Origin of the sequence: Crocosphaera chwakensis CCY0110 (assembly GCF_000169335.1) — a bacterium.
GTDB classification, from domain to species: Bacteria; Cyanobacteriota; Cyanobacteriia; order Cyanobacteriales; family Microcystaceae; genus Crocosphaera; species Crocosphaera chwakensis.
Window position 1 is genome coordinate 55,236 of the sequence record NZ_AAXW01000014.1, and the last position, 56,130, is coordinate 111,365.

A 56,130-nucleotide genomic window follows, 5' to 3' on the forward strand; every position below is an offset into this window, starting at 1 on the left:
TTTGGCTTATTACTTGCCCCTTGGTTTAGGAGAAGCAGGGCAAATTTTGCCCATTACTTTAGCGACCTTTGGCTTCTCAGGACAAGGACTTCCTATTATGGTTGCCCATCCTGCTGTTATTGCCTTTTTGCAAGAAATTCTTTTAATTTTAGGCGTAATTTTATCAATCATTTTGACTCAAAAAATTGCTAAATTACCTTTTTACTATTTAATTATCCAACATTTATTTACTTTGATTTTAGCTATTGGATTATGGAAGATTCTTTTGTTGTAAACAAAATAAATTCTTGTTGTTATTATATGTCCACATAATAAAATTCTTATGTTTCTCTCTTATGAGAGATGGGAGTTAAACCAGTTTATTTCTAGGCTGAAAATAACGAAAAAATTAACGTTTTAACGACTTCATCAGAATTTCAAATTATTTATGGCAGAACAAACACAAGAACAACAAAAAACATTTCTCGCAAAGGTTATCGAGCAAAGTGGACTTGAAAACGACAATGATGCTCAAGCTGCCACTAAAGTTGTTTTTCGTATTATGCGGGATTTAATTCCCTCTGATCAAATCGAGCAAATCGAGCAACAACTCCATCAAGAAGCACCAAAAGCGGATATGGAGATAGCTGACTTATGGAATGATCCTAATGTCATGGTAGCGTTTTTTAGTCGTGTGAGTCCTTTTAGACAGCTACCTATCGGCTCAAATACCTTCTTCCTGAGACTTGATCAAGAGGCTGCACTTCCTGAAGGAGTAGAAGCCAAAAAGGTAACCAAGGCTGTCTTTTCAGCACTCAAAGACGAATTACCTCAGCAGAAATCTAGAGAAATTGCTCAATATTTACCCGATGATATTCGCCAACTTTGGGGATAATTAGGCTTTAAGTTATTTATATAGGTGCATTATATTTCTTTAATGCACCTTATTAGTTTGAACTATGGTTATCAATTATGATGGAGAATAGGAGACTCGAACCCCTGACCTCTGCGGTGCGATCGCAGCACTCTACCAACTGAGCTAATTCCCCAGGTTTTCTTACAATCCATTATTATAACATTGAATGCTATTATTTGTTATTATATTTAACCTAGTGATTACCTGTATTAATTGTTATCTAGTAGTAAAACTATGGCAATTATATGGTTCTCTACAACAAATCACTGATCAATTAACGAATATTGAACAACAAGTTGGTGAATTGTTTGCTCTGACCCGCGATCTAATTTTAAGGGGACAACAAGGAACAGTGCAACTACGACAATATTATCAAACCCTCCTCATTCAACTAGCGATCGCTCAAAAAGTGCTACGGACATTAAAATTGTTATGGACAGTATGGTATCAGCTGCCAAAATTTAAGCTATTGAACAAAAAAATCTCATAACCACCTCACTCCGATAACAATTTGTAACATAACCCTTAGCCTAGGGAGTCACGGGGCTTATTATGATGAAGTCAACCATTAAGTCAACATAAAATGACGAGTGGAAGACAATCTTTACTCAGGCTTTGTCGTCAGAGTAAGATATCTTCGATGTACCAGTGATTTTTCCTATCTTGTGTACAACAAACGTTAGTCTTTTGTAACAAAAGGAAACAACTCTTATGAAACGATTGTTCGCTTTAATTCTCGTTGCAACCCTGTGGTTTAGTTTTGCCCCCACCGCTTCGGCGTTTTACGATAACTTAACCCCTTGTAGCGAAAACCCTGCTTACCAGCAAAAATCCAAGAATTTCCGCAATACCACCAATGATCCTCAGTCCGGTCAAAAACGGGCTGAACGTTATGCAGAAGCATTATGTGGTCCGGAAGGCTACCCTCATCTCATTGCAGATGGTAATTTGTCTCATGTAGGCGACTTTACCATTCCTGGTATTCTATTCCTTTATATTGCCGGTTGGATCGGTTGGGTTGGTCGGGCTTATTTAATCGCTATCCGCAATGACAAAAACGCTGAAATGCAAGAGGTTGTTATCAATGTTCCTCTAGCTATCAGTAAAATGTTAACCGGCTTTGCTTGGCCTTTAGCGGCCGTCGGCGAACTCACCTCTGGCAAATTAACCGCCAAAGATGGAGAAATCCCCGTATCCCCTCGTTAATTAAACACGATTTGCACTTTTTTCATTGATCATTAATTGTTTGGAGAACTAATTCATGGAAGGTTTGACAAAGTTTTTATCAACTGCCCCTGTTTTAATTATGGCCTTGTTAACGGTAACTGCAGGGATTTTAATTGAGTTCAATCGTTTCTATCCTGATCTTCTTTTCCATCCTTTAGGATAAAAGATTCATTCACAACTCACGTCATTAATTTTTAATTATTAAAGGTTAACAAAAAGTAAAATTTGTTAACCTTTTTTCTATATACTATATTATCTAGAGCGGATTTGGTCTAAGTAGGTAGGCAAATCCCAAAAAGTCCTATGTCCACAATTTTCACGTTAATTTTTTATTTTATTTTTAAGTTGAAGATAGTTGTTTAACCACATTTTTAGGTTTTTTCGTAACTTTTTTCTTAGAAGCTACAGAATAGCCTTTAAAATTATTTAAAGCAGCACTAGCATTTTTAACAACCTGGCTATTATCGTCCTTCTGAGCTACTTTGAGAAAAGGAATGACCACAGGAGATTTAACCTTGCTTAACCCTTCAACTGCAGCTAAACGAACGGAAAGCACTGGATCACGGCTTAAACGTCCTAAAGCAAGAATAGCTTGACGCATCTGAACCCTAATGTTTTTTACACTCACTAAGTTGCCTAAAGCTTTAGCAACAGTAACCCGAATTGACGGATCAGAATGGGTTAAATAATTAAGAATAGGGGGAATGTTACTTGAAGAATTAGAGTCCCCCCAATTTTTGATATTTTGCGCTAAAGACTGATTATTGCTTTGGTAGCTAATGGTTGAAGTAGGAGGTAATGAGGAAGACGAATAGGGGTTAGAGGGCTGAGACGGTTGAAATTGCGTCTTAGTGTTGATTTCACTAAATAATTCTGATGATCTAGATATCGGAGTTGAAGAAGAAAAAGATTGGTAAGATGACTCAGAAGCCTTAATTTTTAGAGAAGTTTGCTGAGATTTTTTTCGTTGAACTAAGAGTGAATAAAGACTGAAGGCTACTAATAACAAAAATAAGGTCAGTAGAAAATCATTCATCAGAAAAATCTAAGCAGTACAATATACAAATCGAGCAGGATTTTTATTTTAACTTATTTAAGGATCAGTAGAATGGCGATCGCAAATCATCTACTCCAGAGAGTTATTCTAAAGTGTCCTTTCATAACTCGCAAAGTGCTGTATTTATTCAAATCATAAAGTTTTGTGTAAATTTATTGACGAATGATAGTAAATAAAATAAAAAAACGTATCTTATTTTATTTGAGTAATAACTTAATCAGAAATTCTTAAAACTATCTAAACATTTTCTACTCTTTAGGAAAGCGGTGTTAATATCAAATCCAATTATTTTGTAGGAGTTGTATAGTTAGGATTAAATTTTATGAACAATTTATCATCTGAGCAAAATAAAACAATGGATGCCATTTTTAACGATTATCAAGAAGAAATTTCCTTATGTCTAACAGAAATTAAAAAAGTGATTACCCTATTAGAGGCACCAATAATAATTTCTGGTAATCAACAACAATTATCAGAAAAACTAGCTTTAGCTAATAAAATAATTACCCAAATCACTCACAGACTTGAAACACTAGAACAACATAGTCAATTATTGAAAAAACAACCTTATCTAACTGAGTTGAAAAATTATGGTGAAATCCAAAAATTATTAGCTTATCAATTAGAAAAAATTAAGCAAAAAACTGAACAATGGCAGTATAGCGCTTAAGTTTATTTGTAGAGGCAAATACCTCTACAAATAAATTTCAATGACTGCCCATTTTATCTAAAGCATCAGGATCATCATGAATTGCTAATCTTTCTAAAAGGGTTGCACTGGCTTCATTTACACCAATTAAGTCTACTTCTACTCCTCGTTTACGATAACGTAATACCACTTTATCCACGGCATCAACTGCAGAATGATCCCATAAATGAGCATGGCTTAAATCGACAACAACTTTTTCTAATTTTTCACGGAAATCAAAAGCACTTAAAAAGCTATCTACAGATACAAAAAATACCTGACCATTAACACTATAAATCCGTTCTTTGCCTCCTTCTTTTAAATAAGAATCCACATGAATAAGGTTAGCAATTTTTCGACTAAAGAAAATGGCACTCATGGCTACTCCAATTAAGACTCCAATGGCTAAATTATGAGTTAAAACAGTAATCAATACAGTGGTGAGCATCACTGCAGTTTCATTTTTAGGCACTTTGCGAATATTAATAATAGAACTCCAACTAAAGGTACTAATAGAAACCATAATCATCACTGCGACTAAAGCAGCCATCGGAATTTGTTCAACCCATTTTCCAAAGACAATAATAAAAATAAATAGGAAAATGCCAGCACTCAAAGTAGACAGTCTGGCGCGTCCCCCAGAACGAATATTAATCACAGATTGACCAATCATGGCACATCCGGCCATTCCTCCAAAAAATCCCGTAACAATGTTAGCCGTTCCTTGTGCCAAAGCTTCTTGATTTTTGTTACTGGAAGTATCTGTTAAATCATCAATGACATTAGCGGTTAAAAACGATTCTAATAAGCCTACCAAAGACAAAGCTAAAGCATAAGGCAAAATAATCTCTAAGGTTTCAAAATTAAACGGTACTTGAGGAATGCCAAAAATGGGTAAACTGGTGGGTAAAGAGCCTTCATCCCCCACGGTATGGACTTCCCATCCTCCGACCCAAGAAGCAGCCGTAATAATGACAATAGCGACCAACGGAGAAGGAACTAGGGTTGTTAATCTCGGTAAACCGTAAATAATGGCTAATCCTACCGCAACCATCCCATAAACCAAGAAAGAAGCTTCTTCAAATTGAGGGAGTTGTGCTTGGAAAATTAGAATAGCTAAAGCGTTAACAAAGCCGATCATCACAGCTTTCGGAACGAAACGCATCTGGTTTCCCAGTTTGATCCAACCCCAAATCAATTGTAAAATTCCTGTGAGGACAGTCGTAGCAAAAAGGTATTGTAAACCGTTTTCGGGGTGATTTCTGACTAAAGTGGTCATCAGTAAAGCCATTGCTCCTGTGGCAGCCGAAATCATCCCAGGACGACCTCCAATAATAGCCGTAATAATGGCAATGCAAAAGGAGGCGTATAATCCTACTTTGGGATCAACTCCAGCAATAATGGAGAAGGCGATCGCTTCTGGAATAAGGGCTAAAGCTACCACAGCCCCGGCTAATAAATCATTTTTAACGTTAGAAAACCAAACTTTTTTTGTAAATATTTCACTCATACTATCGGAATATCGTGCCAGAAAACAAGCACACTATAACACTACCTCTTATTTTTCGTTAACTTATAGAAGGAAAATACTATTTATTCTGTGGAAAAACTTAAAATTCTATAAAAACGCGAAATTTAGCAATATCTTGTAAAAATTAAGATATTTAAGGGTTTTTAAGAGGATGATCTTCATAGACTGTAATCTGAGTTTAATCAAATTAGCTGATGACAGTGTTAAAGAGTCAAAAGTCAGAAGTCAGAAGTCAGAATAGTCAAGATTAAAGTAAATAATTGACTTGTAAGGTTAATTATTCTTACAGAATCTTTTAATCTTTGATTTACTTATCTTAGATTGTCTTAAGTGTTAAATTCTTTATCCTAACTTCTGATCATAAAGAAAGAATTTCTTATCTAGAACGTGAGTATCTATAAAAAATCCTAGAAGTTTTTCCACAGTTTTTCCACAGCGTTATTCATAAACAGAAGAAAAATTTAAGTAACAAAGGATCAAAATTAAGTCAAAATACAATTGATCTACGTTTATCAGCTTTCCAACTCTCTATGAAATTCGTTTGTAGTCAAAGTGATCTTAATAGTAATTTATCTTTAGTCAGTCGGGCTGTTCCTTCTCGCCCTACCCATCCTATCTTAGCCAATGTGTTAATGGTGGCCGATAGTCAGAAAAACCGAGTTAGCTTAACTGCATTCGACCTCAGTTTAGGCATTGAAACCAGTTTTAGTGCAGATGTCAGCGAAGATGGCCAAATTACCTTACCGGCTAAACTACTTAATGATATCGTATCACGACTTCCAGAAGGGGAAATTACCCTGATGAGCGAAGAAACAGAAAACAATGATAGCCACATTGTCGCCTTAAAATGTGCATCGGGACAGTTTCAGGTTAGGGCTATGGATGCAGAGGAGTTTCCCCCGTTACCCACGGTAGAAGAGGGAGAGTCACTACAATTACCCATCGTTATGTTAACCGAAGGCTTAAAGGGAGCTTTATTTGCAGCCAGTAGCGACGAAACAAAACAAATATTGACAGGGGTTCATTTAACAGGGACTCCCGATAGTTTAGAATTCGCGGCCACTGATGGCCATCGTTTATCGGTGGTAGAAACCACTTTACCCCCACAAACCGATGAGGATAATGAGGATGAGACAAGCAGTGAAATGCCCAATTTAGAAGGGTTTGCGGTAACGATTCCAGCACGAGCTTTACGGGAATTAGAACGGATGATCGGGAACCGTAATGAATCTGATGCGATCGCTTTACAAGTCGATGAGGCTCAAGTGGTGTTCCAATTAGGCCATCAACGGTTAACGGTTCGTAAGTTAGACGGGGCTTATCCTAATTATCAAATGTTAATCCCAAAAGAGTTTACTCGCACCATTAGTTTAGAAAGAAAAAGGTTATTAAGTAGTTTAGAAAGGGTAGCCGTTTTAGCGGATCAAAAAAACAATTTAGTTAAGTGTACGTTTAACCATGAAGAGGGGCAAGTTTCCTTATCCGTTGAAACCCAAGATTTAGGAAGTGCTAAAGAATCGATGCCGGCAGAAGTAACAGGAGAAAGTGGCGAAATTGCTTTTAATGTTAAATATTTAATGGATGGTTTAAAAGCACTACCAACCAAAGAAATTAAAATGCAGTTAAATGAAGGAAATCAACCGGTTATTTTTAATCCTTTGGGAGGTTTACAAATGACTTATTTAGTCATGCCGGTACAAATTGTGAAGTAGTCTAAAATTTGATTTATTTACCCCAACTTGAATAGTTGGGGGGATATTTTAACATTGTAAACACCACTCGATTAACTCTTGAACCCCTTGTCCTCTAGGTGCTTGAGTTTGCCAATCAGCCATCGCTTTTAAATCAGATAACGCATTTGCCACGGCTACCCCTAAACCACAATAAAGTAAAAGATCACGGTCATTTTCAGCATCTCCAATACCTGCGACTAGCTCAGGGGAAAGTTGAAATTGAGTCAATGCAACTTCAAGGCCAGTCTTTTTATTAACCCCTTTTGGCAGTATCATTATTGCTCGCTTATTTAAGATAATTTCAGCTTCTAAGCCCATTTTTTTGATGGTTTGCTTGACAACATCAAAGTAAGGTTGCCAAGTGGCGACTAATACTTGACCTTGACTGATAGGACTCACATTTTGAGTCATTAGAGATGAAACAAATTCATTCGGTAAGGGTGTTGCTAACAGTTGTAGTTGTTCAAGGCCAGGTTGATAGAAAACGGCTCCATTTTCAGCAATAACCCCATCAAATAGACCTAGATCACTAAATACTTCTTTTAACTCAGATAATTCTCGTCCTGTTACCAGTAATAATCGCCCCCCTGCCTCTCGGTAACGCTTTAAAGATTGTCGTGTTTCTGTGTCAACGGTTCAATTAGTCGCCAGGGTTCCATCGTAGTCGGTGGCGATCGCGCGATACTTCATGATCTCAATAGCTCAGAGGTTCTCTGTCATGATAGATCATTATTAATTTAGCGATCGCACTATAATTATAACGCGATCGCCATCAAACAAGCGACTATACTATATTTGGCATATCTCGATAAGATCAAGTAGCCTTTTTTCCTCATCATAGTATTTAGAAAACACTTCATCAATACTTAAGTCTAAATCACCTATAGCTCGAAGGGTACAGTATCTGAAACAGTGTCCTAGTTGATATAATAATTCAAATTTTAGAAGTGAAAAAAAGGTGTTTAAACGTACCCACACCCATAGTGAGCGATCGCCGTAATTTTTTGCTTTTTTCAAGTCAAGCTGCTTCTTATAATTTTTCTCTCAATACATCATTGACTAATTGACTAATAGCAACCCCTTTTTTTTGAGCTTGTTGAAATAAAACTTTCATAATATCTTCATCAATTTCAACTGCAAAATGTCGCTGTTGTAACTCTGCTTCTAATGTGACAGTTTCAAAGTCATCTAAATAGTCAATTGTATCATGAGTATCCCAGAATTCTGCTGCTGCTTCATAACTAGAAAATTCTTCAGGAATGGGGTCGACTGCATTAGATTTTTTGTTCATAGTATCTACCCTGTGATTTATATTGTTGAGATGGCCACATACCTTACAGCTATAGCTTAAGTTTTTAATGATTTATTAGACACTTTCTTGATAGGTAATGTAACAAATTTTCGTCCACTGCAAATTTGCTTTTTTCGTAAATCTTCAAATATTGCCTTTAAATCATAATTGAAGGATTTGGCATATTCTTCTCTATACTTATGAATTTCTTCTACAATAGGGTCTTTATACATGATTAATTTCCTACATTGAGGATTCTAATTTAGAAAGAGGTGTTTCGGGGTATTTATTTAAAGCCTGACAATCAGCTAAATATTGATCAATCACGGTTTGAAAAGCTTGTTTTAATTCATCTACAGAAAGACCATCAAAAACGATTATATCTTCTATGTTAATTACCCGACCAAAAAATAACTGATCTTCTTCATCATATTCAATGACTGCTTCATATCCTTTATATTTCATGGGTTAATTCCTGCTTTAATTAAAAATTCACGAATTGCTTTAATTTGCTATCTTTTTAATTCTTTTTGAGGATGAGGAGAATGAATATTGAGAGAAATATTATTAAAATCAAATCTAACTCTTGAACCATCTCCTTGAGTGAATGTTCCTCCTATGGCTTTAATTAATGTTACTACATCATCCCAAACAATATTACGTCTAATGGGTTCTGCAAAGATAGCATCATAAATTTTACGCTGTTTTTTGTTCATTCATTTATCGTACTATCTTATGAAAAGTTGAGAGTGATCGCAGTCTATAATTTTTTCAGTAATTTATCATATTCGCTATGCTTTCCTATCCAAAACCAAACAATTGTATCCGATGTTTTCATGACTCCTACAGCACGCCAACCGATTCCTACTCTTACAGAATATACACTTTCTCTAGTGTTAAGTCTCTTGAACTCTAAACTAGGATGTGTTGTGTTGTCTTTCCATAGTTTATAGTTTTTTCGTGCTGTTTGTTTAACTGTTTCGGGTAGTTTAGCAAAACATTTTAAGAAGTCATTTGTTAATTCTGACTTCATATTTCATCAAACCCTATTTTCTTGGTTTTTCCTTGTGATGATTCATTTAAGGCTTTTTTCGCTAATTCATCTAAAAAAGAACTTTGGGGTTGTTCTAGACTTTCTTGCCATTGATATTCGTTTTCAATATCTTCGATTAATTGTTTAGCCAGTTCATTTTGGATATCTTCGGGTAAATTCTGAGCTTTTTTAAATGCTTCTGTTAATAAGTCTGTCATCACTTTAGATCACAATTATTTTCGTCGAGTTGTTTTGATTATAACGCGATCGCTCATTGTTAGATATTTGTTTGGTTTCGTTCCTTAAACCAACCTACAAGATCGGCACTCACAATCTTTTAAGTAACTCATCATACTCATCGTGTGTCCCGATCCAAAACCAGTAAATATGATCATCGTTTAATAATCCCAGAACACGATAATTTAAACTTATCCGCACTGAATAAATAGGTTGACGTTGACTGACTCGTTTGAATTGTAAACTGTTATGATAGGGATCTTTCTCCCAAAGTTTGTCTGCTTTTTCGGCCTGCGTTTGTACACTTTCGGAAAGTTGGTTAAGTTGCTTACGAAATGTTTTTGTTACACTCGATTTCATGAGTTAACTCGAAAAACGTTATCTAATGGTGTTGTTTCACCATTGCTTATTTCTTGTCGAACCATATCAGCCATTTGATCCCATTGTTCATCAGTGGTTGATTCAAACTTTTCTGTCCATTGCTGTTCGTCTTTTAGTTCCTCCATCCAACGAGAAGCGATCGCATCTTGTTGATCGGGGGGAAGTTTTTTAAGTTCTGTGATGACTTTTTCGAGAAGTTCAGTCATGATTTATGGTGTAATATATAGTCTGTTATCTGTTATTTTAGCTAAATAAGAATCATAATTTGAGATGGTTCGTTACATTTCATTAACGCACCCTACAAGATCAGCGATCGCATTAGAAAAATAAAGTATAAATATAGCGATCACATACAAAAGTATTAACTTTGATTTTCTAATTCATTTATTCGAGCTTCAAGGTTCATCAATCTTTGTTGTATGTCGAGATGATCTGATTCATTAGAAAGACTATAACCAGTTAATTGTTCTATCCGATTTTTATTTGTATTAAATTTTATAATAAATCGGGTCATTTCCTTTGTTATTGTCTCAAGAGTTTCTCTTTCACGTTCTTGTGTATCTTGTAGTTGAATCTGTCTCTCCTGCAGTTCTCTGATGATCGTCATTACTTGATTGGACTGATTTTCTTGAATTTGTTGAAACTCTGTAAAATTATTAGTTAATGCTTCAATTGCACGAGCATTAGAATTCACCTGTTTTTTAAAATCTTCAATCGTAAGCTTAAGTTCAGCATACATAATATTCACGCTAATTTTAATTAATTCTTCAACAAAGGGGGTAACTAAAGATTCTGTATCTTCGCTTGTGGGAGAATTAAAAACATCATTTTCAACTACTGACGATAAAGATTCTCCGTTATCTTGACTATCAAATATTTTGTCCAAAGTAGATGCTTGTTCATACTGTGCTTCACGTTACTCCCTTCTCAAGAATTCTAAGTGTTTCTTTTGTTCTCGATTTTGTACTTTATTCAGTTGATTGTGATATGAATATAGTTGTTTTGTTTTGTTTCCTATTTGCTTAGTTAGTTCAGCTTTTTTTTTATGAATTTGACTGACTTCACCTTCGTATCGTTGAATCTCTCTACTTTTACTTTGAATTGTTGAATTACTTTTAGAACGGGAAATTGTCTGTTTTGCACGAAAGATTTTATCGCTCCTGTCAGCTTCCTTTTTTGTCTCATCAGTCAGCTTGTTGTTTAGATTTTGTATATCACGCTGAGTTCGCTCAATACTATTTTGTATACTGCTAATTGACATAAATCAATTTCTCCTAATTCAAAATTTTAGTGTACATAGATTCATTATAATCTTTTTTTAGTAAGAATGAACTATTGAAAATCAAAAATATAGTCATAATAAAATAAATAGAAATATTAACCGTGATTTTCTAATTCCCTCATTCGAGCTTCAAGGTTTCTAAATCTTCTTCTCACATCTTTGGTTACTTAATATTGTCTCAATTACACTGACTATTATTAATAATAATACAAAAAAGGGCAGACATTAATCTACCCTAATCTTTAAAAACAACATAAATCAATCAGAAAAAAAGGTTAATTTTTCCCGTTACCATTGTTAGTTAACACTCTATTTGTCACCTTATCTGGAACCTCTTGTAAATGGTCATAAGTCCAAGTAAACGTACCCACACCCATGGTCAGCGATCGCAGTTCAATAATAAAGTTGTGCATCTCTGCTTGGGGTAAATATGCAGTGACTTGATCCCATCCTTTCCACTGGGTTAAGCTTTCATAACCGAGAATTTGTCCCCGTCTTCCACTCACCAACTGCAACACTTTTGCAGTACACTCCGCCGGCACTGATACCTTAACGGATAAAATAGGCTCTAACAGCACAGGATGACATGATGGCATTCCCTCACTCATTGCAATGCGTGCAGCTTGTTTAAACGCTTGTTCAGAACTATCTACCGAATGATAGGAACCGTCGGTTAAGGTCACATCTACATCCACCACAGGGAAACCCAACGGACCATGATCTAAATATTCTTTGACCCCCATTTCTACCCCAGGGATGTACTGTTTGGGAACCACACCCCCGACGATGGTTTGATGGAAGTGAAAGCCTTCGCCTCTGGGTAATGGTTTGATGTCTAGGTGAACGTCTCCAAATGCCCCATGACCGCCAGTTTGATGTTTATAACGTCCATGCACTTTATTGGCGTTACGGATGGTTTCTTTATAGGGGACTTGAGGCAAATGGGTGGTCATGGGTAAGTTATACTTGCGACGCAACCGATCTAAAGCAACCTGCAAATGTATTTCACCTTGTCCCCACAGAATAACCTCTTTCGTATCTCCGTGTTGTTCCCAATGCAAGGAGGGATCTTCTTCGATGAGTTTAGCAAAAGCAGAACTGAGTTTCACTTCATCTTTGCGTTTTTCGGGAGTAACAGCTAACGCATACACCGGTTCTAAAGTATCTGCTTTAGGTAAAAGTTCACTGGGTTTCTCTTTACTGGATAACGTATCCCCTGTCTTGATACCCTCTAAACGGGCGATCGCAACAATTTCCCCTAATGATGCAGTTTGACTGGGGATAGAAATTTGTTTTTCTCCCATGAGGCGATAAACCCCACCGGCGCGAACCCCATTAAGTAACATTCCTTCTTTGACTTCCCCTTGCCATACTCTGACTAGGGAAAGTTGACCACCTTGGGGGGTAAAGTAGGTTTTTAAGACTTGTACAAGGGTTTCGCCTTCAGTTTTGTTTTCAAGTCCCCGACGTTCTCCTGTAATATTGGGTGCAGGGGTTTCTTTGACTAAAGCATCGAGTAAGGGGCGTACGCCGTAGTGTTGTTCAGCAATACCAAAGAAAACGGGTACAATTAAGTCTGCACTAAGATCCTGTTTTAAATCTTTGAGTATTTCTTCTTTTGATGGTTGAATATATTGCCCTAAGCCATAAAGTCGCCTTTATGACTCGGCTTCAAAACCGTGCTTGCACCTTTCAGCGCACACGGCTCCTCAGTTTGAGGGTGGTTGACATTCATACCAGTCACGATAGTCCTTAGCGTTTTTCTTTTGGTGACATTGGATGTGTAGGAGTTGTAGATTGTCGAAACGGTTATTACCGTTTTTACTTTTTGCTACAATGTGGTCTTCCTGTATTACATCTTCTTGCTTAAAGTGTAATCCGCACCAGTTACATTTCCCTTTTTGACGTTTTAATAACGCACTTTTTCTGGGGTGTAATATAGGGCTTTTGCCCATTCTGGTACTCCAATAGACGTGGTTTCCATCATAAGGGGAGGCATTTCCTCTGACCAATGTATGCCTTTTTATGGGCGTTTGATTGTGTCTTTTGAGTCTTTCCTCAATTCCTTTGTGAGTGAAAATCCAATTTTCGGTTTCTGACGTTTTCCAGTATTTGTTTTTGACTTTCTTCCAAGACTTTATTCTTGGATGTCTCCTTTTTGCCCACTTTACTAAACAGGAGAATAACAGATGGTCTTGTGTCTCAAATGAATCTTTACTACATACAGTTGAGTAAAAATTTGTCCATCCTTTTATTACGCTATTGAGTTTCCTAATGAGAACTTCTTGTTTAGAAGCTTTTTCACTTCGTACTACTTTTCGTAATTTTTCATGGTGTTTTTTGAGACTCTCCTTGCTAGGTTTTATGATGGCTTTAAATCCAAGTAATTCGCCTTTAGGAGATTTTCCAGAGCTATTTTTGTCAGCTTTATATTGTCTGAAGTTAAACCCCAGAAAATCAAAGCCGGGTTTATTCCCTTTATGTTCGTCGTAAGTGTGAACAATTTTGGTTTTACTGTCTTTTAGTCTTAAGCCGATAGTCCTTAACCATTCATTTATTAGCTCTTTACAGACCTCAACTACTTTTTGGTCTTCATGTATTACTACAAGGTCGTCTTCATATCTGATTAGGATTGGACTGTAGAATTCCTGTCCTTTTGAGTGGAACCAGGTTTGTCTGTTTCCTACTCCTAATCTGGGAAATGCCTTCTTGAGTAAGTCTTCCATTCCATGCAAAGCAATATTTGCTAGTAATGGGCTTAGTGTTCCGCCTTGAGGTGTACCTTCTTTTGTTGGAAATAATTGATTTTCATCTATTATTCCTGCCTTTAACCAGGCTTTGATTTGTCTCCTCAATTTAGGATATGTGTTGAGCTTTTTAATTAATTCTGAATGACTGATTTTGTCGAAGCATTTTTCTATGTCGGTTTCAAGAATAAATTTCTTCTTCTTGGATATACCTGAAAATATTGCTTCTACTGCATCATGGACTGACCTACCAGGTCTGAAACCATAGGAATGAGGCTCGAATTTTGCTTCCCATTCTGGTTCTAGTGCCATTTTTGCTAAGGTTTGTAATGCTCTGTCTTTTATGGTTGGTATCCCCAAAGGTCTCTTTTCTGATTTTCCAGGTTTAGGTATCCATACTCTTCGTACTGGATTACTTTTCCCTGTGAATTTGAGTTCCTGAATGAGCTTCCATCTGGCAGACGGTCTTAAAGATTTTACTCCGTCTATTCCTGATGTTCTCTTTCCACGATTTTCTTGGGTCACTTTCCTTATGGCTAAGCATTTGGCTGACCATGATGAGGTCAAAATCTTTTGGAGTTTGCGGACGGCAACAATGTCCCCACGTTGACTGGCTCTGTAAATTCGGTTTTGCAGCTTATACACTTTTTTGTTGACGGTTTTCCAGTCGATGTTACTCCACTTTTTTCCGTCATCTGTAGGTGTTAATACTTTCCTCGATTGGGCATTAGTCATGTTACTGTTACTTCCAACTTTACAATCCTTCAAACCGTGAGTCTGTCTGCGTCCCTCTCTGATTACCAGAGACAGATTTGCTTTTGACTCAATCTCTCCCTTATCTTGCTTACGCTGGTAACTACTTAGAATTTCGACCTATTTTCTAAGAGCAAAGACAAGGTTTATTACGTTCCTATTAACCATTTATTCAGCTTTAGAGTCCTCTTATCCACCGGAGCCTTGTTGGTTACGAATACTTCACATCGAAGACTTGAAGTACATTTTGAAAAGTCATCGCCGATTACTTTTCCTTTTGGCTCGTTAACATTTTGTTTACAGCCTGTCAGTCCGTTTGGCTGCTTAGAACTAACGATGGTTCTGATAGAGGTTCACTTTCGTTACTCATGGCTAAACTGCTAACCCAAGGTCGTTTATGGACTTAAACTTATTGGATATTTCATCCTGCTTTACCCGATTTGATGACCATTCGTCTCAGATAAGGATGCGCTTTCAACCCCCGTAACTGGGATGATTGGACTTTCACCAATATGGTTAATAAGTTGTCAAGGTTCTGTTTCAACCTTGCAGGTAATCCTTCCGATTTCTCGGTTTCTACCTAACGTACCGCACCTTCGATTAATTCTTCTAACAAATGATCGTCAAAGTCGGCTAAAACTTCTAACATTTCTTGACGCGCTGCGTGTTCTTCTGCTTTGAGGTGTTCGGGAAGGGGAACGGGGTCAGCCGAACTACCAGAATGATAATGATAAGCTTGTTCAGTGATTAAATCAATATAGCCGATCAGTTCTCTGTCTTGACGGATGGGATATTGTTGGGGGACAACAGGACGGGTAGACACATCTTTGAGGGCGTGGAGTACGTCCATAAAGCTGTCTTTGAAGCGATCCATCTTGTTGATATAGATGATATGGGGTATTTCCCAGTCATCAAGGAATTTTAACAAGGGTGCAAGGGTCAACAGGCGATCAATTTCCGGTTCACAAACCACGATCGCAGCACCGGCACCCACTAAAGCATTATAGGTTTCTTGGGCAAATTCTATGGAACCGGGACAGTCTAAAAAGGTAAATTCAATGTTTTTGTGGGTGGTACTCGTAGCGGAAACCTCCACACTCATTTGTCTGTCTCTGGCTTCGGGAGAACTATCGCTAATGGTGTTACCATCTTTAATGCTACCTTTTCGGGTAATAGCACCGCTAACGGATAATAGGCTTTCGAGTAGAGTGGTTTTACCACTTGAATAAGGGCCTACAATAGCCACATTACGCACATTGCCGAGGACTTTTTCGTTCATAAAACACCTCCTTGGAGCTAATTTTCTAACTCAACACAGGCAGGTTGAGAGTAAACGCTATTTATCTGTTTTTCTCCCCATCTTGTGAGTGTTAAGCGATAACAGAAAATTGAACTCACATTGTTTTGTATCTAATTTCAATGTAGCGAGTTTAACGTTGTTTAGGTATGCTAGAAGACATCTTGCAATGACTTTTAAAATAACTGAGAAATTTGATTAAGAAAAAAGAATAATCATTAATTAATGCTACAAAACAGAGATCATATTAGAATTTTGTGTTAGAAAGTTGACTATTTTTTTTGAGTTAAATGAAATACATAAGAATCAGAAATGACTTATGGGATATCTTGTTTCTTTTCCATTGCCTCTTGCCTGTTGTTTAATTACATCATAAATTTTTTCAGCAATTTCATGAATAACAGGAATAGCGACAGAATTACCAATTTGTCGATACATTTGGGTTCTAGAAACTGGAAATTGAAAGTCTTTAGGCAACCCCATGATCGCTTTACATTCATTTTCTGAAAGTAATCTTAATCCTGTTTCTCCATCTCTAACAAATGTCCCTGTTAATCGTTGGATTTTGTGATAGGTAGAAACAAAGGTTTTGACTTTTACTTTTGAGTTTTGATCAACAATTTGAGGTCTTCCGTCATCTTTTTTGAATAAATAGGTTTTTTGTAGATGTTTACTAATAGAATAACCTTCTACATTTGTTTCAATAAATTGGTCAATAAAAACATTATTTTTTCTACCTACTGGAAAATTAAACTCAACTCTTTCTTTGAGATAGTCTCGACAAAATCCAACTATATATATTCTCTCTCTTACTTGGGGTAAATTAAATAAAGCAGCATCTAAAATACTGTATCTAACATCATAATTTAAACTATCTAGGGTTTTCAAAATAATATTAAAGGTTTGTACTTTATCATGATTAACTAAACCTGGAACATTTTCTAAGAGAAAACAAAAAGGTTTTTTTGCTTCTAAAATTTGAGCAATATTATAAAATAAGTTACCTTGGGTTTCATGACGAAACCCTTCCCGTTTACCAATGGTACTAAAGGGTTGACAAGGAAATCCCCCGATGAGAATATCATGATCAGGTATATCTTGAGGATTAATTTTATTAATGTCTCCAAATGGCTTTTCTCCGAAGTTAAATTGATAGGTTTGTTGTGCATATTTATCCCATTCAGAAGAAAAGACACATTGACTATAAGAACGAGAAAATCCCATTCTCATTCCTCCTATTCCAGCAAATAAGTCGATTATTTTAATTGTATTTTTCTTTATCTTGTTATAATTTTTTCGAGAATAAGTAATATTAATTCGTTCTAGTAACTCAGGCATATAACTGTCAGTTGTACTTTTGATTAAAGTACGTTGATTATTCATTGTTTTCACAGTCATGAAGTACAATTATGATCTAGAGTTAATGATACGACTATTAATCCTATCTAATTTTTTATTATTTTTCTACTCTAAATCAAGTATTATAAACCCTAAAAATAGAATAGAGGTCAACAACCGTTGACCCCTACTGTTGTCTGGATATTTATTTATTTACGATAACTTCTTTTGCGTTGTCTTTGTTTAGCGATCGCTTTACGTTTGCGTTTTTCGATGGGAGTTTCAAAATGCCGATTTTTCTTCATATCATAAAAAATGCCGGCTTTACTGACTTGGCGTTTGAAGCGACGTAAGGCTGATTCTATGCCTTCATTTTCTCCGCGAATAATTTGAGTCATGTTTGAGTTTATCTCCTTAATTAGTGATTACTTAACAGCAACTTTTGATGGCTGAAAAATGGCTCTTGATAAATAGGTTTTACTGGTATCTATCCCATCGAGATCAACATCAGTTAGGTTGGCTGCAGTCAGATTTGTTTCAGTTAAATCAGCCCCTTGCAAACGAACATTCGTTAAATTAGCATAGCTGAGATTGGCTCTAGTCAAATTGACCCCTCTGAGATCAGCCCCACTGAGATTAACCCCACTTAGATTGACATTTCTGAGATTAGCTGCAATTAGGATTATATTTCTAAAGTCTCTTTGCCCTGCATTGTAGCGACTTAAAAGTTCTTTAATATTCATCATGTGTTATTCTCAATTAATAAGTTAAAAGGGTTTAGAAAGAATTGCGATCTCGAAGAGATCCGCTTCGCAGTGCGCTGTTCAACAAGACGGATAGCTTTAATAGCGACGAGTCGAACCCCCACCAGACGATTTGCGATTTTCTCTAGGTCTAGCTTTGTTAACTTTTAAGGCTCGCCCCATCCACTCAGCCCCATCTAATGCTTCAATAGCTGCAGTTTCTTCTGTTTCTGTCCCCATTTCTACGAAACCGAATCCTCTCGATTTTCCGGTTTCACGATCGCTAGGAATTTGTACCCTTTTAACGGTGCCATATTCTGCAAACACTTGTTCTAGGTCTACTTGAGTGACATCGTAGGATAAATTGCCGACATAAATTGACATAAAAATGCTCTAAAGTGAGTAGTGTAGAGAGTTAAATTCACTCAGATGCTTTTGTAAATAAAAATTGACAAAACAACTTAAGGAAAATAATTCTTATGGCATAATCGTAACATGATTTATCAAAATATTGTAGGGGGAACTAGGAAGCTTAATTGTACTCTTTATTGAAAGCATATACTTTTTGATCTTAGCATACAACGAGGCGATTATTCAAATGAGTAATGTTGAGTGAGTTGTAAGGACTATTATTGTAGTTTTCTACTGATGATCAAAAAACCTTCTCATCAACAACAGAGAAGGCTTATCGATTTTACCCAAACGTAAAAATTATTTATTATCTGAAACAGGGGCTAACTTGACGTTTTTGGCAAGTCCTACAAATTCCAATATTTTAATTGTCATCCAAGTAATATCGATTTCCCACCAAGCTAACCCATGACGGGCAGAATATTGATAAGCATGGTGATTATTGTGCCATCCTTCACCAAAGGTTAGTAAAGCAACCCACCAACAGTTACGAGAGTTATCGTTAGATTCATGACTTTGATAACCGAATTTGTGGGTAGCACTATTAACAAACCAAGTGAAGTGAAATACCATAACTAACCGGACAAAAATTCCCCAAATAACAAAAGGCCATCCACCTAAGAAATAAAGAATTAAACCTAAGCCAAGTTGAATGGGAACCATGAAATTTTGACAAAAATTATAAAAGGGATCGTCTTTAATATCTTGAGTATAACGAGGTACATCATTATCCGCAGGAATATGATGTAACATCCATCCTAGATGACTCCACCAAAACCCTCGGTTAGAATCATGGGGATCAGGTTCAGTATCAGAATATTTATGATGAATACGGTGTAAACCAACCCATTGAATAGGGCCACCTTGACAGGCTAATGTGCCGAGGAAAACTAACAGATATTCTAACAATTTTGGTGCTTGAAAACTTCGATGGGACACCAACCGATGAAAGCCTAAAGTAATTCCTAACGCCCCTGTGACCCAATATAGAAAGAAGGCAACCCCTAGGGCTTGCCAACTAAAATTACTCGGCAAAAATGCGAGTAAGGCAATGAGATGAATCGATGCCATATAAATGATAATTGTCCAGTCATAGGGGAGTTTTTGAGATGTGGCAACAGTCATGTAATAACCTGTATATAAACGTAATCAAATCTTTATTATACTCGACGATAGTGTTAACTGTTTTTAGCTGACAAAGATTTTAATATTTTAATATTTAATTCCGAATTAAATTCCCAATTAAATGACTTATGTAAGCCTTTATTTGGTATAAATAAATGGGACAAAAGTAACTTTGTCATTGTTTTAAATGAGTCACTATCGACAAGATTAAAGTTTGGGGTTGACAATTGGACAGTTTAATGCTTATAAATGAGGCAGAAAACGCCCTAGTTCCGATTTTTTCGGAAATTGACCATAAGGTCAAGCAAAATCTCAAGAAAACCTTAGCAGCCTTTAGCAATCATCGTCTGGGAGTTCATCATTTTGCTAGTGTGAGTGGTTATGGTCATGATGATCTCGGACGAGAAACCCTGGATAAGATTTTGGCTGAGATTATGGAAGCAGAAGCGGCCATAGTCCGCATACAGTTTGTATCAGGAACTCATGCGATCGCTTGTGCTTTGTTTGGGGTGCTTCGTCCAGGAGACGAAATGTTAGCAGTGGCTGGTGCGCCTTACGACACCCTCGAAGAGGTCATCGGTTTACGGGGCAGTGGCCAAGGCTCATTAACAGAGTTTAACATTAATTACCGGCAATTAGACCTAACTGAAGAGGGATCTATTGACTGGGAAGGGTTAAAAACCGCGATTAAACCAGAAACAAGATTGGTGTTAATTCAGCGTTCTTGTGGTTATTCTTGGCGTTCAAGTTTATCTATTGCAGATATTAAAGAAATTATTAAAATTGTCAAAGCACAAAATCCTAACACAGTATGTTTTGTGGACAATTGCTATGGTGAATTGGTAGAAACCTTAGAACCAACCGCAGTGGGGGCTGATTTAATGGCGGGTTCTTTGATCAAAAATTTAGGGGGAACAATTGTTACGACAGGAGGCTATATTGCAGGACAAAAACTATTAGTAGAAGCAGCAGCTTGTCGTTTAACTTCTCCTGGTATTGGTACAGAAGGTGGGGCAACTTTAGATCAAAATCGTTTATTATTTCAAGGCTTATTTTTAGCTCCACAAATGGTGGGAGAAGCTATAAAAGGAAGTCATTTAATTGCTTATGTTTTCGATAAATTAGGCTACGAAGTAAAGCCCTTACCGATGGTTCCTCGTCGAGATATTATTCAGGGGATTAAGTTAGGCTCTTCTGAAAAATTAAGGGCATTTTGTCGAGCGATTCAAACCTATTCTCCTGTGGGTTCTTATCTAGATCCAGTACCAGCAGAAATGCCAGGTTATGAAAGTCAATTAGTGATGGCTGGAGGAACCTTTATTGATGGGAGTACCTCGGAATTTTCTGCCGATGGACCACTCAGAGAACCCTATCTTGTTTTCTGTCAAGGAGGAACTCACTGGACTCATATTTCTTTGGCGTTAGAAGCAGCTATCGAAGCTATTTTATAATTATCTAATGATATTTGTTTCAAGATTTAATTATAATAATGTTGTTACTTTAATCTTACTCTTAATTAGAGATAAAATAATGATAAAAATCAAAGGAGCTATTTTTACTTTAACTTGTATTAGTTTATTGAATTTAAGTTTAAATCTATTTGCTCAAACAATAGACGATCCTCAAATTAAAAATATAGATGATCTTTCCAATGATTCAGCCCAAATGATGACTTGGACTTGTAATAATCAAGACGATAATATTGTAGTAGAGGCCAAAGATGATCAAATTTGGTCATCCATTATTGAATCAAAAAATTGGAATTGTCAAGAAAATTTATCGGACATTCCTACCGATGCTTTACAATTTACTTGCGAACCCACTGAAGATGGTAGTATTAGTCTTTTAACCATTACTTGGTTAAGTGGTAAAGACGAAAATAAACAAATGGGACAATGGATACATCAATTTGCCGAGGAATATAATATGATGTGTTCTATGGCTAAGGTTGGATTATTAGATAATGACGAGTAGTTTTATTTATCCTAAGATAGTTAACTAGAAACCTTAAAAACTATGAATAATTTAAAACAATATGCACCAGCAACACAACGGAATAGAGAATACATTTTAGAAGTCTTATTGAGGGTTCTTCCTTCATCAGGAAATATACTAGAAATTGCCAGTGGAACGGGAGAACATTCTTTATTTTTTGCCCCTGCTTTTAGTCCCCGTCAATGGATACCTTCTGATCCCAATCCCACAGCAAGAAATAGTATTGAAGCATGGAAACAAGAGAGTTTAATTGATAGTATTCAATCTCCTTTGAACATTAATGCAGCTAGTTCAAGGTGGGGAATAGAAGAACAACAGCTAAATATTACCACAATAGTTAATATTAATATGATTCATATTTCTCCTTGGTCAGCTTGTTTAGGACTGATGGAAGGAGCAAAACGAATATTACCATCAAAAGGGATTTTATATTTATACGGACCCTATAAACAAGGAGGAAAACATACTGCACTCAGTAACCAATCTTTTGATCAATCTTTACGGAGTCAAAACCCAGAATGGGGCGTTAGAAATTTAGAAGATGTTATCAAAGTTGCTGAAGAAAAAGGATTGATCTTTAAAAAAAAGCTTGAAATGCCAGCTAATAATTTATCCGTTATTTTTGAGAAGAAATAATTGATAAGTATAATAGGATTTTTGGGGTTCATCCCTCAACCCAAACTAATGATCGGTTATAATTAGTTAATAACAAGTTAGAAATAATAAATTATGGGTAAATCAACTAAAGAATTATCTGCTTCATTTTATCCTCACATAGAAGAGATAGAAAGCCAAGACAAAAAAATGTTGATAATTGAAGGCACTAAAATTCCTTTAACCTATTTAATTGAAGATTATTATCGACTTAATCAATCTGTTGATGCTGTTATCAAAAAATGGGAACATTTAGATCCTGCATTGATTTTTAGTGCATTAGCTTATTATTATGATCATATTTCCGAAGTACAAAAACTACTGCAAAAACAAAAAGAAGCAACTAATCAACAAATAGCTAAAAATCTTTATCCTGATTTAGCCACCTATGAATATCTACAACATCAAGGAGAATTATTTGACAAAATGCTTCCTAAACTTTTATTAGAATATGAAAATTATTATGTATATTTTGAAGAAGGAAAAGTATTAGAATATCATGCAGATGAAGAAAAATTACTAGATTTAGTCGAAAAAAAATATGGACTAAAACCTATGTTTATTGAGAAAGTAAAGAAATCTGATCATGTTTGAAGGAAAGTTCCTAATTCCCCATCAATTCCCTTAATAAGCTTACAAATTAGACAATCAGAATCTATGGCATTAATACTAAGTCAAGGGGTTCTTGATACGGGTTCGGACTGTACTTTAGTTCCTTTTTCAATTATTTCCCAACTACAAGCAGTTAAGCTAATTCGAGGTAGAAATGCTTCGGTTATTTATGGAGTAGGAAAACAGAAAATTATTGTGGTTCTTTATCGAGTAGAAATAAGTTTTAATCATAGTGACTTTGCTAAAATTAAGGTTTATGCTTGTCCTCATAGTGATACCGATGGGTTAATTATTCTGGGACGAAATTTTTTAAATCGTTACCGTATTACTTTTGATGGAAAAACGAAAAGATTTTTGATTGAATAAAAATTTATTATTAGCCTAAAAACCTTACGGTAGAGACGTTTCATAAAACGTCTCTACCTCATTTCAATGATTAACTATTGGTTTTAGTTTTATTTTTTCTATTAGCTAACTTCCGCTTAAAACTTACACCAAAACCGATAGCAGAACCTGCACCTAAAATGGTTAAAGGTTCTGGGACTGCATTAACAGATACATTATCCAATGTCATTCCCCAACCTGCAGTATTAACTGGATGATTACTATAAAATTTTATGTCAGTAGATAAACTATCTGCTACAAACTGCCATGATTGATTTTGCCATCCCATATTTGAGCGAGTTTTGCCAGTAATATCATAAGTTTTATTAAACTCATAATCATTCCTCGAAGTTTTAATTAACACTTGTATGTTAATACAGAGATGTTATTTTTAGTGTTAGGGTAATGTATAACTTATGACCAATTCTATTTATATAAGCACCGTCGAACCGAGAAGTGGTAAGTCTTTAATTGCTTTGGGAATTATTGAATTAATTCTTAGAAAAACGACAAAAGTGGGATTTTTTAGACCCATTATTCAAGATTCCATTGATAATAAACCCGATAAACATATTGACCTCATTCTATCTTATTTTAAATTATCTCAAACCTATGAGGATTCTTTCGGTCTACATTATGCTGAAGTGAATCATCTGATGGAAAAAGAAAAATTAGATGAGATTTTAGATAAGATTATTAGAAAATATAAGAAATTAGCAGAAAATTGTGATTTTATTGTTTGTGAAAATTCTGATTATGTCGGGGAAAATTCTGCCTTTGCTTTTGATATTAATGTGGCCATCGCCAAAACATTAGGGTGTTCTTTATTAATTTTGGGTAACGGTCATCAAAAATCTGTCAAAGAAATTAGTGTTTCTCTTAAAATTGTGGCTGATTCCTATCGAGAAAAACATTGTAAAATCTTAGGCATTATTATTAATAAAGTTGCCCATTCAGATATTAATTTTTTAAACAACTATTTACAACAAACCTATAGTAAAAATAACTATTTATTTTCAGTTATTCCCTATGATAAAAAGTTAAATAGTCCCAGAATGAAAGAAGTAGCAGAACAGTTAAAAGCCAAGGTTTTATATGGCGAAAAACGCTTAAATAATTTGGTGTTTAATTATCTCATTGCTGCCATGCAAATGCAGCACGCAATTACTCAATTAGAGGATAATGATTTAGTGGTAACTCCATCAGATAGAGGGGACGTTATTATTGGTGCATTGCAAGCGCATCAATCAATGAATTACCCGAATTTAGCTGGCATACTTTTGACAACTGAGTGTGAATTAGAACCGTCAATTAGTCGATTAATTGGGGGATTAAATGATGCCTTACCTATCCTTTGGGTTGATACTTATACTTATCCTACTGCTTCTCGATTACAAACGGTTTATAGTTCTTTAAAAGCAGGGGATATTGAAAAGATTAATTGGAGTATTGAAGTGTTTGATCAATCTGTTAATCTTGTCATGTTAGAACATCTAATTAATAAAATAGAAGTTGAGGGAATAACGCCTAAGATGTTCACTTATAATTTAATTCAAAAGGCAAAATTAAATAAACGTCATATTGTTTTACCAGAAGGAAAAGATCCCCGTATTCTCAAAGCAGTGGCTACCCTTTTATCTCAAGATATCGTTGATATTACAGTATTGGGAGAAAAAAACCGTATCGAACGAACTATACAAAGTTATGGTATTCAATTAGATATTAATAGCCTCAATATTATTAATCCTTTGAATTCTCCTAAGTTAGATGATTATATTACAACCTTATATGCGCTTAGAAAACATAAAGGGATAACCCTAGAAAATGCAAAAGATATGCTTATGGATGTGTCTTATTTTGGGACAATGATGGTATATTCAGGGGATGCAGATGGTATGGTATCAGGGGCAATTCATACCACAGGAAACACCATAAGACCTGCATTACAAATCATTAAAACTAAACCTAAATATCAGTTAGTTTCCTCGGTCTTTTTTATGTGTTTACCCGAAAAAGTTTTAGTGTACGGAGACTGTGCCATTAATGCCAATCCTACCGCAGAACAATTAGCAGAAATTGCCATTATTTCGGCGGAAACCGCTCAAACTTTCGGCATTTTTCCTAGAGTTGCTTTGTTATCTTATTCGTCAGGAGAGTCAGGAACAGGAGAAGATGTCGAACGAGTCAAACAAGCCACCATGTTGGCTAAAAAACGCCGTCAAGACCTTTTATTTGAAGGGCCGATACAGTATGATGCTGCGGTAGATAAGACCGTTGCAGCACAAAAAATGCCAGATTCGGAAGTGGCGGGACTTGCAACAGTGTTTGTCTTTCCTGACTTAAATACTGGAAATAACACTTATAAAGCTGTGCAAAGAGAAACCGGAGCGATCGCCATTGGTCCAATTTTACAAGGGTTAAAAAAACCCGTTAATGATTTAAGTCGGGGTTGTACTGTAGAAGATATTATTAATACGGTAGTTATTACAGCCATTCAAGCAAGTAATAATTAAATGAATGGCTTACAAAACTCTAAAAATAAAGGGATAACGATACACTTCATTAGGATTACTCAGTACCTTGATAATAGCAAGAATAGGCATCACTAAAGTAACAATACCCAGAATACCTAATAACGGCCAACCGATGATAACAACGGTTAAAATTCCAAAAATAATACCATACACCCAAATGTTCAAGTGAAAATTCAAAGCCTCTTTTGCATTGTTTTGAACTATTTCATCATTGGATATAAAAAAGATAGCAATGGGAATCCCAATAGAAACAAAAGTGGCACTCAAAAAAATTGAACCGTGAGAGATCGCATCTAATAATTTTCGTTTTGTAATCTCATCATTCATATTAATAATCCTCTTCTTTGCTCACCGATATGATAACAAGAGTCCGCTAAAAAATAACGCACTCTTGTTGCTCTTTTAGTTAACAGTAGCAGCACAAACCTTAGTAATCGCTTTTTCTAAGAGATCAGCAGCTTGATTAATTTCGTCTTCTGTAACAATTAAAGGGGGAACAAAACGTAATACCTTCGGTCCTGCCGGGGCTAATAATAATCCTTCTTCCATACCCGCTTTAACAATATCAATAGAAGTAATGGACATTTCTTCATTAATTTCCATACCATTAATTAATCCCCATCCTCTAACATCTGTAAATAGAGTGGGATCTTTTTGTGCGATCGCCCGTAAGCGAGTGCGTAACTGTTCTCCTCTGGCCTGTACATTTTGTAAGAGATCCTCTTTTTCGATGGTGTTTAACACCGTCAAGGCTGCTGAACAAGCTAAGGGGTTGCCTCCAAAGGTACTAGCGTGGGTTCCAGGGGTCAAAACATTACAAAACTCTTTACACATCATTGCACCGATGGGAACCCCTCCTGCTAACCCTTTAGCACTGGTGAAGATATCGGGTTCAATTCCTAGATTTTCATAACCCCAAAGTTTGCCACTGCGTCCGACTCCCACTTGTACCTCATCAAATACCAAGAGGATATTATTTTCATCACAAATCTTTCTTAAACGGAGGAAATAGTCAATTTCTCCTGGTCTTACGCCTCCTTCTCCTTGGAGGGGTTCTAACATAATGGCAGCAACCCGACGGTTCCCTTCATCCATGTCTGCGATCGCGTGTTCTATCGCTTTAATATCGTTGTAGGGAACATAAGCAAACCCTGGCATCAACGGTTCAAAATCCTGTTGATATTTGGGTTGACCGGTAGCGGTAATGGTAGCTAAAGTCCGTCCGTGAAAACTGGCTTTAGCCGTTAAAATAACGGGTTCTTCTAAAAAATCGAGAACCGTATGGGCATACTTACGAATGAGTTTGATGGCTGCTTCGTTGGCTTCTGCCCCAGAATTACAGAAAAATACCTTATCAGCACAAGAATGCTCGATTATCCATTGTGCTAGTTCTCCTTGTTGGGGAATGTAGTATAAATTAGAGACGTGATGAAGGGACTGAATTTGCTCGCTGACGGTTTTGACTAAAGCAGGATGACCATGGCCGAGGGTACAAGTCGCAATACCAGCCACAAAATCGAGATATTCTTTGCCCTTGGTATCCCAAAGACGACATCCTTCTCCCCGTTCAATGGCGATGGGAAACCGTCCATAGGTGTGCATCACATAGTTATCAAAGTGTTGTGGGTCAAAGGTTTTGGCGGAGTTGTCTGTTAGGGTAGTATGGGTCACGATTGGCTCCTGAAAAAGTCCCGTTACGCTCGCTTAGGCAATTGTAATCAATCTGGAGAGCAAAGTTAGATTTTGTTTAGATTTTTCTCAGATTTGATCATTATCTAATTATAAATTATTTATCACGAAAATTATTGAGTTTTGTTTTGGGAATACTATTTACTGAATATAGAGTCTTTTAAAAAAGAGCATAAACACTTATTTTAAATAAGTGACCATAACTTTGACATTTTAGAAGCTAATCGGTTTCAATTTGTTGCGGTCGCTAAAGAAAAAGACAACTAACCTTTTACCACCATTTCAGATCCTTATAAAACAATGATTGTTACTGACTCAGAAATACAATGTGGAAAAAATTTTTATTATCAAGTCCCGATAAAAGTCTGCATAATTTTGTTAAACGACAATGGTTTATAATCTTATAAGTGTCTCGTTAATTTCTTCTTTATGAACCCCTTAACTGATCCTATTTATGGTTTAGGATTACATACCACCAGTTCACAATTGGGACTAAGCTTAAGTGATTTTGCCACGGAAGCTTATACTAAAACTTGGGATTTAGATCGACAATTATCTAATTACTTACATCAATATTTACAAGAGTTTATTGAACCGAAAAGCTGGCAAGCTTTTCAGTTTATTGCTGTGGCAACAGGACCTGGCAGTTTTACCAGTAATCGCATTGGTATGGTCACAGCCCGTACCTTAGCGCAACAGTTAAATCTTCCTTTGTTTGGTATTTCGAGTTTAGCTGCTTTTGCTTGGTTTCATCAAAAAAGATACACAATTAATGAGCCGATTTTTGTAAAGATGAAAGCCTCAAGAGGACAATTTTATGGAGGAATTTATTGTAAAAATAAACAAGAAAATGGCTTAGATATTATTTTAAATGATACAGTGATGATGCCTGAAGACTGGGAGAAAACTTTACAAGATTTAACCCTTTCTTGTCTACCTTTAATAACTCCATCAAAATTAGGTCTGACAGCCAGTAGTATTTTAGAATTAGCCTATTATCAATGGCAACAGGGAAAGCGTCCCCATTGGTCAGACATTATTCCTTTTTATGGAATGTCTACGGTGTATTAAACAGTAATCAGCTATTACTTAAATAAATAAGGATTTCTATTTTGTAAAATACCCTGTAAATAAGGAATTACATCAGGAGAATTAATATTTTGTTTTAACCATATTTCTTTTTTTTGATTCCAAGTCCAATATTTTCTTAAATAGGGTTTAATCAACTTGGTTTCTTGAGGAGAACTCATAAAAGATGCTTGCACCATTGGCAAGTTTAACGCCTCTGTATTCATCCATTCTCGCCACTCTTTTTCAATCTCTTCAATCGGTTCTTTGAATAAAGTTTCTAGTTGCAAAATACCATCATTTTTTGCACCGTGAAGACGATTTAATAAAGGAACTAATTTTTGTTGATGATGTAAAAATAAAAACAAAGAACGAAATAAACTTTGATCATTACGTTCAATTAAAGCGGTTTTAAAATCAATATTATCTAATCTTTGTCGTAACTCAACATCTCGCCAATTACTACGATAACCCCAACTAAAATTAACCTTTCCTTCTTCCTCGAAAGCGAGAAATTTCTCTACAAAACTTCCGGCCCCTTGTGCGGCCCATCCAGGAATTCCTTCAGGATAAGAACAGCCTAAATAATGATACATCATCTGATGGGTGAGGGTTCCCAGTCCTGAATCTTCTCTCATAATAACTAAAGGAGAACGAACCAAGGGACGGACTAAAAAGCCATAGTCTGTATTGAGTCCAAAATAATTTGCAGCAGCATAATAGTTTTTATCTTCTCTGAAAAAATGCACTTCCGTCGAACAACTGGGAGAACCCGGATCAAATAAATAACGATTAACTTCAGTGCGAAATTGATTTAAAAATTCCTGTAATTGCTGATCTTTTTGAGAATTTGGGTGATCGCTATACAATGTAAACCCTGTCCCTTCTGCTACTTTATAATCTCTGGGGTTCCATAAATCAACTTTAGAATATTGAGAACCATTGATAATTAAAGCAGGGTTAATAATTAAACCTGTGGCCAAAGCGGTTAAAATTACCCCAAATAGACAAGAAAGGGGAGGAATACCGAGAAAACCAGAGTAAGAACGGTGATAAGTGAAAATTAAACTCAGTCCTGACCCTAAGATCAACCCTAGTATTAATCCTAATGCTAAAGCTTGATGAATCCATCCCCAACTGACTCCGACGGTTAAACCGATAATAGTGCATAGTCCAATGGTTTTCCCTCGATTAGTCAAAAAAGGTTTTAGAGAGGTTTTAAGGGGTTTTTGGAACGATTTAGTCACAGATGCAGGAGGAAGCATCGTAATAGATAATAAATCTCTTAATGCCGTTGTTGCGTCCGAAAAGCGATCGCTTGGGTTGGGTTGTACCATTCGGGATAACCAAGCAATAAAACTTTCACTGACTTGAGTTTCTAAACTACCAAGATCCAAAGAACCGCTATGATCTAAATATTTAGGCATTTCTGTTGAAGATAAACCTTTCATTTGACAAAAAAGTGTCACCCCTAAACTATAGAGATCAGACGCTTTTGTTAATTTTCCTGATAGTTGTTCTGGTGGCATAAAACCGAGAGTTCCTTTAACGGTACTACTCCCTGAAACTTCTTCTATTCCTACTCTTCCAAAACCGAGATCGATTAAATAACCATTAAATTGATCATCAATTAAAATATTATCAGGTTTAATATCTCGGTGAATAATAGGAGGAATTTGTTGTTGCAGATAGACAAGAATTTCTAATAATGAAATAGCGATAGTTTTGATTTGAATAGGGTGAAGATAACCGATTTTTGATAAGGACTCTGCTTCGATATATTCAAGAACTAAACCGATGCCTTGTGGACAATTAAATGAGTTTAGATAACGGGGAATCCTCGGATGATTGAGTTGTTGTAGTAGTTCAATTTCTTGTTCTAACGTTTCTAAACCCCACCAAGGGTTGACTTCTGAAATAAACTGAAAATGTTTAATGATAACTTGACATTCACGGTTAATATCTTTGGCTAAATAAGTGACTCGTCCTCCTTGTCGGTTCCGTCCTATTACTTTAATTAATTCGTAACCATATTCGGTGAAGTTAGGAAGATTAGCACTCATCTGTTTACTACCCTACAGCAATCTATCTTGTGTGTATTATTCCCATTTTTTGCATTTTAATAACAACTGATAATTAGAAAGTTGATGATTAAGAATTAATTAGAAAGTTGATGATTAAGAATTAATTAGAAAGTTGATGATTAAGAATAGTAATCAAAAAAGTCGGTAAGATGATAATACAATATTATTTTAACTATTGGAAAAATGAACGACCCCAACTACTTGCTAAGGTAATATTGTTGGGGTTTTCTACCTTTAAAAAATACTGTTCTTGATACACAGGTTTTTAACTGTGTGGTTAGGGATAAAATCTACTAAAATAGCGATCGCGCAACAGTATAACTCTTGGCTACGTCTAAGTATTCATAACTTTATAAATTATTCCTATAAAAATGAAATTTCAAGAAATCGTTGAAAAACTGGAACCTTTAGTCAGTGAACACAGTTTAACCGCTAATGAAAATAATAACCCTGAAATTACAGGGGTTGCGTCCGTTAACGAAGCTCAAATCCAACAGTTAAGTTATATTGAAGGTGCTAAGTTTGCTACTATGGTGTCCCAAACGGCAGCCAGTGCTTTGATTTTGCCCTGTGACGAGGGGTTACAGCAAGAAGCGACCAAAAAAGGTCTTGCTTGGTTATCCACCCCAGAACCCCGTTTAACTTTTGCTCACGCCATCAGACTTTTTTATATCCCCTTTAAACCTTCCCCTGGTATTCACGAAACCGCCGTTATTGATCCCAGTGTTACCCTTGGAAACGATGTTTATATTGGCCCTCATGTCATCATTCAACAGGGGGTTAAAATTGGGGATAATGCTTGTATTCAGGGAAATGTGGTTATTTATCCTCAAGTGGTGATCGGCGATCGCACCTTACTCCACGCTAATTGTACCATTCACGAACGGGCCCAAATTGGCAACGATTGTGTGATTCACAGTGGGGCCGTTATTGGGGCCGAAGGGTTTGGCTTTGTGCCTACCCCCGAAGGTTGGTTTAAGATGGAACAGTCCGGTTATGTCATCTTAGAGGATGGGGTGGAAATCGGTTGTAATAGTGCAGTTGATCGCCCTGCGGTGGGAACCACTCGCATTGGCCGTAATACTAAGCTGGATAATTTAGTGCATATTGCCCATAATTGTCAAATTGGAGAAAATTGCGTCATGGCCTCTCAAGTTGGCTTAGCTGGTGGTGTTACCTTGGGTAAACGGGTAATATTAGCGGGGCAAGTGGGTGTGGCTAACCAAGCTAAAATCGGAGATGGAGCGATCGCTACAGCACAAACAGGTATTCCTAACGATGTGGCTGCAGGGGAAATTGTTTCGAGTAGTCCTGCTGTTCCTAATAAGTTATATTTAAAAGCATCTGCTATTTATAAGAAGCTTCCTGAGATGTACCAAACATTGAAACGGTTACAGAAAAAATTAGAAGAGTAATGAAATTAAAGCAAATACTTCAAGAAAAACGGGAAAACATTCTTAAAATTGCTGCTCAACATGGTGCATTTAATATTCATATTTTTGGTTCTGTTGCTAGAGGAGAAGAAACACAAGATAGTGATATTGATTTTTTAGTAGAAATGGAATCAGGAAGAAATTTATTAGATAGAATTGCCTTAATTCAAGACTTAGAAGATTATCTGGGTTATAAAGTTGATGTAGCAACGATTAAGAGTTTGCGAGACTATTTTAAAGAAAAAATCATTAAGGAGGCCATTCCTTTGTGAATGATGATCATATTTATTTGATTGACATTTTAGACAGAATTGAACGCATTGAATCTTATACTTATGAAGGAAAGGAAACTTTTTACACCTCCTTATTAATTCAAGATAGAGTCATTTGCTATTTAGAATAATTTTATCTAAAGAATTTCAAATTCTTCTTCTGGTTGATTCATTTCTTCTAAAGTTTGCCATCCTGGTTGCCACAAAGAACGATCTTTAAATTGTTGTGCATTGATCCAAAAACGAACCGTCTCATCACAAGAAGCGACCATTTCTGCAAAAATAAATCTTCCTTGATTTTTTCGGTTAATTACTTGAAAATGTCGCCACCCCCATGTTTTTTGTTTTGCTGTCCATTTTGATCCTAATAAGTGAGGAAATTTTTGTTTTTTGGCCATTTTCTTAATAAGTAAATAATCATCTTGTTCCATTACTTATTATTAGTTTAACTCAAGATGAGTTAATAACTGATCACTCATAACTCGCTAAATAGGGAACATCCTCCTCTCAACATACTTCTAAAACAGAATAGGAGTAATCCCTTGTGTCATCGATCAGTAGGTTAAAATCCCAACCTGGAGTCGACAATCAATGACTTCATAACTTTTAGCTTCTGACTTCTTGTTTGTGGTGTGTTGAGGTAATTATGGCCAATAGTGTGAACAGAGTGTCTAATACATCTGGATTTCAACAAAAATCAGGTTCTCGTAAATACAAATCCCCTAAATACCATAACCAAATGGTAGGAACTAATCATTTACATAAACAAGGAAAAAATAAGGGATTTAGACCTCTCTTTAGGGGGATAATATGGGGAATGGGTTTTGGCTGTACTGCTGTAGTTTCAGCGACTGTGGGGGCCGCAATCACTCTATTTAGTCCCCTATCAGAGAATATTTTACCCCTAACCGAAAAGATAACAAATCCTTGGACAACCATCACTGAAACCTCTTCTAACGAGACATCTACACCTTTGGTCGATAATACGTTGCTACAATATCGTTTATCTCGTCCCATTAATCTTTTAGTGTTAGGAATTGATCGGGTTTTAGATACACCTCCCGGAAGTCTTGGAGAGTTTGGAGGACGGAGTGACACAATTTTACTATTACGCTTCGACCCGACTGATAATTCCGTTAAAATGCTTTCAGTTCCTAGGGATAGTCGGGTGAATATTCCATCGGTAGGATACACTAAAATTAATGACGCTAATATTCATGGAGGCCCCGGTTTAGCTGCTAGGGTACTCAGTAAAACCCTCAATGATGTTCCTATTGATCGCTATGTTCGGGTGACGACGGATGCTTTCACAGAATTAGTCGACTTGGTAGGGGGGGTAGAAGTCTTTGTTCCTTACCCCATGCAGTATGAAGATAAAACCCAAAACCTGAACATTGATTTACAACCCGGTAGACAGATTCTTAACGGAGAACAAGCTGAACAATTTGCCCGTTTTCGTAAAGATAGTTATGGTGATATCGGCCGAGTACAACGACAACAGATACTGCTCAAAGCCCTTCGTCAACGCATTACTAACCCGACTATTATACCTCGTATTCCCCAAGCCATCGGTTTAGTAGAAAAACATATCGACACGAATCTTACCTGGGAAGAAATGCTGGCTTTGGTTAATTTTGGTCGACAACTTGACCGAGATCAAGTGCAAATGGTCATGTTGCCCGGTCGTTTTAGTCAAGAACAAGAATTTGATAATCGTAGTTATTGGGTGATGTCAGAAACGGGACGGGATCAAGTAATGGAACAATATTTCGGGATTACTCCCCAATGGCAGTCTTCTCGTCATCGTTCCCCTAACCGTGTGAGAATTGCTCTACAAAACGCTACGGATGATCCTGGGTTAGCTAATCAAGTTAGGGAATACCTGGCTAAACAAGACATTCATAACGTTTATACTATCGCCGATGCGCCCCAATTATTACGAGAAACGGAGATTGTGGTGCAACAAGGGGATTTTGAAGCAGCTAATTACTTGCAAACTATTTTAGGAATGGGTAGAGTAGAAGCCTCTTCGACAGGAGATTTAGATTCTCAATTGACCTTACGCATTGGCTTGGATGCTAAAGATTTACTCATAAAAGATAGTTTCCTGAAAACTTCTGAAACTACCGAATGAGAACTGGTAAGATAAAAAATAAAATGTCTAAACCCCTAAAAAACTTAGTATTTCGATTTTTAACTTTAGCAGGTTTAATTTTACTGGTTAGCCTTTGGATCTTACTAGATGCTCGTGTGGCGATCGCTCAAGATAACACGGTAAATTATACTTACGGAGAATTACAACAGGAAGATTTTTCTCATAAGAACTTACAAGGGGGCGTATTCGCAGCAGCAGATATGCGAGAAGCGAATTTTGAAGGGTCTAACCTCTCTTATAGCATTTTTACTGAAGGAATTCTCTTAGGGGCGAATTTGAAGGGGGTTGACTTGAGTTCATCATTACTTGATCGCGTAACGTTAGATTTTGCTGATCTCACTAATGCCATTTTAGTCGATGCGATCGCGACTCGAACCCGTTTTTATGATGCGACTATCACAGGGGCAGATTTTACTAATGCAGTGATTGATCGCTATCAAGTTTCTTTGATGTGTGAACGGGCCGAAGGGGTTAACCCGGTTACTGGGGTTTCAACACGGGATAGTTTAGGCTGTCGATAACTTATCATTAGAGTTAAGTTGTTTTAAAGCATCATTATTATGTATCAAACCGATGCCCTAAATGATCCTAAAAAGGTTCTTCCTACCATGTATGATCTCCCTAGTGAAGATCCCGATGAACCTGGTTTGCCTGACGAGTTTCATGAATTTCCAACCTTATCTACTCAGAAAGACATTTCATCCTGCTAATTATTCTCCTGATGAAGTGTTTATTGCTACGGATATGAACCTTTATTCTGATGTGCGTCATACGGGTTGGTATAAGCATCCCGACTGGTTTGCAGTAGTAGGGGTTGATCGCTTATACGAACAACAGGATATGAGGTTGAGTTATGTAGTCTGGCAAGAAGGGATTAACCCCTTTGTGGTAGTAGAATTACTATCACCAAGAACAGAAAAAGAAGACTTAGGACAAACTTTACGAAAAGCAGAAAATCCCCCCACTAAATGGGAGGTTTATGAGCGAATTTTACGGGTTCCTTATTATATTGTTTTTGACCGTTATACGGATCAATTAAGGGCATTTCAGTTAACAGGAAGTCATTACAGAGAATTAGAATTAATTGAATCTCGGATTTGGATAGAGGATATCGGCTTAGGGTTAGGACTTTGGCAAGGTTCTTATGAAGGAATAGAAAGACTATGGTTACGCTGGTATGATCGTAATAGAAATTGGATTGCTACCCCTGAAGAAATAGCAAAACAAGAAAAATTAAGGGCAGATAAATTAGCCCAGAAACTTATTGATATGGGAATTGATCCAGAAGAGATTTAAAGTAAAGTCAGTCAACCATTAAGTCTCCAAAATAAAAATAGCCATCTTGAGAACAGAATTTAGATTTTTTGTCCCCCAATAAGCAAGGCCCCTTCAAAGAACTCAGAAGACGGGGTAATTTTTTGCAAAAGACTTCCTTGGGTACTTAAACCTGCTTCTTCAACATAAGTTGCTAATTTTTCCATGCTGGCGTTACCGACATACCATTCATTGTTACCGTGGATGTCTAATTCACGCCATAACTTTTGGAAGATATTCGTCGGGGACATATAAGTTCCACCCTCCATGTGGGCCATGATTCCCCCAGGAGACAATAAACGAGAACATTCTAAAATGACTTTGCGCCTGATGCCATTGGGTAATTCATGAAAAACAATATTACTGACAATCAGATCAAAACTACCATCGCCAAAAGTCGTATGACTGGCATCCATTTGATGGTAATAAATAGGTAAGTCAAGGGCAACAGATACAGCGTGTCCGCAACGCAGCATACTAGAAGAGATATCTATACCATGAACTTCTGCGTCGGGAAACTCTATAGCCATCGCTATGGTTGAACCACCAGCAGAACACCCCATATCTAAAATTCGCCGGGGCTTAAAATTAGGAAAACGTTCAGATAAATAGTTCACCATACGGCTTAATCTTCCGCCTCCTAAGCTATAACTACGAACCGTAGGAGATGATTGACCCATAATACTCGTCCCTATATCCCAGACGCAGCCTAAAAATTGTTCTTCCCAGTCATTGGTAGCAATATAAGGAGACCAATGAAAATTAGGACGACTGACATAGGTCGGTATTTCTAGTTCAGGGTTAAGGTTGAGACGCTCTTTTGCTGTATTTTCCCAGTTTTTCATTCTTTGTTGATACTCTAAGTCCCCCTGGATATCTGCACGAGCTGCATTGAAAGCAAAACCAGCAGGATCGGTTCGCATCTTTCCCAATTCTTTAACTAAATCATTAGCTAATAAGTGGCGACGAATTTGACCGTAGGTTGGATTTTTTCCTGTTGTGGTTGTCCATTTCTCAACTTCTGTCTTGACTAACTCAGCAACCTGATAAAAAACTGATTTAGCAGCACTATATTTTTCGATCCCCTGTTGAAATAGTTCTTTTCCTTCATCCGAAATTTTTGGGTATAAGTGTTCAATTGGTGTTTTGAAGTTCGTTGCCTCAACCACTTTCATTGTTCTACCTTAATATAACGATAAGTTAGGGATCTATACGTTCAAGAATATTTCCCGTTTATTAAGCTTAGCTGATTTTTTAAGTTGTCTAACTCGGTACAACCCACAAAACTTTTGTTCCTTAATTAATAAATAAAGTCTTATAATAACCACAAGTTTGGGCTAGTTAAAAGAAACAAATTTTAAACAGTTCAGTAAGTAACTAATATCATAATTTTTCTTGTCCTTTTTGAATATAGATTAACTTTTTTTGTTGGTAATGTCTGCTTGTTCATTAAAAGTATAATCATCCCAAACATTTTTACTATCATCACCAGGTTTTTGAAACACATAGGTACGGTTAGGCATTGATTTGAAATACTCTTTATCAAACCAAAGACCAGTAAGGGTAGACTGATAGGGTTCACCTACCTGTTGAATTTGGATAGCACCAGTTTTTTCATCAACAGTAATTAAGTGTCCTGTAAGTCCATAAATAACTTTTCCAGGAAAAATATTACGACGAGAAGCAGTTTCTGATGGGGGTTTCATAATACCCCGATAAAATTGATCCCGCTCTTGTGGAGGAACACCAGCCATTGCATCTTTAATAGCCTGTTGGGTTGAGTCAGTTCGATATAAATCAGCAAGTTTCATAGGATCAGTTTCTGCTTCATGATTATTTCTTTTTTGATTTTCTACCACAATATCCCAAGGAACAAATATAACTTCTATTGTATTAATATGGGTTTGTAATTGCTTGATAATTTCTTCTCTATTGGTCACAGGAGGTTCATTGAGAAGTTTTAACATAATTAAAAAAATGCGCTCTCCTTTATTTAGGTTTTCACTATTCTTAATTTTGTCAAAAATTTTCTCGACTCTTTCTTGACTAGCTGAAGGAATATGTTGTTTTAACTTTTTCCAATCGATATTACTTTTTGGAGAAAGATAAGCATCAGACAAAAATTGAGCTATTTCTAACCAAATATTATGTCTAGGATCTGTCCATTTTTGTTCTTCTAAGTGCATCGTTTTGCTCCTTAATTCCAAAATAATCAATAAGTTTTTAATATTGTTGTCAGTTTAAACTAAAGTATCATCATAAATAAACTTATACCCTTCCTGTTTGATTTTACTGTTATCTACACGAGCATTTAAAGCACTAAAAGGAGGTTTACTATCATCCCAAGAAACTCGCTCTAATTGTTGGCGATCGCAGATTAGATCACACAACTCTTTGCTGGTTAATTTCACGTCATTAACTAAATTATAAACTCCATGACATCCTTTTTTGTTGATAAATTCAACAGCAGAAACAACATCATCTAAATGTATCCAAGCAACATAATTACTTCCATCTCCTGGTAATATTTTTCCTGCCATTCTTCCTATTCTTTTATCTAACTCTCTCTTCGGCCCGTAAATACCACCTAACCGTAACAAACAAACGTTAATATCGTCTCGGTTTAATTCTAAAACAATCTTTTCTGCTTCAACTAAAACTTTATTATAATCACTCTCAGTATATAAGGATGAATTTTCATCTACCCATTCCCCTTTTTTATCACCATAAACGGAACCGCTACTAAGATAAATTACCTGTTTAACTGTTGAATTACTTGTTAATGCTGTTACTAAATTTTTAGCTGTAGGCAAATAGGTTTGTGCATAAGCTTCTGCATCAACTTGGCGATCGCTTATTGGGGCAATACTGACTAAAATTGTCTCTTGATTGTTAATAACTTTTTCTACCGCTTCTAATTCATCTCCTCTCATCACAATGGAACGATGGGTAATAGTTTCTAAGTCTGAAATCTTTTCTTCTCTGGTGGTAGTTCCTGTGACATAATAACCTTTTTCATACCAATAACTTGCCACTGCTTTACCCACATAACCACAACCCATTACTGTTACTTTTTTACCTAGATTTTGCTGTTGCTGCTCTGTCATAAGGGGTTTAAATGTGCTATTATTGCGTTAAAATTTTTTCTTGTTTTCCGTTACTATAACAGGACTTTTTGAAGATAGCAAAGATTAAAATGATTGACTTACCCATCTCTTAAATTTAATTAAGTAAAACTTATTAAAAATATTAATTTATATTTAATATCTTGATTGAAATTTTCCTGTTACAAACATTAACAAAATTTTCTTTTTCTCTGATTTTGCTCAAATTTGCTAGATTGTTGACTTTTGCGTATTTTCATTTTATAGTAATTATGGTATAGAGTTGGGATTATTATAAGTAAAATTATTTATAAAGTCTAGAACCTAGACATAAACTGGGTTATAAAATTAAAACATTTTCGCAATCGCTTCAATCTTAACTACTTTAAACTACTTTAAGCAAATTTTTAAACTAGAATAAATAAACTATAAATAAGGTTTGTAAACTTATCTTGACAAAAACAGGATATATATTAATTCTGAGGTTAACTTTATAAATTATAAGAGGAGAACATCAAAAATGGTTCAATTAGCAACGAAACGCTATTCCTTTGAAGAATATTTAACCTATGATGACGGAACAGATAATAAGTATGAATTAGTCAATGGAGAATTGAAACTTATACCCACAGCGAGTGGATTTCATGCTTTAATTTTACATTTAATTTTTAAGGTTTTAGACCAAGAAATTGACAAAATTAAACAACGATTGAAAGTGATGCCAGGAACTGTAGGAGTAAGGACTGCAAAAAACAAATCAAGAATTCCTGATTTAATTATTTTATCAGAAACTCAGTGTCAAGAAATAAGAGAAATGTCCACAGCCGTTTTAGAATCGCCTCCCCTTTTAGCGGTAGAAATAGTGAGTCCTAATAATTCTGATGATGACTATCGTTATAAACGTTCTGAATATGCGGTCAGAGAAATTCCTGAATATTGGATTATTGATCCAGAGGCAAAAAAAGTCTCAATTTTGTTGTTAGTTTCTGGATTTTACGAAGTCACAGAGTTTACTGAAGAACAAGAAATTAAATCTTCTCTTTTTCCTGAATTAAAGTTAACAGTTAAGCAAATATTTGAAGTGTAATAAAACAATTAATATTAAGACAAAAAGCTAGTGTAATTTAAGTAGTGAAAATTTATTCATTATAATATTATAATGATGGAAAACCCCAACCATAACAAGATTTCGTTGGGGTATTTCAGAATTAATTAGGATTCATACTTAATTTAGAAATTTCATCTTGTACGGTGCGATGATCATGACGTAATGGTATTTGAACCCCTTTAGGAAGTTGATCCACTTTAGTCATCGCTTGTTCAAAGTAAGTATAAGCTTCTTTGAGTAAAACGATATCTTTAGGTTGACCATCTTTACTTCTTCCTTTTTTACGCAATAGTTGACCTTTAAAATACAGTAATTCAGGGTTGTTAGGACTACTTGCTAAAGCTTGGTCAATATATTGCATAGCTGTATCGTATTGATCCAAGTCCCGATAAGCTGCAAATAAAGCCCGATTTACCATATAATTAGGGGCCGCATATTGTTCAAAACGGGTGATCGCATCTTCTGGGGAAGAAAAAGGCAAATTAACCGACAAAATTAAATCCAAATAACCTTTGAGTAAGTTTAATTCTGGGTCATTAGGGGAAATGTTTTCAGCTTTTTCTAAATGATCAAAGACCAATTGTAACTTATTAACTGCCCCTAAAGGGCCTTTTGTTTTAAAAGTATAGGCCCCTTGTAAAAAATGGCCTACTGCTTGATATAAATTACCTCGTAAAGGATCACTAGAGGTTAATTTTTGGGCTGCTGATAGGGTTTTATCGGCTGCATTTTTCATTACTTCCCAGTCTTCATTAGAGTAGGCCAAAGAAGCTTTCATTGCATGGGCGAGGGGTTCATCGGTTTCGGTTTGGACTGCTTGTTCTAAATAACCTTTAGCTTGTAAATAATTGCCATTTTTAAAGATTTCTACAAAAGCTGCTTCTGTATTATCTCCAATGGGACGAGGGTTACTGCGACGAAACGGATCACCGGCCAAAGATGGAGTCGCCCAGAAACTTAATGCTACTGTACACACCACAGACCAAGAGATGGAAACCTTTTTCAGTTTAATCAAGGGGTTAATCATCATTTTCTCCAAGCAACATTAATAAATTAAGCTTATCTTGATCAGTTAAGATTGTGATCTCGATACTAGCAAAAAATTTTCATACTATAATTACTTTTTAGCAAAACATCAAAAGTATAAAGCTTAAGACTTAGTTTAATTTTGAACCAGCCAGCAGTTAGGCAGAAGAGAGACGGTTGATCAACTGTCTCAAAAGAAGCAAAAAATTAGATAACATTGCCTAGGTTATCAAGATTATTCCTCTATTTAAAAAGTTCCCGTTAACTATCCTATAAATCTTTCCGTATAATTTTACCAATAGATTCGGGTAAAGTTTGAATATCAATAACTTGTAAGCTTTTCATGTCATAAGTGGTATAAACAGTTTCTTGTGAACCCAGAGAAATATCAACAACTGTAAGGGTTTTTTGAGGAGATAAGTTACTATTTAATAGTTTCCGAGGACCCCCTCCTAATGCCCCACTGTGAAGCAATTCTAATTGTCCTGTTTTTCCAGGATAATAGGCATGATGATGACCACTAATATAGGTATGAACATTATATTTTTCTAAAAGGTTTTGTAATTTTTCTCCTTCTGCCATATAGTTACCCCCACTATCTCTACCAACTGCTACAGGATAAAGAGGAAGATGACCGATAGCAAGCCGTAACTTTGCTTGTTTTGCTTGTGAACTATTTAAACTATTTTCCACCCAAGTTAACTGTTTTGGGTCAATAATATGGGTTGAAGCATCCCAAACTAAGTAATAGATATCTTGTTGTTGAAACGTATAATAGAAAGGAAAATTAGCCTTATCAATAAAGTTCAATCCTGGGTTATGATTAGGATTATTCCAATAGGCAGAAGCAAGATTTCTTTCTTGTTGAAAATTGTATTTTCCCCCACTCATAGAACCCGATCCATCATGGTTTCCAATGGTAAAACCGAAGGGGAGTTTTGCTTGTCTTAACGGTCTTGCAATATGAACATCAAAGGCTGACCACATCGCCTCTATTTGTTCCTTGGTTAATGATTGTTTTTGCCCGGCTACCATGTCCCCCCCACAGAGGACAAGATCAGGTTTCCATTGAGGAATTAACGAGATCGCTTTATCTACTTCTGGCTCGTAATCTGTTGATCCATATTGACTGTTTAAATCACTAATAACAATAATTCTAACATCCCCTTTTATTGGAGCATATAAGCCATCAGGGGCAATGGCAACTACTTGATTAATTGGTAAAGTTTTAGCGGTTTCAGTTGTTATGTTTTGAGATGAATTTGGTTGAAATTTACTGAGAATTTTATGGCTAACTGTTGCAATTGAAATCCCAACCAATCCCCCTGTGAGTATTAAAAATTGACGACGATTATAAACCATTTTATTATAATAAATTAGCTTATTTACATCTTTAAAACTATCTTAAATATTTATTATTTATCTAATATTTCTGAAAGCTTATGGAAACGTTTGCATTGTCCCTCTTCCTTATGAGCAGTTCTGCAAAATAATACATTACCCCATATCCATCCATGTTCATCAATTCCATCAGTGTAGAAAGAAACAACACGATAGTTAAAATTTTCTAGATAAGTAAACAGTTCACTAAAATTACCGTGGGGTTGACGATTAGGACGTGAATAAAATTCGCACTCTACGAAAATATAGTCAATTTTCTGTTGTTTTAATTTATTTTCAGCACCTTTCAAAACTTTCATTTCAAATCCTTCTGTATCAATTTTAAGTAAATTAATTTCTTCTATTTTATTTTCTTGACAAAAATTGTCTATTGTATTGACATCTACAAGTATTGTTGTTTGATTTTGTACACTATCGATAGTTTTTTTTTCTTTCTGATCAATCAGAAACGTATTATGTCCTGATAAATCCTCTGATGTAATTGGAAATTGACCAATTTGCTCTCCAAAACCAATATTTACAGGTTTTACTTTCTGAAATTTGCTTACATTCTTTTTTAATTCTTTAAATGTATTAGGCACAGGTTCAAAAGCATAAATGTAACTACTAGGAAAGTTTTTAACTAATTCTTGACTTGTTTGACCCACATTCGCTCCAACATCAAAAATAATTTTTAATTGATTATTTCTAGTTAAATACTTAATATCATTATAAAAATTAGCTCCGAATGGACTCAAAGCTTCTAATGATTGTAGCTCATATCCTAGTTTACGAAACACTCTTTTAATGGTAGTTTTCATGATAATATTATTATATATAATAGCTTGGATTATTATAAATGCAATATAATCATACTGTCAATAAATTTGTTTATTTTTTAACAAAAATAAACAAATTTATAGTTTTTATGTATTTTATTTGACAGACTAAATTTATTTGCTCTTTTTAACATAACTTTCTAATTATTCATTATTAACTATATATTCTGTAAAACTATAAATGGTTTGTCTTTCCCAAGGAAGGGTACATCGAGAAGGTTTTTTATTAATAGTAAAGGGACGACGATCTAATTTAACTTGTAGTCCTAACATGGGATCATCCCCTGATGAAACTAAAAATTCTAACCGTTCAATATTAGGCCAAGTTACTAACGTATCGAGAATATTAATAATAGCTTGAACATAGGGATGATTCATATTTTTGTGCCAGTTTCCCTCTACCATTTGGAGTTGTTCAAACCCTAGGTGAAAAATCAACGAAGGCCGTTCAAATAAAGCGATCGCCACGGGTCTTGCTTCTTCTTGCAGGACTAATTGAACCGAACGACTTAACTGACGAACTTGTTCTAAATTCTTATATCTTTCCTTGACTGAAATGTTTTCATTTTTCCAGTCAATGGCGATGGTAATCAAATAAGTTTGTAGGAATAAATGACCTAACTTTTCGGCTTTGGTAGATAAATAACTAGAATTATAATTATTTGGTTCAATTAACAAAGGAAGTCGTTCAACCACTTCTAAACCATAGCCTTTTAACCCGGCAATTTTTCGGGGATTATTGGTAATTAAGCGAATTTTTTTGATCCCTAAATCGTTTAACATTTGAGCCCCCATGCCATAGTCCCGTAAGTCAGCAGGAAACCCTAGTTTTTCATTGGCTTCAACGGTATCAAGTCCCATATCTTGCAGAGAATAGGCTTTTAACTTATTCACTAAACCAATACCTCGCCCTTCTTGTCTGAGATATACCACAACCCCTGATCCTGCCTTTTCTATCATTTGTAGGGCGGTTTGCAGTTGCATTCGACAATCACATCGAAGAGAACCTAAAGCGTCTCCCGTTAAACATTCTGAGTGCATCCGTACCATCACAGAATGGTCCTGGAACTGACTAGGATCACCTTTAACAATGGCCACGTGTTCGGTATCATCTAGGACGTTGCGGTAAGCGTAAAGTTGAAACGTACCGAACTTACTAGGAAACTGACAAACGGTTTCTCGATAGACAAAGCGATCGTGTTTGAGGCGATAACTAATTAAGTCGGCAATACTAATCAGTTTCAGGTTATGTTTTTTGGCATAATCAAACAGTTGAGGCAGTCGGGCCATCGAACCATCGGAGTTTTGGATCTCGCAGATCACCCCAGCCGGATAAAGTCCTGCTAGTCTGGCTAAGTCGACGGCCGCTTCGGTATGACCAGCCCGTTTAAGAACTCCTCCCACTTTAGCCCGAATAGGAAAAATATGACCAGGACGGGTCAAATCATCCGGTTGACTGTTAGGATTAATCGCAACTTGAATGGTACGGGCTCGATCTTCTGCGGAGATACCTGTAGAAACACCCAGATGGGGAGACGCATCAATACTGACGGTGAAAGCGGTTTGATTACTGTCGGTGTTTTTGGTAACCATCAAAGGAAGGTCTAACTCATCTAACCGTTGCCCATTCATGGCTAAACAGATTAACCCCCTAGCTTCAACTGCCATGAAATTAATCATATTAGGGGTGGCAAATTGAGCAGCGCAGATGATATCCCCTTCATTTTCGCGGTTTTCGTCATCGACAACGATAATAGCGCGGCCGGCTTTAATATCGGCTAAGGCCGCATCAATTGGATCAAATTCAGGAATTAAAGTGTGTGAGGCGTTCACAAGAGATTGTTGAGAATTAATAGAACTTCACTTATTTTAACTTGTGTTCAGGTGAACTATTATGTCAACTGAATTCCACAGAAGAGAATTTATCAAGAAGGGATTCTGCGCCAAGGTTTAAACTCATATCTTGCACCTTCGATTACATGAGCTAGTTTAGGGAGGCAAGAGGCAATCCGCAATAGTATTTCATTTTTACGCTAAGTTATTCACCTGGCGTGGGGACACGGCTTGAATATGAATATGATGAGCTTTATCGTCTCACGAAAGAAATCATAACCGATCTAGTAGAAGGAAATCGTACCATTGAATATCGTTTTGACCCAGTAGGCAACCGTTTAGAACGTATTGACTCGGTAGAAGGAACCACCACTTATACCTATGATGCCAATGATCGCCTCTTAACGGAAACTCTCAACGGAGTCGTTACTGAATATCAGTATGACGATGATGGTAACTTAATTGCTCGTATTGAAGATGGTGTAACTCAAGCTACCTATGAATGGAATGCTAAGGGTGAATTAACTGCCATAATTAATTTTAACGCATCGCCTTCGTTGGTTGGGATCAGAACTCAACCCAACATCATCCCCTATTATTCCAAATTCTAGATTAATGGTAAGGGTTTAACATTGCGAAACCCTTACTAACTTCATAAAGCTATCCTTTTACTGAGGGACGACTAGCAGTAGTTGGAAATATTTGTTTAAACATAAATTGACGCTCATTAGCTGATTTTGGTCCAAAGTTCCAGAGACTTTCATAGAAAAAGAAAGAAACACCAGCAAACTTTTGATTACGGGTTTCTTTTACTTGGTTATTGATACGTTGCATAGGAACTGGACGACCTTTTAAACCAGATAAAACTCCCACGGCAAAAGGAATATGTGCTTTAGCTTGTCGCACTTCAGGTTGATTAATTTCCCGTTCAAAATCTACCATATTTTGACGATAAACTTGTAAGACTAATTCTTCTATCAGTCCTTTTCTTTCCCAACTTTGCCAGTCTAAAAGAAAACAATTTTTTGAAAAAGTTTGAGGGTTAGGAGAAACAGAAACAATAATATCAGGCTTAGCGGTTTTAACGGCTGCGAAAACCTCTCCCATATATTCAGTAATTTTATTATTTCTCCATTCTGTCCATTCTGTCCAAGCTGCATCCTGAGCTAAACAATTATTACTTCCCATTTTCAAATAACTGGGAGTTTTTGGAGGCATTTTTCCATTATGCTCTTGTTGATAAAGTTGCACCGTTGCATCATCATAACCGAAATCGAAGGGGATGCCGAAATGATCATCAACTTGAATACCATCAATATCGTAATTGGTAACAATTTCTACTAATAAATCGGTTAAAAATTTTTGTACTTCAGGGTTAAAAGGACTTAACCAAACTCTGTCATGAACATTGCCTTCAACCCAAACCGTACTATTATCTTGTCGTTTGGTTAACCAATCTTGATGACGTTTTGCCAATTCAGAATCAGCCGGTGCCATAAAACCAAATTCAAACCAAGGAATCACAGACATTCCTTTATCATGGCCTTGTTTAACAATTTCTTTGAGAACATCTCGATCTTGTAAACCCTCTGTAGGGTCTATTTCTTTACCAACAACTGATTTAGCAACTTGAGAAGGATATAAAGTATAGCCCCAATTCCAAACCGTGGGATATAACGTATTAAAGTTAAGTTCAGAAAGGGTATTAATGCCTTCTGTAAGAGTCATTGGATTGAATAAAACTTCACTATCAATATTCGTTAACCAAACCCCTCTAATTTCTGCTGGTTGATTACGAGATTGGGCAGAGAAAGGCATAGTGAAAGGAATTAAAGTTAAATAGATACCGAAAAAAACAAGAAAAATTAGCCAACTTTGACGACCCCAACGACGACTAAATGTAACCAGTGCATCAGCACTTTTATCAAATAAGTTTTGTTTCATCATTTTAAGTAGATAGAAAATGAACAAAGATAGAAATAATAAGGCAATAATCCCCTCTTTTTTTAGGGGATATCAATAATGATGTTAGTAGCAATGAAAATTTCTGATTCGGTGACTCGGTGACTCCTAATTTCATTTTCCATTAATATGAACAACCACTTGACGTTGATGACTACGCTGACGATGTTCCCATAAGTAAATACCTTGCCAGGTTCCTAACACTAATCGACCCTGAGAAATGGGAATTTGTTCCGACGTTTTAGTTAACATCGAACGAATATGCGCCGGCATATCATCAGGTCCTTCTGTGGTATGAACATAAAGTTTAGAATCTTCAGGAACTAACTTAGAAAAGAAATTACTTAAGTCAGTAAGAACATCAGGATCAGCATTTTCTTGAATAATTAAAGAAGCAGAAGTATGTCTGACAAAAATAGTACATAATCCCGTTTCAATTCCCGATTGATTAACAACGTTTTCAACGTCACGAGTAATGCGATGAAAGTCTTTTCCTCTGGTTTTAATGGTTAATGATTGTTGATAGTAATTCATAAATTGGCTAAGTTTTCATAGATAATAAACTATTGATAATTTTATAGAATAAGCCAGTTTTTCTACAAAATTGCTCCCTTCTGGTTTAACATAATTTCTATGTTCTCATGTCAATCAAGATAAACGACCTAACTATTTTAAAAGTTTAATGACCATTATCGCTATTATTCCAGCCCGTGGGGGGTCAAAAGGAGTTCCCCGTAAAAATGTTCGTCCCTTAGCAGGAAAACCCTTAATCACTCATTCTATCGAAGATGCTCAAGAATCTACCTTGATCGATCAAGTTTATGTTTCAACCGATGATCAAGAAATTGCGACTGTTTCAACTCAATACGGTTCAAAAATTATTGATCGGCCTGCTAAATTGGCCAATGACACGGCTTCGTCTGAGTTGGCTTTAATTCATGGTTTACAAGAATTAGAACATCAAAATATTAACCCAGATTTATTGGTGTTTTTACAATGTACCTCCCCCATTAGAACTGGTGCAGACATTGATCAAGCGATCGCAAAATTACAAGCAGAAAAAGCAGACTCTCTTTTATCGGTTTCCCCATCTCATCGCTTTCTCTGGGAAGAAGTGAATGGAGTAGCCAAGTCCATTAACTATGATTATCGTTATCGTCCCCGTCGTCAGGATATGAACCCCCAATACGTAGAAAATGGGTCAATTTATGTGTTTAAACCGTGGGTACTTAAAGAAACCAAAAATCGGCTAGGAGGCAAAATAGCTCTCTATGTCATGAGTGAAATGGCTGCTTTAGAAATAGATTCAGTAGAAGATTTTCAGATGATAGAATTTTTAATAGGGAATAGGGAATAGGAGACAGATGGAAATTTTAGTGATTAGTAATGGTCATGGAGAAGATGTTATTGCTGTGTCTATTATCGAAGCATTAAAAAAGTTTTCTAAGCTGTCTAAAATTGTTGCATTACCTTTAGTGGGGACAGGTTACGCCTACGAAAAAGCAAATATTCCTATTATTGGAACCGTTAAAACCATGCCATCAGGAGGGTTTAACCAAGATGTTAATCAATTATGGCGCGATGTAAATGGAGGGTTATTAACCCTTACTTATCATCAATATCGAACCATTAAACAATGGGGACAAAACGGGGGCAAAATTTTAGCAGTAGGTGATATTCTCCCTTTGTTGTTTGCGTGGGTTAGTGGGGGAGAGTTTGCCTTTATGGGAACCGCCAAATCAGACTATTATCTACGAGATGAAAAAGGGTGGCTAACATCTACATCCCCTGTTGAACGTTGGCTAGGATCGATGTATTTTCCCTGGGAATGCTGGTTAATGACTCGGTTGGCTTGTCGCGGTGTTTTTGTCAGAGATAGCCTTACCGCTCAAACTTTACAAAAATGGTCAATCCCTGTGTACGACTTAGGAAACCCCATGATGGATCATTTTTCGGTTAACCCATCTGTTACCATTCCCTTTGACACTGAACCCTTAATTATTCTCTTATTACCTGGGTCAAGAATGCCCGAAGCGCAACATAACTGGCAATTAATCCTCGAAGGGATTCATAGTGTCATAGAAGCCTATTCTCAGCGATTGCTATTATTTTTAGCAGCTATTACTCCTAGTTTCAACTCTGTCCCGTTTCAAGAAGATTTGATAGACAAAGGGTGGAAAAAAGAACCCTATCACACCTATAATTTACTCATCCAGGATCGTCAAACCATATCGTTTACTCACCGCAACGCTACTTTAATCATTAGCCAACACGCTTATCAAACTTGTTTACAATTGTCCCATATCGGTATTGCCATGGCCGGGACAGCCACCGAACAATTTGTGGGTTTGGGTAAACCTGTAATTAGCATCCCTGGAAAGGGCCCGCAATTTACCCAAAAATTTGCCCAAAATCAAACCCGTCTTTTAGGCTGTTCTGTGACCTTGGTAGACACCCCTCAACAAGTCGGAACGACATTAAAGCAATTAATGAATGATCCCAAACAACTGCAAACTATTGCTGAGAATGGTCAAAAGCGTCTAGGATCACCAGGAGCTGCCCAAAGGATAGCTCATTGTTTGGTTAATGAGTGTTTTAAACAATCATTTAACTCCGAACTCTGATCACCGCTCTTGATTGAGCAATTCTGCGATCGCTCGTTGTTTAACTTGGTCTTCATTAGGAAAGGTTTGACGTGCATCAGTAATCAACCAATCTAAGGCTGCAGCTTGCACATCAATGGCCGCTCCTGTTTTATCCACACAGTAGCGTCCAAACACCAACTTATCCACTAAACGCACCCCAGGACCAAGACGAGAATATTCAAAAATGACACTATTATCAACTGTCGCACCGCTACAAATCCAACAATTGGGGCCAATCATACTCGGACCAATAATAGTCGCTCCATCTTCAATATGAGTCATTGCACCAATATAAACAGGCCCTTCAACATTCACCTTATCCCAATTAACCGACACATTTAAGCCAGTATAAATCCCTGGTTTGACTTCAATACCAGGAATTTGCACATTTTTGATTTCTCTTTGTAGTACCGCTCGTATGGCGTGCCAATAGTCTGGGACTTTACCAATATCCACCCATTCAAAGTCCATATTTACTGCATAAAAAGGCGCACCTTTTTCCACTAACCGAGGGAATAACTCACCCCCGATATCATATTTCTGATTAGGGGGAATATAGTTAATAATTTCCGGTTCAAAGATATAAATCCCTGTATTAATATTAGTGCTGAGAGCTTCATCAACCGAGGGTTTTTCTTGGAACGCTTTAATTCTCCCCTCGTCATCCGTTACTACCACCCCATAACTAGAAACCACTTCTTTCGGGACAGACTTAGTAATAATTGTTGCGATCGCACCTTTTTCTTTATGGTATTTAACCGCAGCCGTCAAATCTAAATCAATGAGAGCGTCCCCACACAAAACGATGAAAGTATCGTCAAAAAAGGGATTAAAATCTTGAATTCGTCGCAAACCGCCAGCAGAACCTAACGCTTCTCCAACTAAATCGCCATCGACAATTTTTCCTTCAAAAGAATAACCAATTTGTACACCAAATCGTTGACCATCGCGAAAATAACTTTCAATTTCCTCGGCCAGATGGCTGACATTTACCATAATTTCATTAAAACCATGTTGTCGCAGGAGTTCTAGTAAAAACTCCATCACAGGCTTTTGCAAAATCGGTATTAAAGGTTTAGGTATGGTATGGGTAATGGGACGAACGCGAGTTCCTTTCCCAGCGGCCAGAATCATGGCTTTCATGAATACACTTTCCTCAATCTTCGCCATCAGGTGTTTAGGGTGACAATGCTTAGTGTACCATTAACTTTTGCCAAATCCTGAGAATCATCTTAAATCAGTTAATAGTAATTCAGTGAGTAGTGAGCAGTTAAAGCACTTCAATGGTTAGGTCTTGATAAAATTCTTTTTGGGATAATTCTACTTTTGATTGGGATGAGAGCAATAATAAAGCCCAAAATACCCCTACTCGATCTTGTTTATTATGGTCATCATGGGGAGGGTTAATTTGATGCCATCGCTGTAATAATTCATCTAAATCAAGTTTTCGTTGTGTTTGGTCATAGTTTGACCACTGGTCTTGAAAAAATACCTCTAATTGTTGGGCTAATTCCGTTAAATTTTCTTGGTGTGCTAATTGAGTCACCATTTTCATGGCTTCTCGTTGAGAATGGGGGCGGGGAGTTGATTTACGACGGCGAGACGGCGTTGTTGTTTCTATTTCTTGAGCAATTTCTTCGATATGAGTGATTAACTCTTGAAGTGTCACACGACGTTGACGAGGAGGTGGGGCTGCACTACGACGACGAAGATGCTTTTCTAAGTCAGAGATGCGGAACTGTCTGTGTCCTTCTTCGGTAATTTCTTCTAAATCACAAGGCAGTTCTTGGTCACTCTCATCGGTTTCTAGTCGTTCTAAAGAGTCAGCTTTAAAACGGACTAACATGGAAGCCCATAAAAAGGCTTGTCCTGATTTTGGCAAAGTGGCTTGTTCATAAATGTTATCGGAATATTCGCTGATACCTAATTCACTTAAAAAACGATCAATCACCTCAATGACTTGAACGTCCCAAGGATCGATTTCTCCCTGTTGAGCTAGGTTAATAAGAGTTTCAATGACTTCTGTGGCCGAAGAACTAGGAGGGCTGTTGATGCTATAGGGTGTTGTCATACAAACTAAAATTTATCTGCTTGATAAGTGTAAAATTGTTGAAATACTCCAATAGTTTCAAACTGATAATTAGGGACTGGAGACGGTAAAAGAAATTCCGTTTCGTAAACACTAAATAATAAATAATTCTGACGAATGGTTTGATTAGCGATAACCTGCTTAATATGAGGTTTTCCCGTATCTACTAACGTTTTACAATGACTCGCTAAAAAACTAGCCAACCCTCCAGATGCTTTTGAACAGACTTCTTGTTTTAAATAACTGGTTAGGGTATCAGTTGCATAACTTTCATAATCTCGTTGTCCAGGGTTGGTTAATACCATGCTGGTACCTAGGCCAATAACACTGACTCCCCCGATGACTTTGACTAAGTGTAAAATGTTCATGTCATTCTGCTACCACGATCAGAGTTTAAATTACTGTAAATCATCTTTTCCGTTTAATTATAGCTTTGTTCCTTAGTCTCTGTTACCTGAACGAAATCCCTACTAAAATTAAATTTACATATACAACATAAGGAATGATTTTGACTGAGCATACATGAAAGTTAAAATTTTAGACGAACGAGAAAGTTCCATTGCTCGTATTTTATTAAAGGAGAATGAACTATTAATTGCTCAAGCAGGAACTTTGCTGGCTATGCAAGGTAATATAACCCAAAACACCAGTTTTCGCCGTGGTTTAACCAAAAGCAACTCACAAAATCCAGGAAGTATGCCCACAGAATCTATCTTTTTAACGGAATTTCGTGGCATTGATCCTAAAAATGAGGTTTGGTTAGCTCCTTCGACCATTGGTAATATTATCATTCATCAAATTACTAACTATAAATTAATCACTGTTCCCTCTTGTTATTTAGCCTGTGATGGAAACATGAATTTATTTTTTGGGGTCCCAGAACTTAAATTACCATACAATACTCAAGGTCTGAATTTATTAAGTATTACAGGAAAAGGGCAGGTAATACTTAATGGATTAGGAGCAATTTATTCGATTAATATTAATGGAAATTATTGGGTAAATATCGATAATTTAGTTGCTTTTGAAAATAGTTTAAAATATGAGGTAATTCAACAAAAGCTTAAAGGTTTAAGAAGTTGGTGGGCAAAACCAAAGTTATTTATCAAGTTTACAGGTGAAGGTAAATTATACTGTCAAACTCATCATGCTAAAGATTGGGGACATCTCATTGCTACAAAATTAAAATCTAAGTAAACAGTGAACTATACAAATGACAAGTTATCGACCCCTTGAGTATCAAATTGAAAATAATGCAGAAGCAGCTTATTTAATGATTCATTTAAAATCCTTAGAAAAAGTTTTTGTGAAAACATCTAGCCTAAGCATTCAAGATACTTCTATTGAAATGGGTAAATCAATCACCAGTGATTCTCTATCATTAGATTATAATTTAACTCTTGGTTCTCATTTAAGCATTAATGAGGTAATAGCTCCTAAATTACCGGGTAGTATTTATTTAATTCCTGATATTTTTGGCAGTATAAAACACTACTCTTTCAAAGAAAACACAGGGATAATTGCTCAATATTTTTCATTCTTAGCCTGTAGCGAAAATGTTCAATTAAAAATAATATTATCTCCTATTATTAAACAAATAAGTGAAGAAGATTCTTTCTTTTTTCATCTGTCAGGAATAGGAGACTTATGGTTAAATTATTACGGAAATATTCAAGAAATTTCTGTCCAAGGAGACTATTGGATTAATCTTAATTATTTAGTTGCTTTTGAAGATACCTTGAACTATGAAATTAAAGAACTTGAAGGATTATCTTTATCAGGCTTACAGATAGGAAGCGTAAAAGAAAATAATCTTTTTTGTCATTTTCAAGGAAACGGTAGAATTTGGATACAATCTCGTCATCGTTATGCTTTACTTAATTTTTTTGCCCCTTTTATTTATTAAGAAAAAATAACAAGCAACATTGTTTTATATGACTTACGAGGAAAATTGACTATGTTAGACATCGCTAAACTAGCAGGGAAAATCCCAGGAATTAGTAAACATTTTCAACAAGAAATGACCGCAAGTTCTCAACGACTCGAACTTGCTAAAACTATCTTACAACAAGCTCAAAGCCAACAAGAAGCATTAATAGAACGCTACCAAACCTGGGGCGATCGCCTCATTTTTTCGGCAGCTATTCCCATCGAACCCTTAGATACTCGCATCACCATTGTTCCTCCTCCTGATAGTCATAGTGTCTTTGCCACAGATGGATCACAAATTGCTCCATCTCACCATGAAATTGCCTATTGTTATTTAATCAATGTCGGACGAGTGATGCTTCATTATGGACAAAATTTGCATCCTTTGCTCGATAGTCTCCCAGAAGTGTATTATCGTCCCGAAGACCTTTATGTGTCGAGGCAATGGGGTATCCGAACCGATGAATGGTTAGGGTATCGGCGAACTGTCTTAGAAGCCCAATATTTAGCGGAAATGGCCTGCTGTTGGGTTAACCCTCCAGGGGCCCACCATGAACCTAATTTAGCGATGGTAGATGGTTCTCTAGTCTATTGGTTTTTAGATGGATTAGCTAATGATGCTCGTGATTTAATTTTACTCCCTATCCAAGAAGCTTGGGAACAATTACGAGCTGCCCGTATTCCTTTGATGGGTTATTTGAGTGCCTCTAGAAGTGTGGAAGCTATTAACTTTTTGCGTCTCCATAATTGCACCTTTGACAGCCCAAACTGTACTATGAATTGTATGGATATGGGGGAAGAAAAGACCCCTTGTCAAATCATCGAACCCCTGCGAGATACCAGCTTATGGGGAGAAAGTTTGCAACCAGGAGAACGAGGACCTTTATGGCAAAGTTCTGCGCGTATTCTTGACTTATATGATGAAGCCCAACGCATCTATTTTTGTTACGTTAATGTGGGGACAGAAATTGCCAGAATAGAAGTACCGGCTTGGGTGATTGAAGATCAAGACTTGTTTAATCACGCTTTGGGCATCATGTTAGCACAGGTGAGCAAAGGGTTTGGTTATCCTGTAGCTTTGGCAGAGTCCCATAACCAAGCGGTGATCCGAGGAGGCGATCGCGTTCGTTTCTTTGCCCTTTTAGAACAACAAATGATTCGCGCCGGTTTACAAAACGTGGGAACTTCTTACAAAGAAGCTAGAAAACGGGGCAGTATTGCTTAATCTTTAACAATAACAATTTTGTTTATGCCAAGACGTAAAATTCCCATGCCAAAACAGATCATCAGTCATTTATCTGATGAAAAAGTTTATATTGTTTGCGATCGCCCTTATAAATTATTGCTTGATCAAAAAAATTATCTTCATGCTGAGGAAGGATACGCTCTAGAATTTCCTGGAAATTATGGAGTATATGCTTATAGGGGTGTTACTAAAAAGATTAAATAGTAAATGAGGAAGAATTCTAACTTATCAAAATAAAGCTATTTTTTAGACAATAATGGCTCTAGATAGGTTAAGAATCTGTCTACTTCCCCATTTACGGTGATTAAAAATTAAGCAAAAGGAATCATTAATTCAATACCCAATTCACTAAAGTTCTGACAGGAAAACCGGTTGCACCAGCATTATTAACCCCATTTTCTTTATCTGCCCAAACAGGGCCAGCAATATCTAAATGGGCCCAAGATGTTTCTTTGATAAACTGTTTCAAGAATAACGCTGCAGTAATAGAACCCCCTGCCCTCGGTCCAGTATTTTTCATGTCTGCAATGGGAGACTTTAACCCTTCAAAATATTTCTCTTCCATTGGCATAATCCAAAACTTTTCCCCTGCTGCTTCAGAAGCGGTTTTAATTTCTTCTGCAAGGGTTTCGTCTGTACTCCATAACCCAGAAATATTATCCCCTAACGCCACAATACAAGCACCGGTTAAGGTGGCTAAATCTACGATCGCATCCACTGCTAATTGTTCAGCAAATACCAAAGCATCGGCTAAGGTTAAGCGTCCCTCAGCATCAGTATTATTCACCTCGATCGTTTTACCATTGGATGCGGTTAAAATATCTCCAGGGCGCATGGCATGACCACTAATCATGTTTTCTGTGGCAGCACAAACAAAGTGAACTTCCACATCTGGCTTTAATTGAGCGATCGCTTTTGCTGCGCCGAGCGTGGCAGCACCGCCTCCCATATCCATTTTCATGGTTTCGATGCCACTGCCTGATCCTTTTAGATTTAAACCACCAGA

General features: G+C 36.5%; 64 protein-coding genes, 1 tRNA gene and 4 pseudogenes (2 of these 69 running past the window's edge). 28 read left to right on the top strand and 41 right to left on the bottom strand.

Annotation, left to right across the window (positions count from 1 at the left end; all coding sequences use genetic code 11):
• Both CY0110_RS11075 and CY0110_RS11080 read left to right on the top strand, forming a co-directional pair.
• A protein-coding gene (locus CY0110_RS11075; RefSeq protein ID WP_008275514.1) for an AAA-type ATPase lid domain-containing protein crosses the window boundary here: on the top strand, positions 1-274 show its 3' end. It extends 2,243 nt beyond the left edge of the window; the window shows 274 of its 2,517 coding nt (coding positions 2,244-2,517); its start codon lies beyond the left edge, outside the window; the stop codon is at positions 272-274.
• A 153-nt stretch (positions 275-427) separates the two neighbouring features.
• Positions 428-874, top strand: coding sequence for a DUF2267 domain-containing protein (locus CY0110_RS11080; protein ID WP_008275515.1), 447 nt, complete (start codon positions 428-430; stop codon positions 872-874).
• A gap of 81 nt (positions 875-955) precedes the next feature.
• Here the strand turns inward: CY0110_RS11080 and CY0110_RS11085 are convergent.
• Positions 956-1,028: transfer RNA gene (locus CY0110_RS11085), tRNA-Ala, on the bottom strand.
• A gap of 63 nt (positions 1,029-1,091) precedes the next feature.
• Between CY0110_RS11085 and CY0110_RS11090 the strand changes: the two genes are divergently transcribed.
• The 3 genes from CY0110_RS11090 (at position 1,092) to psaJ (ending at position 2,285) form a co-directional block, all read left to right on the top strand.
• A complete protein-coding gene (locus CY0110_RS11090) occupies positions 1,092-1,385 on the top strand; it encodes a hypothetical protein (RefSeq protein WP_232285712.1) in 294 nt (97 codons plus the stop codon).
• 221 nt (positions 1,386-1,606) lie between these two features.
• Positions 1,607-2,101, top strand: a complete 495-nt coding sequence (locus CY0110_RS11095; RefSeq protein WP_008275517.1) for a photosystem I subunit III — start codon at positions 1,607-1,609, stop codon at positions 2,099-2,101.
• Positions 2,102-2,156: 55 nt separating this feature from the next.
• Positions 2,157-2,285 (top strand): photosystem I reaction center subunit IX, encoded by a 129-nt coding sequence (gene psaJ / locus CY0110_RS11100; RefSeq protein ID WP_008275518.1) that lies wholly within the window; start codon positions 2,157-2,159, stop codon positions 2,283-2,285.
• A 177-nt stretch (positions 2,286-2,462) separates the two neighbouring features.
• Here the strand turns inward: psaJ and CY0110_RS11105 are convergent, their stop codons facing one another.
• The gene (locus CY0110_RS11105) at positions 2,463-3,158 is read right to left on the bottom strand and encodes a HEAT repeat domain-containing protein (RefSeq protein WP_008275519.1); all 696 of its coding nucleotides are present in this window, start codon (positions 3,156-3,158) and stop codon (positions 2,463-2,465) included.
• Positions 3,159-3,501: 343 nt separating this feature from the next.
• Between CY0110_RS11105 and CY0110_RS11110 the strand changes: the two genes are divergently transcribed.
• Positions 3,502-3,849: a hypothetical protein gene (locus tag CY0110_RS11110; protein ID WP_008275520.1), complete on the top strand. Its 348-nt coding sequence runs from the start codon at positions 3,502-3,504 to the stop codon at positions 3,847-3,849.
• A 37-nt stretch (positions 3,850-3,886) separates the two neighbouring features.
• On the opposite strand, the gene CY0110_RS11115 is transcribed toward CY0110_RS11110, so the two are convergent.
• On the bottom strand, positions 3,887-5,377 hold the full coding sequence (locus tag CY0110_RS11115; RefSeq protein WP_008275521.1) for a SulP family inorganic anion transporter: 1,491 nt from the start codon (positions 5,375-5,377) through the stop codon (positions 3,887-3,889).
• A 551-nt stretch (positions 5,378-5,928) separates the two neighbouring features.
• Between CY0110_RS11115 and dnaN the strand changes: the two genes are divergently transcribed.
• Positions 5,929-7,110, top strand: coding sequence for a DNA polymerase III subunit beta (dnaN, locus tag CY0110_RS11120; RefSeq protein ID WP_008275522.1), 1,182 nt, complete (start codon positions 5,929-5,931; stop codon positions 7,108-7,110).
• Positions 7,111-7,158: 48 nt separating this feature from the next.
• Here the strand turns inward: dnaN and CY0110_RS30850 are convergent, their stop codons facing one another.
• From CY0110_RS30850 to CY0110_RS11210, 20 genes and pseudogenes are all read right to left on the bottom strand, one after another.
• Positions 7,159-7,542, bottom strand: coding sequence for an HAD hydrolase family protein (locus CY0110_RS30850; RefSeq protein WP_008275523.1), 384 nt, complete (start codon positions 7,540-7,542; stop codon positions 7,159-7,161).
• A 9-nt stretch (positions 7,543-7,551) separates the two neighbouring features.
• Positions 7,552-7,752: pseudogene (locus tag CY0110_RS31370) on the bottom strand (HAD family hydrolase); the annotation flags it as partial.
• Positions 7,753-8,161: 409 nt separating this feature from the next.
• Positions 8,162-8,422 carry a CopG family antitoxin gene (locus tag CY0110_RS11130; protein WP_008275524.1) on the bottom strand — a complete coding sequence of 87 codons (261 nt, stop codon included), beginning with the start codon at positions 8,420-8,422 and terminating at the stop codon, positions 8,162-8,164.
• A gap of 56 nt (positions 8,423-8,478) precedes the next feature.
• A complete protein-coding gene (locus CY0110_RS30405) occupies positions 8,479-8,655 on the bottom strand; it encodes a hypothetical protein (RefSeq protein WP_008275525.1) in 177 nt (58 codons plus the stop codon).
• Between the two features lie 10 nt (positions 8,656-8,665).
• A complete protein-coding gene (locus CY0110_RS11135) occupies positions 8,666-8,887 on the bottom strand; it encodes a type II toxin-antitoxin system HicB family antitoxin (protein ID WP_008275526.1) in 222 nt (73 codons plus the stop codon).
• A gap of 47 nt (positions 8,888-8,934) precedes the next feature.
• Positions 8,935-9,138: a type II toxin-antitoxin system HicA family toxin gene (locus CY0110_RS11140; RefSeq protein WP_008275527.1), complete on the bottom strand. Its 204-nt coding sequence runs from the start codon at positions 9,136-9,138 to the stop codon at positions 8,935-8,937.
• A gap of 44 nt (positions 9,139-9,182) precedes the next feature.
• Positions 9,183-9,455, bottom strand: coding sequence for a ParE family toxin-like protein (locus CY0110_RS11145; protein ID WP_008275528.1), 273 nt, complete (start codon positions 9,453-9,455; stop codon positions 9,183-9,185).
• The gene (locus CY0110_RS11150; protein ID WP_008275529.1) at positions 9,452-9,673 is read right to left on the bottom strand and encodes a hypothetical protein; all 222 of its coding nucleotides are present in this window, start codon (positions 9,671-9,673) and stop codon (positions 9,452-9,454) included. The genes CY0110_RS11145 and CY0110_RS11150 overlap by 4 nt, the downstream gene beginning before the upstream one ends.
• 109 nt (positions 9,674-9,782) lie before the next feature.
• Positions 9,783-10,052 carry a type II toxin-antitoxin system RelE family toxin gene (locus CY0110_RS11155; protein ID WP_008275530.1) on the bottom strand — a complete coding sequence of 90 codons (270 nt, stop codon included), beginning with the start codon at positions 10,050-10,052 and terminating at the stop codon, positions 9,783-9,785.
• The gene (locus CY0110_RS11160; protein WP_008275531.1) at positions 10,049-10,279 is read right to left on the bottom strand and encodes a hypothetical protein; all 231 of its coding nucleotides are present in this window, start codon (positions 10,277-10,279) and stop codon (positions 10,049-10,051) included. The genes CY0110_RS11155 and CY0110_RS11160 overlap by 4 nt, the downstream gene beginning before the upstream one ends.
• A 155-nt stretch (positions 10,280-10,434) precedes the next feature.
• Positions 10,435-10,959: a hypothetical protein gene (locus CY0110_RS30860; protein ID WP_008275532.1), complete on the bottom strand. Its 525-nt coding sequence runs from the start codon at positions 10,957-10,959 to the stop codon at positions 10,435-10,437.
• 30 nt (positions 10,960-10,989) lie between these two features.
• Positions 10,990-11,334 carry a hypothetical protein gene (locus tag CY0110_RS11170; protein WP_008275533.1) on the bottom strand — a complete coding sequence of 115 codons (345 nt, stop codon included), beginning with the start codon at positions 11,332-11,334 and terminating at the stop codon, positions 10,990-10,992.
• Positions 11,335-11,630: 296 nt separating this feature from the next.
• Positions 11,631-12,986: pseudogene (locus tag CY0110_RS11175) on the bottom strand (elongation factor G); the annotation flags it as partial.
• Positions 12,987-13,064: 78 nt separating this feature from the next.
• Positions 13,065-14,837 (bottom strand): group II intron reverse transcriptase/maturase, encoded by a 1,773-nt coding sequence (ltrA, locus tag CY0110_RS11180; protein WP_008275535.1) that lies wholly within the window; start codon positions 14,835-14,837, stop codon positions 13,065-13,067.
• 613 nt (positions 14,838-15,450) lie between these two features.
• A pseudogene (locus CY0110_RS11185) lies at positions 15,451-16,134 on the bottom strand (GTP-binding protein); the annotation flags it as partial.
• 324 nt (positions 16,135-16,458) lie between these two features.
• The gene (gene dcm / locus CY0110_RS11190) at positions 16,459-17,535 is read right to left on the bottom strand and encodes a DNA (cytosine-5-)-methyltransferase (RefSeq protein WP_008275537.1); all 1,077 of its coding nucleotides are present in this window, start codon (positions 17,533-17,535) and stop codon (positions 16,459-16,461) included.
• Positions 17,536-17,699: 164 nt separating this feature from the next.
• Positions 17,700-17,888, bottom strand: coding sequence for a 30S ribosomal protein S21 (gene rpsU / locus CY0110_RS11195; RefSeq protein ID WP_008275538.1), 189 nt, complete (start codon positions 17,886-17,888; stop codon positions 17,700-17,702).
• A gap of 27 nt (positions 17,889-17,915) precedes the next feature.
• Entirely contained in the window at positions 17,916-18,236 is a 321-nt protein-coding gene (locus CY0110_RS11200; protein ID WP_008275539.1) for a pentapeptide repeat-containing protein, read from the bottom strand.
• A gap of 96 nt (positions 18,237-18,332) precedes the next feature.
• Positions 18,333-18,617, bottom strand: a complete 285-nt coding sequence (locus tag CY0110_RS11205; RefSeq protein ID WP_008275540.1) for an RNA recognition motif domain-containing protein — start codon at positions 18,615-18,617, stop codon at positions 18,333-18,335.
• Positions 18,618-18,944: 327 nt separating this feature from the next.
• Complete coding sequence (locus CY0110_RS11210) at positions 18,945-19,769, bottom strand: acyl-CoA desaturase (RefSeq protein ID WP_008275541.1); 825 nt, start codon at positions 19,767-19,769, stop codon at positions 18,945-18,947.
• A 239-nt stretch (positions 19,770-20,008) separates the two neighbouring features.
• On the opposite strand from CY0110_RS11210, the gene CY0110_RS11215 reads away from it, so the two are divergent.
• From CY0110_RS11215 to CY0110_RS11235, 5 genes are all read left to right on the top strand, one after another.
• Positions 20,009-21,220, top strand: a complete 1,212-nt coding sequence (locus CY0110_RS11215) for a methionine gamma-lyase family protein (RefSeq protein ID WP_008275542.1) — start codon at positions 20,009-20,011, stop codon at positions 21,218-21,220.
• 79 nt (positions 21,221-21,299) lie between these two features.
• Positions 21,300-21,743 carry a hypothetical protein gene (locus CY0110_RS11220; RefSeq protein WP_008275543.1) on the top strand — a complete coding sequence of 148 codons (444 nt, stop codon included), beginning with the start codon at positions 21,300-21,302 and terminating at the stop codon, positions 21,741-21,743.
• A 42-nt stretch (positions 21,744-21,785) separates the two neighbouring features.
• Positions 21,786-22,400, top strand: coding sequence for a DUF938 domain-containing protein (locus CY0110_RS11225; protein ID WP_008275544.1), 615 nt, complete (start codon positions 21,786-21,788; stop codon positions 22,398-22,400).
• A gap of 93 nt (positions 22,401-22,493) precedes the next feature.
• The gene (locus CY0110_RS11230) at positions 22,494-23,012 is read left to right on the top strand and encodes a DUF433 domain-containing protein (protein ID WP_008275545.1); all 519 of its coding nucleotides are present in this window, start codon (positions 22,494-22,496) and stop codon (positions 23,010-23,012) included.
• Positions 23,013-23,075: 63 nt separating this feature from the next.
• Positions 23,076-23,396: a pepsin/retropepsin-like aspartic protease family protein gene (locus CY0110_RS11235; RefSeq protein WP_008275546.1), complete on the top strand. Its 321-nt coding sequence runs from the start codon at positions 23,076-23,078 to the stop codon at positions 23,394-23,396.
• Between the two features lie 70 nt (positions 23,397-23,466).
• On the opposite strand, the gene CY0110_RS30865 is transcribed toward CY0110_RS11235, so the two are convergent.
• Entirely contained in the window at positions 23,467-23,778 is a 312-nt protein-coding gene (locus tag CY0110_RS30865; RefSeq protein ID WP_008275547.1) for a PEP-CTERM sorting domain-containing protein, read from the bottom strand.
• A gap of 52 nt (positions 23,779-23,830) precedes the next feature.
• On the opposite strand from CY0110_RS30865, the gene pta reads away from it, so the two are divergent.
• The gene (pta, locus tag CY0110_RS11245; RefSeq protein ID WP_008275548.1) at positions 23,831-25,927 is read left to right on the top strand and encodes a phosphate acetyltransferase; all 2,097 of its coding nucleotides are present in this window, start codon (positions 23,831-23,833) and stop codon (positions 25,925-25,927) included.
• A gap of 9 nt (positions 25,928-25,936) precedes the next feature.
• Here pta and CY0110_RS11250 read toward each other — a convergent pair whose 3' ends face one another.
• Together CY0110_RS11250 and CY0110_RS11255 are read right to left on the bottom strand one after the other, a co-directional pair.
• The gene (locus CY0110_RS11250; RefSeq protein ID WP_008275549.1) at positions 25,937-26,275 is read right to left on the bottom strand and encodes a DUF4870 domain-containing protein; all 339 of its coding nucleotides are present in this window, start codon (positions 26,273-26,275) and stop codon (positions 25,937-25,939) included.
• A 75-nt stretch (positions 26,276-26,350) separates the two neighbouring features.
• Complete coding sequence (locus tag CY0110_RS11255; RefSeq protein ID WP_008275550.1) at positions 26,351-27,619, bottom strand: aspartate aminotransferase family protein; 1,269 nt, start codon at positions 27,617-27,619, stop codon at positions 26,351-26,353.
• A gap of 447 nt (positions 27,620-28,066) precedes the next feature.
• On the opposite strand from CY0110_RS11255, the gene tsaB reads away from it, so the two are divergent.
• On the top strand, positions 28,067-28,708 hold the full coding sequence (tsaB, locus tag CY0110_RS11260; protein WP_008275551.1) for a tRNA (adenosine(37)-N6)-threonylcarbamoyltransferase complex dimerization subunit type 1 TsaB: 642 nt from the start codon (positions 28,067-28,069) through the stop codon (positions 28,706-28,708).
• A 14-nt stretch (positions 28,709-28,722) separates the two neighbouring features.
• Here the strand turns inward: tsaB and CY0110_RS27955 are convergent, their stop codons facing one another.
• Complete coding sequence (locus tag CY0110_RS27955; RefSeq protein ID WP_008275552.1) at positions 28,723-30,768, bottom strand: serine/threonine protein kinase; 2,046 nt, start codon at positions 30,766-30,768, stop codon at positions 28,723-28,725.
• A gap of 392 nt (positions 30,769-31,160) precedes the next feature.
• Here CY0110_RS27955 and lpxD point away from each other — a divergent pair, with 392 nt between their 5' ends.
• Genes lpxD through CY0110_RS31375 form a run of 3 tightly spaced genes read left to right on the top strand, consistent with a single transcriptional unit; the run spans position 31,161 to position 32,625 of the window.
• The gene (lpxD, locus tag CY0110_RS11270) at positions 31,161-32,204 is read left to right on the top strand and encodes a UDP-3-O-(3-hydroxymyristoyl)glucosamine N-acyltransferase (protein WP_008275553.1); all 1,044 of its coding nucleotides are present in this window, start codon (positions 31,161-31,163) and stop codon (positions 32,202-32,204) included.
• Positions 32,204-32,494 carry a nucleotidyltransferase family protein gene (locus CY0110_RS11275; RefSeq protein ID WP_008275555.1) on the top strand — a complete coding sequence of 97 codons (291 nt, stop codon included), beginning with the start codon at positions 32,204-32,206 and terminating at the stop codon, positions 32,492-32,494. Before lpxD ends, CY0110_RS11275 begins: the two co-directional genes overlap by 1 nt.
• Complete coding sequence (locus tag CY0110_RS31375; protein WP_008275556.1) at positions 32,491-32,625, top strand: ribonuclease HepT family protein; 135 nt, start codon at positions 32,491-32,493, stop codon at positions 32,623-32,625. Before CY0110_RS11275 ends, CY0110_RS31375 begins: the two co-directional genes overlap by 4 nt.
• A gap of 6 nt (positions 32,626-32,631) precedes the next feature.
• Here the strand turns inward: CY0110_RS31375 and CY0110_RS11280 are convergent, their stop codons facing one another.
• Positions 32,632-32,892, bottom strand: a complete 261-nt coding sequence (locus tag CY0110_RS11280; protein WP_035799192.1) for a TIGR02450 family Trp-rich protein — start codon at positions 32,890-32,892, stop codon at positions 32,632-32,634.
• 248 nt (positions 32,893-33,140) lie between these two features.
• On the opposite strand from CY0110_RS11280, the gene CY0110_RS11285 reads away from it, so the two are divergent.
• The 3 genes and pseudogenes from CY0110_RS11285 (at position 33,141) to CY0110_RS11295 (ending at position 35,945) form a co-directional block, all read left to right on the top strand.
• Positions 33,141-34,628, top strand: coding sequence for an LCP family protein (locus tag CY0110_RS11285; RefSeq protein WP_008275558.1), 1,488 nt, complete (start codon positions 33,141-33,143; stop codon positions 34,626-34,628).
• A gap of 23 nt (positions 34,629-34,651) precedes the next feature.
• Positions 34,652-35,170, top strand: coding sequence for a pentapeptide repeat-containing protein (locus tag CY0110_RS11290; protein ID WP_035799194.1), 519 nt, complete (start codon positions 34,652-34,654; stop codon positions 35,168-35,170).
• 39 nt (positions 35,171-35,209) lie between these two features.
• A pseudogene (locus CY0110_RS11295) lies at positions 35,210-35,945 on the top strand (Uma2 family endonuclease).
• A 59-nt stretch (positions 35,946-36,004) separates the two neighbouring features.
• On the opposite strand, the gene CY0110_RS27960 reads toward CY0110_RS11295, so the two are convergent.
• From CY0110_RS27960 to CY0110_RS11310, 3 genes are all read right to left on the bottom strand, one after another.
• Complete coding sequence (locus tag CY0110_RS27960) at positions 36,005-37,138, bottom strand: class I SAM-dependent methyltransferase (protein WP_008275562.1); 1,134 nt, start codon at positions 37,136-37,138, stop codon at positions 36,005-36,007.
• 240 nt (positions 37,139-37,378) lie between these two features.
• Entirely contained in the window at positions 37,379-38,149 is a 771-nt protein-coding gene (locus CY0110_RS11305; RefSeq protein WP_008275563.1) for a hypothetical protein, read from the bottom strand.
• A 54-nt stretch (positions 38,150-38,203) separates the two neighbouring features.
• Positions 38,204-39,070, bottom strand: coding sequence for an SDR family oxidoreductase (locus CY0110_RS11310; protein ID WP_008275564.1), 867 nt, complete (start codon positions 39,068-39,070; stop codon positions 38,204-38,206).
• Positions 39,071-39,587: 517 nt separating this feature from the next.
• Here CY0110_RS11310 and CY0110_RS11315 point away from each other — a divergent pair.
• On the top strand, positions 39,588-40,154 hold the full coding sequence (locus CY0110_RS11315) for a Uma2 family endonuclease (protein WP_008275565.1): 567 nt from the start codon (positions 39,588-39,590) through the stop codon (positions 40,152-40,154).
• Positions 40,155-40,275: 121 nt separating this feature from the next.
• On the opposite strand, the gene CY0110_RS11320 is transcribed toward CY0110_RS11315, so the two are convergent.
• From CY0110_RS11320 to ribBA, 4 genes are all read right to left on the bottom strand, one after another.
• Complete coding sequence (locus CY0110_RS11320) at positions 40,276-41,202, bottom strand: Sll0314/Alr1548 family TPR repeat-containing protein (RefSeq protein ID WP_008275566.1); 927 nt, start codon at positions 41,200-41,202, stop codon at positions 40,276-40,278.
• Between the two features lie 269 nt (positions 41,203-41,471).
• Positions 41,472-42,563, bottom strand: coding sequence for a metallophosphoesterase family protein (locus CY0110_RS11325; protein WP_008275567.1), 1,092 nt, complete (start codon positions 42,561-42,563; stop codon positions 41,472-41,474).
• A 53-nt stretch (positions 42,564-42,616) separates the two neighbouring features.
• A complete protein-coding gene (locus CY0110_RS11330) occupies positions 42,617-43,402 on the bottom strand; it encodes an FkbM family methyltransferase (RefSeq protein ID WP_008275568.1) in 786 nt (261 codons plus the stop codon).
• Between the two features lie 162 nt (positions 43,403-43,564).
• Positions 43,565-45,253, bottom strand: coding sequence for a bifunctional 3,4-dihydroxy-2-butanone-4-phosphate synthase/GTP cyclohydrolase II (gene ribBA, locus CY0110_RS11335; RefSeq protein WP_008275569.1), 1,689 nt, complete (start codon positions 45,251-45,253; stop codon positions 43,565-43,567).
• A gap of 218 nt (positions 45,254-45,471) precedes the next feature.
• On the opposite strand from ribBA, the gene CY0110_RS11340 reads away from it, so the two are divergent.
• Positions 45,472-45,864, top strand: coding sequence for an RHS repeat domain-containing protein (locus tag CY0110_RS11340; protein WP_008275570.1), 393 nt, complete (start codon positions 45,472-45,474; stop codon positions 45,862-45,864).
• A 49-nt stretch (positions 45,865-45,913) separates the two neighbouring features.
• On the opposite strand, the gene CY0110_RS11345 is transcribed toward CY0110_RS11340, so the two are convergent.
• Both CY0110_RS11345 and CY0110_RS11350 read right to left on the bottom strand, forming a co-directional pair.
• On the bottom strand, positions 45,914-47,197 hold the full coding sequence (locus CY0110_RS11345; protein ID WP_035799151.1) for a glycoside hydrolase family 10 protein: 1,284 nt from the start codon (positions 47,195-47,197) through the stop codon (positions 45,914-45,916).
• Positions 47,198-47,329: 132 nt separating this feature from the next.
• Entirely contained in the window at positions 47,330-47,749 is a 420-nt protein-coding gene (locus CY0110_RS11350) for a secondary thiamine-phosphate synthase enzyme YjbQ (protein WP_008275572.1), read from the bottom strand.
• 148 nt (positions 47,750-47,897) lie between these two features.
• On the opposite strand from CY0110_RS11350, the gene CY0110_RS11355 reads away from it, so the two are divergent.
• Together CY0110_RS11355 and CY0110_RS11360 are read left to right on the top strand one after the other, a co-directional pair.
• The gene (locus CY0110_RS11355) at positions 47,898-48,572 is read left to right on the top strand and encodes an acylneuraminate cytidylyltransferase family protein (protein ID WP_008275573.1); all 675 of its coding nucleotides are present in this window, start codon (positions 47,898-47,900) and stop codon (positions 48,570-48,572) included.
• 7 nt (positions 48,573-48,579) lie between these two features.
• Positions 48,580-49,839, top strand: a complete 1,260-nt coding sequence (locus CY0110_RS11360) for a lipid-A-disaccharide synthase-related protein (RefSeq protein WP_008275574.1) — start codon at positions 48,580-48,582, stop codon at positions 49,837-49,839.
• Here the strand turns inward: CY0110_RS11360 and CY0110_RS11365 are convergent, their stop codons facing one another.
• The 3 genes from CY0110_RS11365 to CY0110_RS11375 form a co-directional block, all read right to left on the bottom strand.
• Positions 49,840-51,003 carry a sugar phosphate nucleotidyltransferase gene (locus CY0110_RS11365; protein WP_008275575.1) on the bottom strand — a complete coding sequence of 388 codons (1,164 nt, stop codon included), beginning with the start codon at positions 51,001-51,003 and terminating at the stop codon, positions 49,840-49,842.
• 127 nt (positions 51,004-51,130) lie between these two features.
• Positions 51,131-51,931 carry a segregation/condensation protein A gene (locus CY0110_RS11370; RefSeq protein ID WP_008275576.1) on the bottom strand — a complete coding sequence of 267 codons (801 nt, stop codon included), beginning with the start codon at positions 51,929-51,931 and terminating at the stop codon, positions 51,131-51,133.
• A gap of 5 nt (positions 51,932-51,936) precedes the next feature.
• Positions 51,937-52,317: a DUF4359 domain-containing protein gene (locus CY0110_RS11375; RefSeq protein WP_008275577.1), complete on the bottom strand. Its 381-nt coding sequence runs from the start codon at positions 52,315-52,317 to the stop codon at positions 51,937-51,939.
• A 154-nt stretch (positions 52,318-52,471) separates the two neighbouring features.
• Here CY0110_RS11375 and CY0110_RS11380 point away from each other — a divergent pair, with 154 nt between their 5' ends.
• Genes CY0110_RS11380 through CY0110_RS11395 form a run of 4 tightly spaced genes read left to right on the top strand, consistent with a single transcriptional unit; the run spans position 52,472 to position 55,328 of the window.
• Entirely contained in the window at positions 52,472-53,146 is a 675-nt protein-coding gene (locus tag CY0110_RS11380) for a TIGR00266 family protein (protein WP_008275578.1), read from the top strand.
• Positions 53,147-53,162: 16 nt separating this feature from the next.
• Positions 53,163-53,855 (top strand): TIGR00266 family protein, encoded by a 693-nt coding sequence (locus CY0110_RS11385; RefSeq protein WP_008275579.1) that lies wholly within the window; start codon positions 53,163-53,165, stop codon positions 53,853-53,855.
• Positions 53,856-53,906: 51 nt separating this feature from the next.
• Complete coding sequence (locus CY0110_RS11390) at positions 53,907-55,103, top strand: DNA double-strand break repair nuclease NurA (RefSeq protein WP_008275580.1); 1,197 nt, start codon at positions 53,907-53,909, stop codon at positions 55,101-55,103.
• Positions 55,104-55,127: 24 nt separating this feature from the next.
• A complete protein-coding gene (locus tag CY0110_RS11395; protein ID WP_008275581.1) occupies positions 55,128-55,328 on the top strand; it encodes a DUF6745 domain-containing protein in 201 nt (66 codons plus the stop codon).
• Between the two features lie 124 nt (positions 55,329-55,452).
• On the opposite strand, the gene CY0110_RS11400 is transcribed toward CY0110_RS11395, so the two are convergent.
• Positions 55,453-56,130, bottom strand: the final stretch of a protein-coding gene (locus CY0110_RS11400; RefSeq protein ID WP_008275582.1) for a leucyl aminopeptidase. The gene runs 795 nt beyond the window's last position; 678 of the gene's 1,473 nt are visible here — the last part of the coding sequence; its start codon lies beyond the right edge, outside the window — the gene reads right to left on this strand; it ends in the stop codon at positions 55,453-55,455.

Coding starts and splice junctions, on each gene's coding strand:
- CY0110_RS11230 (WP_008275545.1), top strand. CDS start 22,494: ATGGGTAAATCAACTAAAGAATTATCTGCTTCATTTTATCCTCACATA.
- CY0110_RS11225 (WP_008275544.1), top strand. CDS start 21,786: ATGAATAATTTAAAACAATATGCACCAGCAACACAACGGAATAGAGAA.
- CY0110_RS11135 (WP_008275526.1), bottom strand. CDS start 8,887: ATGAAATATAAAGGATATGAAGCAGTCATTGAATATGATGAAGAAGAT.
- CY0110_RS11145 (WP_008275528.1), bottom strand. CDS start 9,455: ATGAAGTCAGAATTAACAAATGACTTCTTAAAATGTTTTGCTAAACTA.
- CY0110_RS11285 (WP_008275558.1), top strand. CDS start 33,141: ATGGCCAATAGTGTGAACAGAGTGTCTAATACATCTGGATTTCAACAA.
- dnaN (WP_008275522.1), top strand. CDS start 5,929: ATGAAATTCGTTTGTAGTCAAAGTGATCTTAATAGTAATTTATCTTTA.
- CY0110_RS11290 (WP_035799194.1), top strand. CDS start 34,652: ATGTCTAAACCCCTAAAAAACTTAGTATTTCGATTTTTAACTTTAGCA.
- CY0110_RS11385 (WP_008275579.1), top strand. CDS start 53,163: ATGACAAGTTATCGACCCCTTGAGTATCAAATTGAAAATAATGCAGAA.
- CY0110_RS11080 (WP_008275515.1), top strand. CDS start 428: ATGGCAGAACAAACACAAGAACAACAAAAAACATTTCTCGCAAAGGTT.
- CY0110_RS11210 (WP_008275541.1), bottom strand. CDS start 19,769: ATGACTGTTGCCACATCTCAAAAACTCCCCTATGACTGGACAATTATC.
- CY0110_RS11395 (WP_008275581.1), top strand. CDS start 55,128: ATGCCAAGACGTAAAATTCCCATGCCAAAACAGATCATCAGTCATTTA.
- pta (WP_008275548.1), top strand. CDS start 23,831: ATGACCAATTCTATTTATATAAGCACCGTCGAACCGAGAAGTGGTAAG.
- CY0110_RS11365 (WP_008275575.1), bottom strand. CDS start 51,003: ATGAAAGCCATGATTCTGGCCGCTGGGAAAGGAACTCGCGTTCGTCCC.
- tsaB (WP_008275551.1), top strand. CDS start 28,067: ATGAACCCCTTAACTGATCCTATTTATGGTTTAGGATTACATACCACC.
- CY0110_RS11330 (WP_008275568.1), bottom strand. CDS start 43,402: ATGAAAACTACCATTAAAAGAGTGTTTCGTAAACTAGGATATGAGCTA.
- CY0110_RS11205 (WP_008275540.1), bottom strand. CDS start 18,617: ATGTCAATTTATGTCGGCAATTTATCCTACGATGTCACTCAAGTAGAC.
- CY0110_RS11155 (WP_008275530.1), bottom strand. CDS start 10,052: ATGAAATCGAGTGTAACAAAAACATTTCGTAAGCAACTTAACCAACTT.
- CY0110_RS11370 (WP_008275576.1), bottom strand. CDS start 51,931: ATGACAACACCCTATAGCATCAACAGCCCTCCTAGTTCTTCGGCCACA.
- CY0110_RS11325 (WP_008275567.1), bottom strand. CDS start 42,563: ATGGTTTATAATCGTCGTCAATTTTTAATACTCACAGGGGGATTGGTT.
- CY0110_RS27955 (WP_008275552.1), bottom strand. CDS start 30,768: ATGAGTGCTAATCTTCCTAACTTCACCGAATATGGTTACGAATTAATT.
- CY0110_RS11275 (WP_008275555.1), top strand. CDS start 32,204: ATGAAATTAAAGCAAATACTTCAAGAAAAACGGGAAAACATTCTTAAA.
- CY0110_RS11150 (WP_008275529.1), bottom strand. CDS start 9,673: ATGACAGACTTATTAACAGAAGCATTTAAAAAAGCTCAGAATTTACCC.
- CY0110_RS11235 (WP_008275546.1), top strand. CDS start 23,076: ATGGCATTAATACTAAGTCAAGGGGTTCTTGATACGGGTTCGGACTGT.
- CY0110_RS11140 (WP_008275527.1), bottom strand. CDS start 9,138: ATGAACAAAAAACAGCGTAAAATTTATGATGCTATCTTTGCAGAACCC.
- dcm (WP_008275537.1), bottom strand. CDS start 17,535: ATGAATAATCAACGTACTTTAATCAAAAGTACAACTGACAGTTATATG.
- CY0110_RS11130 (WP_008275524.1), bottom strand. CDS start 8,422: ATGAACAAAAAATCTAATGCAGTCGACCCCATTCCTGAAGAATTTTCT.
- CY0110_RS11315 (WP_008275565.1), top strand. CDS start 39,588: ATGGTTCAATTAGCAACGAAACGCTATTCCTTTGAAGAATATTTAACC.
- CY0110_RS11375 (WP_008275577.1), bottom strand. CDS start 52,317: ATGAACATTTTACACTTAGTCAAAGTCATCGGGGGAGTCAGTGTTATT.
- CY0110_RS11390 (WP_008275580.1), top strand. CDS start 53,907: ATGTTAGACATCGCTAAACTAGCAGGGAAAATCCCAGGAATTAGTAAA.
- CY0110_RS11380 (WP_008275578.1), top strand. CDS start 52,472: ATGAAAGTTAAAATTTTAGACGAACGAGAAAGTTCCATTGCTCGTATT.
- rpsU (WP_008275538.1), bottom strand. CDS start 17,888: ATGACTCAAATTATTCGCGGAGAAAATGAAGGCATAGAATCAGCCTTA.
- CY0110_RS11360 (WP_008275574.1), top strand. CDS start 48,580: ATGGAAATTTTAGTGATTAGTAATGGTCATGGAGAAGATGTTATTGCT.
- CY0110_RS11105 (WP_008275519.1), bottom strand. CDS start 3,158: ATGAATGATTTTCTACTGACCTTATTTTTGTTATTAGTAGCCTTCAGT.
- CY0110_RS11110 (WP_008275520.1), top strand. CDS start 3,502: ATGAACAATTTATCATCTGAGCAAAATAAAACAATGGATGCCATTTTT.
- CY0110_RS30850 (WP_008275523.1), bottom strand. CDS start 7,542: ATGACTCAAAATGTGAGTCCTATCAGTCAAGGTCAAGTATTAGTCGCC.
- CY0110_RS11320 (WP_008275566.1), bottom strand. CDS start 41,202: ATGATTAACCCCTTGATTAAACTGAAAAAGGTTTCCATCTCTTGGTCT.
- lpxD (WP_008275553.1), top strand. CDS start 31,161: ATGAAATTTCAAGAAATCGTTGAAAAACTGGAACCTTTAGTCAGTGAA.
- CY0110_RS11115 (WP_008275521.1), bottom strand. CDS start 5,377: ATGAGTGAAATATTTACAAAAAAAGTTTGGTTTTCTAACGTTAAAAAT.
- CY0110_RS11355 (WP_008275573.1), top strand. CDS start 47,898: ATGACCATTATCGCTATTATTCCAGCCCGTGGGGGGTCAAAAGGAGTT.
- CY0110_RS11350 (WP_008275572.1), bottom strand. CDS start 47,749: ATGAATTACTATCAACAATCATTAACCATTAAAACCAGAGGAAAAGAC.
- psaJ (WP_008275518.1), top strand. CDS start 2,157: ATGGAAGGTTTGACAAAGTTTTTATCAACTGCCCCTGTTTTAATTATG.
- CY0110_RS11280 (WP_035799192.1), bottom strand. CDS start 32,892: ATGGCCAAAAAACAAAAATTTCCTCACTTATTAGGATCAAAATGGACA.
- ltrA (WP_008275535.1), bottom strand. CDS start 14,837: ATGACTAATGCCCAATCGAGGAAAGTATTAACACCTACAGATGACGGA.
- CY0110_RS11160 (WP_008275531.1), bottom strand. CDS start 10,279: ATGACTGAACTTCTCGAAAAAGTCATCACAGAACTTAAAAAACTTCCC.
- CY0110_RS11170 (WP_008275533.1), bottom strand. CDS start 11,334: ATGTCAATTAGCAGTATACAAAATAGTATTGAGCGAACTCAGCGTGAT.
- CY0110_RS30405 (WP_008275525.1), bottom strand. CDS start 8,655: ATGTATAAAGACCCTATTGTAGAAGAAATTCATAAGTATAGAGAAGAA.
- CY0110_RS11095 (WP_008275517.1), top strand. CDS start 1,607: ATGAAACGATTGTTCGCTTTAATTCTCGTTGCAACCCTGTGGTTTAGT.
- CY0110_RS11250 (WP_008275549.1), bottom strand. CDS start 26,275: ATGAATGATGAGATTACAAAACGAAAATTATTAGATGCGATCTCTCAC.
- CY0110_RS11215 (WP_008275542.1), top strand. CDS start 20,009: ATGCTTATAAATGAGGCAGAAAACGCCCTAGTTCCGATTTTTTCGGAA.
- CY0110_RS11345 (WP_035799151.1), bottom strand. CDS start 47,197: ATGAAACAAAACTTATTTGATAAAAGTGCTGATGCACTGGTTACATTT.
- CY0110_RS11305 (WP_008275563.1), bottom strand. CDS start 38,149: ATGCACTTAGAAGAACAAAAATGGACAGATCCTAGACATAATATTTGG.
- CY0110_RS11200 (WP_008275539.1), bottom strand. CDS start 18,236: ATGATGAATATTAAAGAACTTTTAAGTCGCTACAATGCAGGGCAAAGA.
- CY0110_RS11310 (WP_008275564.1), bottom strand. CDS start 39,070: ATGACAGAGCAGCAACAGCAAAATCTAGGTAAAAAAGTAACAGTAATG.
- CY0110_RS27960 (WP_008275562.1), bottom strand. CDS start 37,138: ATGAAAGTGGTTGAGGCAACGAACTTCAAAACACCAATTGAACACTTA.
- CY0110_RS11220 (WP_008275543.1), top strand. CDS start 21,300: ATGATAAAAATCAAAGGAGCTATTTTTACTTTAACTTGTATTAGTTTA.